The sequence below is a fragment of the Metapseudomonas phytobenefica genome (assembly GCF_043392685.1).
Classification (GTDB): Bacteria; Pseudomonadota; Gammaproteobacteria; order Pseudomonadales; family Pseudomonadaceae; genus Metapseudomonas.
Map to the genome: position 1 here is coordinate 337,393 of NZ_JBHZGM010000001.1, position 54,778 is coordinate 392,170.

General features: G+C 63.6%; 58 protein-coding genes (2 of these 58 running past the window's edge). 23 read left to right on the forward strand and 35 right to left on the reverse strand.

Annotation, left to right across the window (positions count from 1 at the left end; translation table 11 throughout):
• Positions 1–329: the 3' portion of a BON domain-containing protein gene (locus tag ACFW0B_RS01545; protein WP_449146194.1), read on the forward strand. Its footprint begins 202 nt before the window's first position; only the last 329 of its 531 coding nucleotides appear in the window; the start codon falls outside the window, past its left edge; the stop codon is at positions 327–329.
• Between the two features lie 47 nt (positions 330–376).
• Here ACFW0B_RS01545 and ACFW0B_RS01550 read toward each other — a convergent pair whose 3' ends face one another.
• The 7 genes from ACFW0B_RS01550 to rplM form a co-directional block, all read right to left on the reverse strand.
• Positions 377–805: a ClpXP protease specificity-enhancing factor gene (locus ACFW0B_RS01550; RefSeq protein WP_449146195.1), complete on the reverse strand. Its 429-nt coding sequence runs from the start codon at positions 803–805 to the stop codon at positions 377–379.
• Between the two features lie 10 nt (positions 806–815).
• Positions 816–1,433: a glutathione S-transferase N-terminal domain-containing protein gene (locus ACFW0B_RS01555; protein ID WP_449146196.1), complete on the reverse strand. Its 618-nt coding sequence runs from the start codon at positions 1,431–1,433 to the stop codon at positions 816–818.
• Between the two features lie 88 nt (positions 1,434–1,521).
• On the reverse strand, positions 1,522–2,304 hold the full coding sequence (locus ACFW0B_RS01560) for a cytochrome c1 (protein ID WP_449146197.1): 783 nt from the start codon (positions 2,302–2,304) through the stop codon (positions 1,522–1,524).
• Entirely contained in the window at positions 2,304–3,515 is a 1,212-nt protein-coding gene (locus tag ACFW0B_RS01565; protein ID WP_449146198.1) for a cytochrome b, read from the reverse strand. The genes ACFW0B_RS01560 and ACFW0B_RS01565 overlap by 1 nt, the downstream gene beginning before the upstream one ends.
• The gene (gene petA, locus ACFW0B_RS01570; protein ID WP_449146199.1) at positions 3,515–4,108 is read right to left on the reverse strand and encodes a ubiquinol-cytochrome c reductase iron-sulfur subunit; all 594 of its coding nucleotides are present in this window, start codon (positions 4,106–4,108) and stop codon (positions 3,515–3,517) included. Before petA ends, ACFW0B_RS01565 begins: the two co-directional genes overlap by 1 nt.
• Positions 4,109–4,361: 253 nt before the next feature.
• Complete coding sequence (rpsI, locus tag ACFW0B_RS01575; protein ID WP_003448478.1) at positions 4,362–4,754, reverse strand: 30S ribosomal protein S9; 393 nt, start codon at positions 4,752–4,754, stop codon at positions 4,362–4,364.
• 15 nt (positions 4,755–4,769) lie between these two features.
• Complete coding sequence (gene rplM, locus ACFW0B_RS01580; RefSeq protein ID WP_016490991.1) at positions 4,770–5,198, reverse strand: 50S ribosomal protein L13; 429 nt, start codon at positions 5,196–5,198, stop codon at positions 4,770–4,772.
• Between the two features lie 275 nt (positions 5,199–5,473).
• Here rplM and ACFW0B_RS01585 point away from each other — a divergent pair, with 275 nt between their 5' ends.
• On the forward strand, positions 5,474–6,511 hold the full coding sequence (locus tag ACFW0B_RS01585) for an NADP(H)-dependent aldo-keto reductase (RefSeq protein WP_449146200.1): 1,038 nt from the start codon (positions 5,474–5,476) through the stop codon (positions 6,509–6,511).
• Positions 6,512–6,557: 46 nt separating this feature from the next.
• Here ACFW0B_RS01585 and ACFW0B_RS01590 read toward each other — a convergent pair whose 3' ends face one another.
• The gene (locus ACFW0B_RS01590; protein WP_449146201.1) at positions 6,558–7,697 is read right to left on the reverse strand and encodes an acyl-CoA dehydrogenase family protein; all 1,140 of its coding nucleotides are present in this window, start codon (positions 7,695–7,697) and stop codon (positions 6,558–6,560) included.
• Positions 7,698–7,847: 150 nt separating this feature from the next.
• Between ACFW0B_RS01590 and ACFW0B_RS01595 the strand changes: the two genes are divergently transcribed.
• Positions 7,848–8,846 carry a GlxA family transcriptional regulator gene (locus ACFW0B_RS01595; protein WP_459251677.1) on the forward strand — a complete coding sequence of 333 codons (999 nt, stop codon included), beginning with the start codon at positions 7,848–7,850 and terminating at the stop codon, positions 8,844–8,846.
• A gap of 186 nt (positions 8,847–9,032) precedes the next feature.
• On the opposite strand, the gene zapE is transcribed toward ACFW0B_RS01595, so the two are convergent.
• The 3 genes from zapE to ACFW0B_RS01610 form a co-directional block, all read right to left on the reverse strand.
• Positions 9,033–10,127, reverse strand: coding sequence for a cell division protein ZapE (gene zapE, locus ACFW0B_RS01600; protein WP_449146202.1), 1,095 nt, complete (start codon positions 10,125–10,127; stop codon positions 9,033–9,035).
• A gap of 95 nt (positions 10,128–10,222) precedes the next feature.
• Positions 10,223–11,569 carry a tryptophan--tRNA ligase gene (locus ACFW0B_RS01605; protein WP_449146203.1) on the reverse strand — a complete coding sequence of 449 codons (1,347 nt, stop codon included), beginning with the start codon at positions 11,567–11,569 and terminating at the stop codon, positions 10,223–10,225.
• A 29-nt stretch (positions 11,570–11,598) separates the two neighbouring features.
• Positions 11,599–12,204 (reverse strand): alpha/beta hydrolase, encoded by a 606-nt coding sequence (locus tag ACFW0B_RS01610; RefSeq protein ID WP_449146298.1) that lies wholly within the window; start codon positions 12,202–12,204, stop codon positions 11,599–11,601.
• 150 nt (positions 12,205–12,354) lie between these two features.
• On the opposite strand from ACFW0B_RS01610, the gene ACFW0B_RS01615 reads away from it, so the two are divergent.
• On the forward strand, positions 12,355–12,795 hold the full coding sequence (locus tag ACFW0B_RS01615) for a Z-ring associated ZapG family protein (protein WP_028628476.1): 441 nt from the start codon (positions 12,355–12,357) through the stop codon (positions 12,793–12,795).
• A 90-nt stretch (positions 12,796–12,885) separates the two neighbouring features.
• Here the strand turns inward: ACFW0B_RS01615 and cysN are convergent, their stop codons facing one another.
• The 4 genes from cysN to ACFW0B_RS01635 all read right to left on the reverse strand — a co-directional run bounded on the left by cysN (position 12,886) and on the right by ACFW0B_RS01635 (position 17,055).
• Positions 12,886–14,787 (reverse strand): sulfate adenylyltransferase subunit CysN, encoded by a 1,902-nt coding sequence (gene cysN, locus ACFW0B_RS01620; RefSeq protein ID WP_449146204.1) that lies wholly within the window; start codon positions 14,785–14,787, stop codon positions 12,886–12,888.
• A 50-nt stretch (positions 14,788–14,837) separates the two neighbouring features.
• Positions 14,838–15,179 (reverse strand): four helix bundle protein, encoded by a 342-nt coding sequence (locus tag ACFW0B_RS01625; protein ID WP_449146205.1) that lies wholly within the window; start codon positions 15,177–15,179, stop codon positions 14,838–14,840.
• Positions 15,180–15,228: 49 nt separating this feature from the next.
• Complete coding sequence (gene cysD / locus ACFW0B_RS01630; RefSeq protein ID WP_449146206.1) at positions 15,229–16,146, reverse strand: sulfate adenylyltransferase subunit CysD; 918 nt, start codon at positions 16,144–16,146, stop codon at positions 15,229–15,231.
• A 150-nt stretch (positions 16,147–16,296) separates the two neighbouring features.
• Positions 16,297–17,055: a Nif3-like dinuclear metal center hexameric protein gene (locus tag ACFW0B_RS01635; protein ID WP_449146207.1), complete on the reverse strand. Its 759-nt coding sequence runs from the start codon at positions 17,053–17,055 to the stop codon at positions 16,297–16,299.
• Positions 17,056–17,166: 111 nt separating this feature from the next.
• Here ACFW0B_RS01635 and algW point away from each other — a divergent pair, with 111 nt between their 5' ends.
• From algW to ACFW0B_RS01650, 3 genes are all read left to right on the forward strand, one after another.
• Positions 17,167–18,318, forward strand: a complete 1,152-nt coding sequence (gene algW, locus ACFW0B_RS01640) for a Do family serine endopeptidase AlgW (protein WP_449146208.1) — start codon at positions 17,167–17,169, stop codon at positions 18,316–18,318.
• Between the two features lie 130 nt (positions 18,319–18,448).
• Entirely contained in the window at positions 18,449–20,548 is a 2,100-nt protein-coding gene (locus tag ACFW0B_RS01645; protein WP_449146209.1) for a TonB-dependent siderophore receptor, read from the forward strand.
• 12 nt (positions 20,549–20,560) lie between these two features.
• Positions 20,561–21,289, forward strand: coding sequence for a DUF4198 domain-containing protein (locus ACFW0B_RS01650; protein ID WP_449146210.1), 729 nt, complete (start codon positions 20,561–20,563; stop codon positions 21,287–21,289).
• 60 nt (positions 21,290–21,349) lie between these two features.
• Here the strand turns inward: ACFW0B_RS01650 and hisC are convergent, their stop codons facing one another.
• The 10 genes from hisC to ACFW0B_RS01700 form a co-directional block, all read right to left on the reverse strand.
• Entirely contained in the window at positions 21,350–22,402 is a 1,053-nt protein-coding gene (hisC, locus tag ACFW0B_RS01655; protein WP_449146211.1) for a histidinol-phosphate transaminase, read from the reverse strand.
• Between the two features lie 2 nt (positions 22,403–22,404).
• A complete protein-coding gene (hisD, locus tag ACFW0B_RS01660; protein ID WP_449146212.1) occupies positions 22,405–23,718 on the reverse strand; it encodes a histidinol dehydrogenase in 1,314 nt (437 codons plus the stop codon).
• Positions 23,719–23,841: 123 nt separating this feature from the next.
• Positions 23,842–24,477 carry an ATP phosphoribosyltransferase gene (hisG, locus tag ACFW0B_RS01665; protein ID WP_449146213.1) on the reverse strand — a complete coding sequence of 212 codons (636 nt, stop codon included), beginning with the start codon at positions 24,475–24,477 and terminating at the stop codon, positions 23,842–23,844.
• A gap of 88 nt (positions 24,478–24,565) precedes the next feature.
• The gene (gene murA / locus ACFW0B_RS01670) at positions 24,566–25,831 is read right to left on the reverse strand and encodes a UDP-N-acetylglucosamine 1-carboxyvinyltransferase (protein WP_449146214.1); all 1,266 of its coding nucleotides are present in this window, start codon (positions 25,829–25,831) and stop codon (positions 24,566–24,568) included.
• Positions 25,832–25,851: 20 nt separating this feature from the next.
• Positions 25,852–26,091: a BolA family protein gene (locus ACFW0B_RS01675; protein WP_151131957.1), complete on the reverse strand. Its 240-nt coding sequence runs from the start codon at positions 26,089–26,091 to the stop codon at positions 25,852–25,854.
• A gap of 109 nt (positions 26,092–26,200) precedes the next feature.
• Positions 26,201–26,509: an STAS domain-containing protein gene (locus ACFW0B_RS01680; RefSeq protein WP_449146215.1), complete on the reverse strand. Its 309-nt coding sequence runs from the start codon at positions 26,507–26,509 to the stop codon at positions 26,201–26,203.
• On the reverse strand, positions 26,506–27,150 hold the full coding sequence (locus tag ACFW0B_RS01685) for an MlaC/ttg2D family ABC transporter substrate-binding protein (protein ID WP_449146216.1): 645 nt from the start codon (positions 27,148–27,150) through the stop codon (positions 26,506–26,508). The genes ACFW0B_RS01680 and ACFW0B_RS01685 overlap by 4 nt, the downstream gene beginning before the upstream one ends.
• 11 nt (positions 27,151–27,161) lie before the next feature.
• Positions 27,162–27,629: an outer membrane lipid asymmetry maintenance protein MlaD gene (gene mlaD / locus ACFW0B_RS01690; protein ID WP_190827132.1), complete on the reverse strand. Its 468-nt coding sequence runs from the start codon at positions 27,627–27,629 to the stop codon at positions 27,162–27,164.
• Positions 27,629–28,426 (reverse strand): lipid asymmetry maintenance ABC transporter permease subunit MlaE, encoded by a 798-nt coding sequence (mlaE, locus tag ACFW0B_RS01695; protein WP_449146217.1) that lies wholly within the window; start codon positions 28,424–28,426, stop codon positions 27,629–27,631. Before mlaE ends, mlaD begins: the two co-directional genes overlap by 1 nt.
• Positions 28,426–29,235 carry an ATP-binding cassette domain-containing protein gene (locus ACFW0B_RS01700; RefSeq protein WP_449146218.1) on the reverse strand — a complete coding sequence of 270 codons (810 nt, stop codon included), beginning with the start codon at positions 29,233–29,235 and terminating at the stop codon, positions 28,426–28,428. Before ACFW0B_RS01700 ends, mlaE begins: the two co-directional genes overlap by 1 nt.
• A 231-nt stretch (positions 29,236–29,466) precedes the next feature.
• Here ACFW0B_RS01700 and ACFW0B_RS01705 point away from each other — a divergent pair, with 231 nt between their 5' ends.
• The 10 genes from ACFW0B_RS01705 to ACFW0B_RS01750 all read left to right on the forward strand — a co-directional run bounded on the left by ACFW0B_RS01705 (position 29,467) and on the right by ACFW0B_RS01750 (position 36,460).
• Positions 29,467–30,441 (forward strand): KpsF/GutQ family sugar-phosphate isomerase, encoded by a 975-nt coding sequence (locus ACFW0B_RS01705; RefSeq protein ID WP_449146219.1) that lies wholly within the window; start codon positions 29,467–29,469, stop codon positions 30,439–30,441.
• Positions 30,441–30,965 carry a KdsC family phosphatase gene (locus ACFW0B_RS01710; RefSeq protein WP_449146220.1) on the forward strand — a complete coding sequence of 175 codons (525 nt, stop codon included), beginning with the start codon at positions 30,441–30,443 and terminating at the stop codon, positions 30,963–30,965. Before ACFW0B_RS01705 ends, ACFW0B_RS01710 begins: the two co-directional genes overlap by 1 nt.
• A gap of 8 nt (positions 30,966–30,973) precedes the next feature.
• The gene (gene lptC / locus ACFW0B_RS01715) at positions 30,974–31,543 is read left to right on the forward strand and encodes an LPS export ABC transporter periplasmic protein LptC (protein WP_449146221.1); all 570 of its coding nucleotides are present in this window, start codon (positions 30,974–30,976) and stop codon (positions 31,541–31,543) included.
• Positions 31,530–32,066: a lipopolysaccharide transport periplasmic protein LptA gene (gene lptA, locus ACFW0B_RS01720; RefSeq protein WP_449146222.1), complete on the forward strand. Its 537-nt coding sequence runs from the start codon at positions 31,530–31,532 to the stop codon at positions 32,064–32,066. Before lptC ends, lptA begins: the two co-directional genes overlap by 14 nt.
• Positions 32,066–32,791, forward strand: coding sequence for an LPS export ABC transporter ATP-binding protein (gene lptB / locus ACFW0B_RS01725; protein ID WP_449146223.1), 726 nt, complete (start codon positions 32,066–32,068; stop codon positions 32,789–32,791). Before lptA ends, lptB begins: the two co-directional genes overlap by 1 nt.
• 147 nt (positions 32,792–32,938) lie before the next feature.
• Positions 32,939–34,435, forward strand: coding sequence for an RNA polymerase factor sigma-54 (locus ACFW0B_RS01730; RefSeq protein WP_449146224.1), 1,497 nt, complete (start codon positions 32,939–32,941; stop codon positions 34,433–34,435).
• Positions 34,436–34,520: 85 nt separating this feature from the next.
• Positions 34,521–34,829, forward strand: coding sequence for a ribosome hibernation-promoting factor, HPF/YfiA family (gene hpf, locus ACFW0B_RS01735; RefSeq protein WP_449146225.1), 309 nt, complete (start codon positions 34,521–34,523; stop codon positions 34,827–34,829).
• Positions 34,830–34,839: 10 nt separating this feature from the next.
• Entirely contained in the window at positions 34,840–35,304 is a 465-nt protein-coding gene (ptsN, locus tag ACFW0B_RS01740) for a PTS IIA-like nitrogen regulatory protein PtsN (RefSeq protein WP_449146226.1), read from the forward strand.
• Between the two features lie 9 nt (positions 35,305–35,313).
• Positions 35,314–36,171, forward strand: a complete 858-nt coding sequence (rapZ, locus tag ACFW0B_RS01745) for an RNase adapter RapZ (protein ID WP_449146227.1) — start codon at positions 35,314–35,316, stop codon at positions 36,169–36,171.
• Between the two features lie 16 nt (positions 36,172–36,187).
• Positions 36,188–36,460, forward strand: coding sequence for an HPr family phosphocarrier protein (locus ACFW0B_RS01750; RefSeq protein ID WP_449146228.1), 273 nt, complete (start codon positions 36,188–36,190; stop codon positions 36,458–36,460).
• Positions 36,461–36,526: 66 nt separating this feature from the next.
• Here the strand turns inward: ACFW0B_RS01750 and pmbA are convergent, their stop codons facing one another.
• Positions 36,527–37,873 carry a metalloprotease PmbA gene (gene pmbA, locus ACFW0B_RS01755; RefSeq protein WP_449146229.1) on the reverse strand — a complete coding sequence of 449 codons (1,347 nt, stop codon included), beginning with the start codon at positions 37,871–37,873 and terminating at the stop codon, positions 36,527–36,529.
• Positions 37,874–38,017: 144 nt separating this feature from the next.
• Here pmbA and yjgA point away from each other — a divergent pair, with 144 nt between their 5' ends.
• On the forward strand, positions 38,018–38,539 hold the full coding sequence (gene yjgA, locus ACFW0B_RS01760) for a ribosome biogenesis factor YjgA (protein WP_449146230.1): 522 nt from the start codon (positions 38,018–38,020) through the stop codon (positions 38,537–38,539).
• Between the two features lie 18 nt (positions 38,540–38,557).
• On the opposite strand, the gene tldD is transcribed toward yjgA, so the two are convergent.
• The 8 genes from tldD to mreB are packed head-to-tail and all read right to left on the reverse strand — an operon-like array spanning position 38,558 to position 49,442.
• Positions 38,558–40,000 carry a metalloprotease TldD gene (tldD, locus tag ACFW0B_RS01765; RefSeq protein ID WP_449146231.1) on the reverse strand — a complete coding sequence of 481 codons (1,443 nt, stop codon included), beginning with the start codon at positions 39,998–40,000 and terminating at the stop codon, positions 38,558–38,560.
• Positions 39,997–40,851 carry a carbon-nitrogen hydrolase family protein gene (locus ACFW0B_RS01770; RefSeq protein WP_449146232.1) on the reverse strand — a complete coding sequence of 285 codons (855 nt, stop codon included), beginning with the start codon at positions 40,849–40,851 and terminating at the stop codon, positions 39,997–39,999. The genes tldD and ACFW0B_RS01770 overlap by 4 nt, the downstream gene beginning before the upstream one ends.
• 56 nt (positions 40,852–40,907) lie before the next feature.
• A complete protein-coding gene (locus ACFW0B_RS01775) occupies positions 40,908–44,726 on the reverse strand; it encodes a YhdP family protein (RefSeq protein ID WP_449146233.1) in 3,819 nt (1,272 codons plus the stop codon).
• Between the two features lie 8 nt (positions 44,727–44,734).
• Positions 44,735–46,192, reverse strand: coding sequence for a ribonuclease G (gene rng, locus ACFW0B_RS01780; protein WP_449146234.1), 1,458 nt, complete (start codon positions 46,190–46,192; stop codon positions 44,735–44,737).
• An 8-nt stretch (positions 46,193–46,200) separates the two neighbouring features.
• Positions 46,201–46,791 (reverse strand): Maf family protein, encoded by a 591-nt coding sequence (locus ACFW0B_RS01785; protein ID WP_449146235.1) that lies wholly within the window; start codon positions 46,789–46,791, stop codon positions 46,201–46,203.
• A 51-nt stretch (positions 46,792–46,842) separates the two neighbouring features.
• A complete protein-coding gene (gene mreD, locus ACFW0B_RS01790; protein ID WP_449146236.1) occupies positions 46,843–47,331 on the reverse strand; it encodes a rod shape-determining protein MreD in 489 nt (162 codons plus the stop codon).
• Complete coding sequence (mreC, locus tag ACFW0B_RS01795) at positions 47,331–48,371, reverse strand: rod shape-determining protein MreC (protein WP_449146299.1); 1,041 nt, start codon at positions 48,369–48,371, stop codon at positions 47,331–47,333. Before mreC ends, mreD begins: the two co-directional genes overlap by 1 nt.
• A gap of 33 nt (positions 48,372–48,404) precedes the next feature.
• Positions 48,405–49,442, reverse strand: coding sequence for a rod shape-determining protein MreB (gene mreB / locus ACFW0B_RS01800; protein WP_103102876.1), 1,038 nt, complete (start codon positions 49,440–49,442; stop codon positions 48,405–48,407).
• A 218-nt stretch (positions 49,443–49,660) separates the two neighbouring features.
• Here mreB and gatC point away from each other — a divergent pair, with 218 nt between their 5' ends.
• From gatC to ACFW0B_RS01825, 5 genes are all read left to right on the forward strand, one after another.
• Complete coding sequence (gene gatC / locus ACFW0B_RS01805) at positions 49,661–49,948, forward strand: Asp-tRNA(Asn)/Glu-tRNA(Gln) amidotransferase subunit GatC (protein WP_449146237.1); 288 nt, start codon at positions 49,661–49,663, stop codon at positions 49,946–49,948.
• 14 nt (positions 49,949–49,962) lie between these two features.
• Positions 49,963–51,414, forward strand: coding sequence for an Asp-tRNA(Asn)/Glu-tRNA(Gln) amidotransferase subunit GatA (gatA, locus tag ACFW0B_RS01810; protein WP_449146238.1), 1,452 nt, complete (start codon positions 49,963–49,965; stop codon positions 51,412–51,414).
• A 108-nt stretch (positions 51,415–51,522) separates the two neighbouring features.
• Positions 51,523–52,968 carry an Asp-tRNA(Asn)/Glu-tRNA(Gln) amidotransferase subunit GatB gene (gene gatB / locus ACFW0B_RS01815; RefSeq protein ID WP_449146239.1) on the forward strand — a complete coding sequence of 482 codons (1,446 nt, stop codon included), beginning with the start codon at positions 51,523–51,525 and terminating at the stop codon, positions 52,966–52,968.
• Between the two features lie 53 nt (positions 52,969–53,021).
• On the forward strand, positions 53,022–53,405 hold the full coding sequence (locus ACFW0B_RS01820; protein WP_449146240.1) for a septal ring lytic transglycosylase RlpA family protein: 384 nt from the start codon (positions 53,022–53,024) through the stop codon (positions 53,403–53,405).
• A gap of 13 nt (positions 53,406–53,418) precedes the next feature.
• Positions 53,419–53,796: a carboxymuconolactone decarboxylase family protein gene (locus ACFW0B_RS01825; RefSeq protein WP_449146241.1), complete on the forward strand. Its 378-nt coding sequence runs from the start codon at positions 53,419–53,421 to the stop codon at positions 53,794–53,796.
• A 61-nt stretch (positions 53,797–53,857) separates the two neighbouring features.
• On the opposite strand, the gene ACFW0B_RS01830 is transcribed toward ACFW0B_RS01825, so the two are convergent.
• Positions 53,858–54,778, reverse strand: partial view of an AEC family transporter gene (locus ACFW0B_RS01830; RefSeq protein ID WP_449146242.1) — the 3' portion only. Its footprint extends 21 nt past the window's final position; only the last 921 of its 942 coding nucleotides appear in the window; its start codon lies off the right edge, out of view — the gene reads right to left on this strand; the stop codon is at positions 53,858–53,860.

A 54,778-nucleotide genomic window follows, 5' to 3' on the forward strand; every position in this document is an offset into this window, starting at 1 on the left:
GCCAGACACCGCGCGCCGACCTCAAGGAATTGGCAGGCCAGGCCGCGCAAACCGCCCAGGGTGTACGTCGCGTGCATAACGAACTGCAGGTACTGCAGCCCTCCTCGACCCTGGCGCGCATGAACGACAGCACCATCACCACCAAGATCACCACCCAGTTCCTGGCTGACGGCAAAGTGCCCAGCTCGCAGATCAAGGTGGTGACCGAAAACGGCATCGTCTACCTGCTGGGCCTGGTTACCCGCCAGGAAGCCCAGCTGGCGACCAACATCGTCCAGGGCGTCTCCGGCGTACAGAAGATCGTTCGGCTCTTCGAATACACCAACTGACCCTGACCGCAGACACAAAAAAGGCGATCCGAGGATCGCCTTTTTTATTACTTGACCACTTTTAGGCTGGGCCGGCCACTGGGGCGCGAAGGTTCGCCGCCCGAGCCCGACGGCTCGCCACCGTTAGGCCCATCGCCATCCGGCTCCGGATCATCGCCCGGCAGCGGCGGCTCGAGATCGAACACCATGCCCTGGCCATTCTCGCGGGCGTAGATAGCCATCACGGCAGCCGAAGGAATGTAGAGGCTGTGGGCAACCCCACCAAAACGCCCCTCGAAGCTCACTGCGTCGTTGTCCATGTGCAAATGACGCACGGCACTGGGAGACACATTGAGCACGATCTGACCATCGTTGGCGTAGCCCGGCGGCACCCGCACGCCGGCATGCTCGGCGTTCACCAGCAGATGCGGCGTGCAGTTGTTGTCGACGATCCACTCGTACAGCGCGCGGACCAGATAGGGACGACTGGAATTCATCTAGGTCTCCTCAGCGCATTTCGCGCTCGGCGGCGGAGAGGCTGGCCCGGAAGGAGTCACGGGCAAATGCGCGCTCCATGTAGTCCAGAAGAGGTTTGGCCGGCCGCGGCAACTCGATGCCCAGTTGGGGAAGGCGCCAGAGAATCGGCAGCAGGCAGCAATCCACCAGACTGAAATCTTCGCTTAGAAAATATGGCTTGTCCGCAAATAGCGGCGACACGCCGGTCAGGCTCTCACGCAGTTCCTTGCGCGCGACGGCCTTGTCGGCCTCCTTGTTACGCGAATCGAGGATGCGATCTACCAGCGAACACCAGTCACGCTGCACGCGATGTATGAGCAGGCGGGTATTGGCGCGCGCCACGGGATAGACCGGCAGCAGCGGAGGATGGGGGTAACGCTCTTCCAGGTACTCCATTACGACCGTGGACTCGTAAAGCGCCAGGTCCCGATCAACCAGGGTCGGAACGCTGCCGTACGGATTGACTTCGGCCAGCTTGGGCGGGCAACGGCCCGGCTCGACATTGATGATCTCGGCGGCGACGCCCTTCTCGGCGAGCACGATACGCACACGATGGGAGTAGTGGTCGGCGGGGTCGGAGTAACAGGCCAGCCTGTTGGTGACGGCCATTGCGTCCTCCTCACATTGGAAAATTCAGGGGCAGAAAGAAGCGCGCGCCCAATAAGGGCGCGCGCTTTGACAACGGTACAGCGGCGTATCAGTGAACGTCCTTCCAGTACTCGCGCATCAGCAGGTAGGCGAACACGAAGAAGAACGCCAGGTACAGCAGGACGTAGGTACCGATGCGCTGGCTTTCCAGCTTGACCGGGTTGGCGGAGTACGCCAGGAAGGTCACCAGGTTCTGGACCTTCTCATCGAACTCAGCTTCGGTCAGCTTGCCGGTCTTCGGTACTACGGTCAGCTGGTCACAGGCTTCGTGGGTCAGCGGCGCACCCGTCAGCGGATCGAACTGCTTCTTGCCGTCCTCAACCGCTTGAACCTGCTTGCAACCAACGATCTGACGACCTTGCAGGCTGACCAGGACGTTCGGCATGCCGACGTTCGGGAAGACCTTGTTGTTCACGCCCCACGGACGTGCAGGATCTTCGTAGAACGAACGCAGGTAGCTGTACAGCCAGTCGGTGCCACGCACGCGGGCAACCAGGGTCAGGTCCGGCGGAGCAGCGCCGAACCAGGTCTTGGCGTCCTGCGGCTGCATGCCGATCTTCATGTGGTCGCCGATCTTGGCACCGGTGAAGACCAGGTTCTGCAGCATGAGCTCTTCCGGAATGTCCAGGTCCTTGCCTACACGCTCATAGCGCTGGAACTTGGCACTGTGGCAGCCCATGCAGTAGTTCGCGAAGGTACGCGCGCCGTCCTGCATGGCAGCCTTGTCGGTCAGGTCGATGTCGACCTTGTCCAGATGCACATCATGACCACCGGCGGCGAAGGAAAGAGCCGGCAGCGCAGCGAAAACAAATGCAGCAAATAGCTTTTTCATCAGCCTGTCACCCTTTCCGGTACCGGTTTGGTTTTTTCCATCCTTGTGTAGAACGGCATCAGGATGAAGTACGCGAAGTACAGGATGGTGCAGACCTGGGACAGCAGGGTACGGCCCGGAGTCGGCGCCAGCACGCCCAGCACGCCGAGGATGATGAAGGCAATGCAGAACACCAGCAGCCAGATACGGCTCAGCCAGCCCTTGTAACGCATGGACCTCACCGGGCTGCGGTCCAGCCAGGGCAGCACGAACAGCACGGCGATGGCAGCACCCATGGCGATAACGCCGAGGAGCTTGTCCGGTACCGCACGGAGGATCGCATAGAACGGAGTGAAGTACCAAACCGGTGCGATGTGCTCAGGAGTCTTGAACGGGTTGGCCTGTTCGAAGTTCGGCTTCTCGAGGAAGTAACCACCCATTTCCGGGAAGAAGAACACCACGAAGCAGAACACGAAGAGGAACACCACTACGGCTACCAAATCATGCACAGTGTAGTAAGGATGGAAAGCGATGCCATCCAGCGGCTTGCCGTTCTCATCCTTCAGCTTCTTGATATCCACGCCGTCCGGGTTGTTCGAACCCACTTCGTGCAGGGCCAGGATGTGCAGCACAACCAAGCCGAGCAGCACGATCGGCAGGGCGATCACGTGCAGCGCGAAGAAGCGGTTCAGTGTGATGCCGGAAATCAGGTAGTCACCACGGATCCACTGAGTCAGGTCATCGCCCACGACAGGGATGGCACCGAACAGCGAGATGATCACCTGGGCACCCCAGTAGGACATCTGGCCCCAGGGCAGCAGATAGCCCATGAAGGCCTCGGCCATCAGGGCGAGGTAGATCAGCATGCCGAAGATCCACACCAGCTCACGCGGCTTCTGGTAGGAGCCGTAGAGCAGACCGCGGAACATGTGCAGGTAGACAACGATGAAGAACGCCGATGCACCGGTGGAGTGCAGGTAGCGAATGATCCAGCCGTACTCCACGTCGCGCATGATGTACTCGACGGACGCAAAGGCTTCTTCGGCGGACGGAGTGAAGCTCATGGTCAGCCAGATACCGGTGAGGATCTGGTTGACCAGTACCAGCAGTGCCAGCGAACCGAAGAAGTAGAAGAAGTTGAAGTTCTTCGGCGCGTAGTACTTGCTCAGATGGTCTTCCCACATCTTGGTCGCGGGGAAGCGCGCATCGACCCATTCCATGAATTTGCTCATCAGGCCTTCTCCTGGTCCACACCGATGACGATGACATCATCCGTCTCGTACGAGTACGGCGGCACCGGCAGGTTGAGGGGCGCGGGTTGCGCCTTGTAGACACGGCCGGCGAGGTCATAACGGGAGCCGTGGCAGGGGCAGAAGTAGCCACCAACCCACTCGGCCCCCAGGTCAGCCGGGGCGACTTCCGGACGGAAGGACGGCGAGCAGCCCAGGTGGGTGCAGATGCCGACCAGTACCAGGATTTCCGGTTTGATCGAGCGGCTGACCGGATCCACGTAGGTCGGCTGCGCCGAAGCCTTGGACTCCGGATCGGCCATGCGATCATGGATCTTCGGCAGGTTAGCCAGGATTTCCTCGGTACGACGCACGATGAACACCGGCTGACCACGCCATTCGGCGACGATCTGCTGGCCGGCTTCGACCTTGCTTATATTCACCTTGACCGGTGCACCCGCGGCCTTGGCCTTGGCACTGGGCAGCCATGACCCCACGAACGGGACCGCAGCCCCCACCGCTCCCGCCGCACCGACCACGGACGTGGCCGCTACGAGGAAGCGACGCCGGCCTGCATTCACGCCGTCATTGCTCATTCAGTCGTCTCCCATCAGCTTCTGTGGCCTGTTGTTCAGGCCTCTACTAAGTAAAAAATCGAGCCGCGCAAAAAATTCGCCAAATGGTAAAGAAAACCCCCTGTGCTGACAAGGTAATAGCCGGATACAAATGTCCCGAAAGCCTTGATTGGCGGGGGATTCGCGCGTGCGACAAGCTGTCGCACGGCAAAATTTACGGCGCATAAAAAAACGCCCAGTTCCGAAGAAACTGGGCGTTTTTGCAAGCGTCGAATTAACGCTTGGAGTACTGCGGACGCTTACGCGCTTTACGCAGACCGACTTTCTTACGTTCAACTTCGCGAGCATCGCGAGTTACGTAGCCGGCCTTACGCAGCGGGCTGCGCAGGGTCTCGTCGTATTCGATCAGGGCGCGAGTGATGCCGTGACGGATTGCACCGGCCTGGCCGCTTACGCCACCACCAACGACGGTAACGTAGATATCGAACTTCTCGACAGTCTCGGTCAGCTCCAGGGGCTGACGCACGACCATGCGAGCGGTTTCACGGCCGAAGAAGGTATCCAGGCTGCGGTTGTTGATGGAAATCTTGCCAGTGCCCGGACGCAGGAAGACGCGAGCGGTAGCAGTCTTGCGACGGCCGGTGCCGTAGTTTTGAGTCGCCGACATAATGAACTTATCCCGTTAAATCTTCAGTTCTTGGGGCTGCTGAGCGGTGTGCGGGTGAACAGCACCCTTGTACACCTTCAGCTTGCGATACATGTCGCGGCCCAGCGGGTTTTTCGGCAGCATGCCTTTTACCGCGGTCTCGATCACGCGCTCGGGGGCCTTGGCAATCAACTTCTCGAAGTTGATTTCCTTGATGCCGCCCGGGAAGCCGGAGTGCGAGTAGTACATCTTGTCGGTGGTCTTGGCACCGGTAACACGAACCTGCTCGGCGTTGATCACGACAATGTAGTCGCCGGTGTCAACGTGAGGGGTGTATTCGGGCTTGTGCTTGCCACGCAGACGGCTGGCAATTTCGGTGGCCAGACGACCCAGGGTCTGACCTGCAGCGTCGACGACGTACCAGTCGCGCTTAACAGTTTCCGGTTTTGCAGTAAAAGTTTTCATTCGCTATAGCCTCAGGGGCCGCCCTGAAAATAAGACGGCGGATCTTACTGAATAGTGCTCGCCCTGACAAGTCAGGGACAGCCGGAAACAGACGCTATCGGGGGCTCGGGTCAGCGCGTCCGCTACGGCAAAAGGGTTTCGGCAGGCTAGGCATCCCCACCTTCAATCTCCGCAGGCTAGGCATCCCCGCAAAGAAAGCCGCGGAATTATGCCGATTGCGCGAAAAATATCAACCTGATTTCATGCGGTCTTTTTCGAAGACGCAGGAGGCAGCGATGGAATACCGCCAACTTGGCCGCACCGACCTCAAGGTCAGCAGCCTTTGCCTGGGCACGATGACCTGGGGCGAGCAGAACACCGAGGCCGAAGCCTTCGCTCAGATCGAGCGGGCCAAGGCCTACGGCATCAACTTCATGGATACCGCCGAGATGTATCCGGTGCCACCGCGCGCTGAAACCTACAGCGCCACCGAAACCATCATCGGCAACTGGTTCGCCAGGCGCCGCGACCGTGCCGACTGGATCCTGGCGAGCAAGGTCGCCGGCCCGGGCAACGGCATCAGCCATATCCGCGGCGGCAACCTTAAGCACAACCGCCAGCACATCACCACTGCCCTGGATGCCAGCCTCAAGCGCCTGCAGACCGACTGGATCGACCTCTACCAGTTGCACTGGCCCGAGCGCAGCACCAATTTCTTCGGCCAGCTCGGCTATCAGCACAAGGACGAGGAGTTCACCCCGCTGCAGGAAACCCTCGAGGTACTCGGCGAACAGGTGAAAGCCGGCAAGATCCGCCAAATCGGCCTGTCCAACGAAACGCCCTGGGGCACGATGAAGTTCCTCCAGTTGGCCGATCAACTCGGCCTGCCCCGCGCCGTCTCCATCCAGAACCCCTATAACCTGCTCAACCGTACCTTCGAAGTAGGCCTGGCCGAAGTGGCGATGCGCGAGCAGTGCGGTTTGCTGGCCTATTCCCCCATGGCCTTCGGCATGCTCTCCGGCAAGTACGAGAACGGTGCCCGCCCGGCCAACGCCCGGATCACCCTGTTCAGCCGCTTCACCCGCTACACCAACCCGCAATCCCAATCCGCCTGCTCGCGCTATGTCCAGCTGGCCCGTGAACATGGCCTGGACCCGGCACAGATGGCGCTGGCCTTCGTCACTGCCCAACCCTTCGTCACCAGCAACATCATCGGCGCCACCTCCCTGGAACAACTGGAAACGAACCTGCGCAGCATCGAACTGACGCTTTCAGAAGAGGTGCTGGAAGGTATCGCCGCCATTCACAAGGATCAGCCCAACCCAGCCCCGTAGAAACGCAGAAGCCCGGCGATCGCCGGGCTTCCCTTTGCGCGAGGCTTCAGACCAGGGAGCGGGCGATGATCTCCTTCATGATTTCATTGGTGCCCGCGTAGATTCGCTGCACTCGCGCATCCGCCCAGGCCCGCGCCACCGCGTACTCCCACATGAAGCCGTAGCCGCCGTGCAGTTGCACGCACTCGTCCAGCACCTTGCACTGCAGGTCGGTCCCCCAGTACTTGAGCATTGCCGCAGTGGGCACATCCAGCTTGCCCTGCAAGTGCAGTTCCAGGCAGCGATCGACGAAGACACGGCCAATCTGGATCTCGGTGGCCATTTCCGCCAGCTTGAAACGGGTGTTCTGGAATTCGGCGATGGACTTGCCGAATGCCTTGCGCTCGCGGGTGTAGTCCAGGGTCCACTTCAGCGCAGCCTCGGCCGAGGCCAAGGCACCGATGCCCACCGTCAGGCGCTCCTGAGGCAGTTCCTGCATCAGATAGGCGAACCCCATGCCCGCCTGGCCCAGCAGGTTCTCCTTGGGTACGCGCACGTCCTGGAAGAACAGCTCGGAGGTGTCCTGGGCCTTCATGCCCACCTTTTCCAGGCGCTTGCCCTTGGCAAAGCCCGACGTGCCCGCTTCCACCAGGAACAGGCTGGTGCCCTTGGCGCCGGCCTTGGGATCGGTCTTGGCCACCACGATCACCAGATCGGCGAGAAAACCGTTGGTGATGAAAGTCTTGGAGCCGTTGATGACGTACTCGTCGCCCTCCAGCACGGCAGTGGTTTTCACACCCTGGAGGTCGGAACCGGCACCCGGTTCGGTCATGGCGATGGCCGTCACCAGCTCGCCGCTGACCAGCTTGGGCAGGTATTTCTGCTTCTGCGCCTCGGAACCGTAGTGAAGGATGTAGGGCGCAACGATGTCGGAGTGCAGGGAAAAGCCGATGCCGGTCAGGCCCAGGCGGCCGACCTCCTCGATCACCACCGCACTGTAGAGGAAGTCAGCGCCCATGCCGCCGTACTCTTCGGGAATATGCGAACAGAGCATGCCGGCCTCGCCGGCCTTGTTCCACAGGGCGCGGTCGATGTGGCCGTCCTTCTCCCACTGGTGGTGATAGGGCACCGCCTCCTGCTCGAGAAACTTGCGCACGCTGTCGCGGAAGAGTTCGTGATCGGAGCTGAACAGGGTTCTCGGGATCATGGCATCACCTTGGAATGACACTGTGGACATGTAGGTTCGGAGGTCACCGACTCTAGGACAGTCCCCTCCCCCGCCATACTGGACACTTAGGACAAAAAATAAGACGATCCAGCCGCAGAATGACCGCTTTCCCCTAATAAGAACAACACCATGAGTATTACGCAGTCTCCAATCCTTCGACAGGTCAGCATCCTGGCCATCGACGGTGTCTTCGCCTCCACCCTGATGCAGGCCAAGGACTTCTTCCACATGGCCAGCCTGCGCTTCGGCAAGCTGCAGGGCAAAGGCCTTACCCCCGCCTTCCAGACCCGCCTGGTCAGCCCTGACGGCCAGCCGGTGAGCAGCTTCAGCGAAGTGCGCATCCCGGTGGACGGGCCGCTGGATGAAGCGGACATCATCGTCATCCCGACCTTCTGGGGTGATTTCGACACCCTGCTCGCCCGCTACCCAAGCGTCTGCAAATGGCTGCGCGAACGCCACGCGGCCGGCAGCGCCATCTGCGGCGAGGCATACGGCGTGTTCTGGATGGCCCAGGCGGGTCTGCTGGACGGCAAGGAAGCCACCACCTACTGGCGCTTCTTCGGCGAATTCAGCGAACGCTTCCCCAAGGTGCTGCTGAACCAGGACAAGCACATTTCCGATGCCGACAACCTTTACTGCGCCGGCGGTGTCACCTCGGCCTGCGACCTTTACATCTACCTGATCGAGCGCTTCTGCGGCGCCGGCATCGCCCAGGCCGTGGCCCGCGACACTCTCTATGAAGTACAGCGCAGCTATACGCCAGGCCGTATTGGCTTCGGCGGACAGAAGCTGCACCACGACATGGCCATCCTGCAGATCCAGCATTGGCTGGAAGAGCACTTCGGCGACAAGTTCCGCTTCGAGGATGTGGCGCGGGAACACGGCATGAGCATCCGCAACTTCATGCGGCGATTCCAGGCCGCCACCGGCGACAAACCCTTGCACTACCTGCAGCGGCTACGCATCGAAACGGCCAAGGGGCTGCTCTCGGCCACGCGCAAGAGCATCAAGACCATCAGTTACGAAGTGGGCTACGACGACGCCAGTTTCTTTGCCCGGCTGTTCCGCCAGCACACCCAGCTCTCCCCCAATCAGTACCGGCGCCAGTACCAGCAGAAAGGCCAGTGAAGACTGCGGAAAGAGGCGCTGACGCAGTTCGGTATCCCATAGATGAAATCCGGGGAAAGCCCCACCGCCGCTCCCGGATTTCATCCAGGCGACGATTGGCCTGTGGGAGTTTCAATCGCGAACGAATTCACCCCCACAGGAAACGAAAAAGGCTGCCCTCGGGCAGCCTTTGTCATTACACGAACCTCAGGGTTTGTGAGGCCGCGAGAGGAACTCGTGGGACTGCATCTCCAGCAGACGGCTGAGGGTACGCTGGAACTCGAAGTTCAGGCGGCCACCGGAGTAGAGATCCTTCAGCTCCACTTCGGCAGAGATGATCAGCTTCACGTTGCGGTCGTAGAACTCGTCCACCAGGTTGATGAAACGCCGCGCCATGTCGTCCTTGGCCACGCCCATCTGCTCGACGTTGGCGAGGATCACCGCATGGAAGATCTTGCCCAGTTCGATGTAGTCGTTCTGGCTGCGCGGACCATCGCAGAGTTCGCGGAACTCGAACCAAGCCACGTCTTCGCAGACGCGCACGGCGCGGATTTCGCGATTTTCGATCATCAGGACTTCGTCTTCCTGAGCCATGGTGCAATCCGGCAGCAGGCTCTTGAAGCTGCGGCTCAGGCTGGCCTCGGCCTCGGCGCCCAGCGGGTAGTGGAACAGCTCAGCCTGTTCCAGGGCGCGCAGACGATAGTCCACGCCGCTGTCGACGTTGACGATATCAGTGTGCTCCTTGAGCAACGCGATGGCCGGCAGGAAACGCGCGCGCTGCAGGCCGTCCTTGTAGAGGCCATCGGGCACGATGTTGGAGGTGGCCACCAGACTGACGCCGTTCTTGAACAGCTCTTCGAGGAGCGTGGCCAGGATCATGGCGTCGGTGATATCGGAGACGAAGAATTCGTCGAAGCAGATCACCCGTGCCTCATCGGCGAAACGCTTGCCGATGATGGTCAGCGGGTTCTTCTCGCCCTTGAGGGTTTTCATTTCCTCGTGGACGCGCTTCATGAAGCGGTGGAAGTGGGTACGCATCTTCTGCTTGAACGGCAGTGCGTCGTAGAAGGTATCCACCAGGTAGGTCTTGCCGCGACCTACGCCACCCCAGAAGTACAGGCCCTTCACCGGCCCCTGGCGCTTCTTGCCGAACAGGCTGCCCAGCAGGCCGGGCTTGTTACGGTCTTCGGCGATCAGGTCGTCATACAGCCGTTGCAGGTGGCGAACGGCGGTTTCCTGTGCAGCGTCGTGGAAAAAATCCGGCCGCTTGAGATCGGCCTGGTAGCGCTCGAGGGGGGTCATGATCGGTAGCAAGGCAACGAAAAACGGGGCAGGTACTTTAGAGCCTGCCCCGTTGATTGGCAATTGGCCGGCAGCGCCGGCCGCAGGAAAGACTGTTATTCCTGAGGTGCGAGGGCCGCGTACAGACGCTGGATGGCCGCGTCACGGGCAGCACCGTCGGCGAAGGCCGGGCTGGAGGCAACCTGTTCATCGTCCAGCCAGATACCGAACGCCTCACCTTCCACACGCAGGTCCAGTTCATCGCCCGACTGCAGGCGCTTGCTGACCTGGCCAGCCGCCTTGCCATCGGCGAAGGCGCGGGACAGCAGCAGTTGCTCGCCATCGGCGTCCAGCAGGCGGAAACGGAAGCTGCCGTCCTCGTCGCGGAAGCTGACGAAGCGGGCGCTCTTGGTCGACTTCTTCTTCGCCTCGGTGCCCACCTGCACGTTGGCGCGGAACGAACGCAGGCCCACCGCTTCACGCAGCTCGCCGAGGAACGGGGTGGCGATCTTCCGAGCCTTGGCGGCGCCGGCGAGGAGGATGTCCTCCAGGTCGGACGGACGCTCGATCAGCGCGTGATAACGCTCGCGCGCCTCGCCCAGTTCGTTGTCCAGCAGCTGGAACAGGCGCTGCTTGGCTTCGCCCCAGGCCAGGCCGGCCAGCAACTCGGCACGGAACTCGGCCAGTTGCGCCGGGGTGGCGAAGGCCTGGTAGAGGGTGAAGAGGTGCGAGTTGTCCGGGTCCTTCGGCTCACCAGGGGCGCGGGAATCGGTGACGATGCGCGCGATGGCATCTTTCAGCTGCTTGGCACTGCCGAACAGCGGAATGGTGTTGTCGTAGCTCTTGGACATCTTGCGACCGTCGAGGCCGGGCAGGGTCGCCACCTCTTCCTCGATCACCGCTTCCGGCAGGGTGAAATATTCGCGGCCGGCACCGAACAGGTGGTTGAAGCGCTGACCGATGTCACGGGCCATTTCCACGTGCTGGATCTGGTCACGGCCGACCGGCACCTTATGGGCGTTGAACATCAGGATGTCCGCGGCCATCAGCACCGGGTAGCTGTACAGGCCCATGGTGACGCCGGCGTCCGGGTCTTCACCGTTCTCCAGGTTCTTGTCCACCGACGCCTTGTAGGCGTGGGCGCGATTGAGCAGACCCTTGGCGCTGACGCAGGTCAGCAGCCAGGTGAGCTCGGGAATCTCGGGAATGTCGGACTGGCGGTAGAAAGTCGCCTTGTCGGTATCCAGGCCGCAGGCCAGCCAGGTGGCGGCGATTTCCAGGCGCGAACGCTGGATGCGCGCCGGGTCGTCGCACTTGATCAGGGCGTGGTAGTCGGCCAGGAAGTAGAAGGAATCGACGTCGTTGGCGCGGCTGGCAACGATGGCCGGGCGGATGGCGCCCGCGTAGTTGCCAAGGTGCGGCGTGCCGGTGGTGGTGATGCCGGTAAGGATACGAGTAGTCATGGTGTTCGCTTGTCGGACTTGATTCGGAATCAGAGGCGCGGCAGGACCAGGTCCTTGAGGTCGGTCAGCTTGCCGTGGAAGAAGTGCCCGCATTCTGCCACTTTCAGCAGCTCGTGGGGGCGCGCGAGGCGGGCGGACCAGTCGTACACGGCCTGGGGCGGCACGACTTCGTCGGCCTCGGGCTGGATCAGGGTCAATTGGCCGGATTCGGGCAATGGGGTGTCGTCGGTTATGCGCATCACCGCCGGCGCCACCATGAACAGACGCGGCACCTCGATGCCCTGGCGCTCCAGGCGTCCCGCGAGGCTGGCGGCGACGAAGCCGCCGTAGGAGAACCCCATCAGCGTCAGGGGCAGCTCCGGGCGCTGGCTGCGGAACCAGTGGACAGCGGCTTCGGCGTCATCCACTTCGCCGGTGCCCATGTCATGGCTGCCAGCGCTGGCGCCGACGCCGCGATAGTTGAAACGCAAGGTGCTGTAGCCTGCATCGCGCGCGGTGCGCTGCAGGGTGGATACCACCTTGTTGAGCATGGTGCCGCCCTGCACCGGATTGGGATGGCAGATCAGCGCCAGGCCCCTGGCTTCGGGCAAAGCGAGATGCAGCGCTTCGAGCTGGCCACAAGGGCCATCGAGCATGAGAGGGATTTCGCGGCTCAACTGGGAAAACTCCGTGACCCCGTGACGGGTCGACTCGTCTTGGATTAGCACAACAGGGCTTGCGTCGCGGTATACAGCGCGGATTCGAGCCGTTAACGTAAAGCAAAGCCGTTTATAGAGGAAGGACTCGTGGAACAGTCGCTCACCGTCTGGTTGTTACCAGCCTTCGCCCTGCTTGCCGGTATCGGCATCGGTTTCCTGATCGCCCGCCTGGTGCCGAACGCGGCCCCGAGCCGGACCCAGCGCCAGCTGGATGATCTGCAGGAACGTTTCGATACCTACCAGAGCGAGGTGGTCACTCACTTCAATACCACCGCCAGCCTGGTGAAGAAGCTCACCCAGAGCTACCAGGAGGTGCAGGAGCATCTGTCCGAAGGCGCCAGCCGCCTGGCCCTGGACGAGCTGACCCGCCAGCGCCTGCTGGCCGCGCTGCACGCCGACGAGGCTGCCAGCCCACGCGAGCGCCTGACCCCGCCGAAGAGCAACGAAGCGCCCAAGGACTACGCGCCCAAGGCTCCGGATGCCCCCGGCACCCTGGACGAGACCTTCGGCCTGAAAGGCAAGTACTGATTCCACCAAGGCCCGGCCGGGCAACCGGCCAGCCGAACCAGAAGCCAACAAAAAGCCCCGCAATCGCGGGGCTTTTTGTTGGGCTGTCGCTTAGATAGCGCCGCGCTCTCGGAGCAGGTCGATCACCAGCTTCGCACCCTCTTCCACGTTGGTGGCCTGGGTGTCGATCACCAGGTCCGCATCCAGCGGTACATCGTAGGGGAAGGATTCGCCCGGGATGTTGTCAAGGCCGGCTGCGTAGAGGCCCTGCGGATCGCGCTCGCGGCACGCCAGCGGCGACGCCTGTACATAGACGGTGATCAGGCGATCGGCACCGATGAGGGCCTTGGCCTGTTCGCGGCCTTCAGCATCCGGTGCCACGAAGGCGGCCAGGGTAACCAGGCCGGCCTCGTTGAACTGGCGTGCAACGTGAGCGGCACGACGCCAGTTCTCGGTGCGTCCGGCGCGATCCTGCGGCAGCCCCTTGTTCAGGTCATGGCGCAGGTTCTGGCCATCCAGCACGTAGACGGCACGCCCCATGTCGAACAGCTTGCGCTCCACGGCATAGGCCAGGGTGCTCTTGCCAGCGCCGGAAAGGCCACTGAACAGCACAGTGGCCGGCTGCTGACCGAAGCGCGCGGCACGCTCTTCGCTGGACACGTGGGCCTGCTTGCCGTGGTGGCCATCGACATTACGGCCCGCCTGCGGGTCGGCGATGATCATGCCGGCGCCAACGGTCCCGTTGGTCAGGCGATCGATGACGATGAAGGCGCCAGTGGTGCGGTTCTGCTCGTAGCCGTCGAGGGCGATGGGCGCATCCAGGCTGACCTTGACCTTGGCGATCTCGTTCAGTTGCAGGCTGCTGCCGGCGGTTTCCTCAAGGGTGTTCACGTCCACCTTGTGGACGATGCTCGGAATCGAGCCCGGCACGTAGCTGGTGGCGCGCTTGATGTCGTACTTCTTGCCCGGGAGCATGGGTTCTTCGGACATCCACACCAGCATGGCTTCAAAGCCATCGGTGATCAGCGGGCGATTGTCGGCATGCACCAGCATGTCACCGCGGGAAACGTCGATTTCGTCTTCCAGGGTCAGGGTGATGGCCTGGCCGGGACCGGCATGTTCCAGTTCACCGTCAAAGGTGACGATGGACTTGATCCGGCTGCCCCTGCCCGAGGGCAGCGCCACCACTTCGTCACCCTTGCGCACGATGCCGCTGGCCAGGGTGCCGGCAAAGCCGCGGAAGTTGAGGTTCGGACGGTTCACATACTGCACCGGGAAGCGCATGTCGGTGAAATTGCGGTCGCCGGCGATTTCCACGGATTCGAGGATTTCCATCAGCGGCTTGCCGTCGTACCAGGGCGCACGCTCGCTGCGGTTGACCACGTTGTCGCCCTTGAGCGCCGACATGGGCACGAAATTGATCGACGACGGCGCCAGCTTGATGCGCTCGGCGAACTGCAGGTAGTCGGCCTTGATCTTCTCGAAGACGGACTGATCGAAGTCCATCAGGTCCATCTTGTTGACCGCGACGACGATGTGCCGGATGCCCAGCAGGGACGCGATGAAGCTGTGCCGGCGGGTCTGGGTCTGCACGCCATAGCGGGCGTCGATCAGGATGATGGCCAGGTCGCAGGTGGACGCGCCGGTGGCCATGTTGCGGGTGTACTGCTCATGGCCGGGGGTGTCGGCGATGATGAACTTGCGCTTGGCGGTGCTGAAATAGCGGTACGCCACGTCAATGGTGATGCCCTGCTCGCGCTCGGCCTGCAGGCCATCCACCAGCAGCGCCAGGTCGACGTCGTCACCGGTGGTGCCGACTTTCTTCGAATCGCGGGTGATGGCTTCCAGATGGTCCTCGTAGATCATCTTGGAGTCGTGCAGCAGGCGCCCGATCAGGGTGCTCTTGCCGTCGTCGACGTTGCCGCAGGTGAGGAAGCGCAGCAGTTCCTTGCGTTCGTGCTGGGCCAGGTACGCGAGGATGTCCTCGCTGATCAGATCGGATTGATGGCTCATTCTTTGGCTCCAGGCTGCAAGCTGCAGGCGGCAGGCTTACAGCAAAAAATTTACTCCGCGATTCGGCTGATCAGGCCGGACAGCATCCGGGATATTCGCGTTGACTCGTCGAGCCATTGGTGGGCGATGGGCTGGCTTATGTAGCCTATGTCACTACCGATCAGGATCTGGGTCCTCAACTCCCCGCAGGAGCCTTTGGCTATCCAGAGAAACCGGCACTTCTCCCTTTCGCTTCCACGCTCCATACCTTCGGCAATATTGCTGGGTATGGATAAGGCCGAACGAGTAATCTGATCCCTGAAGCTATAGTCGCGACATTCCGCGAAACCGCGATACACATCCACAGTCAGCGCACGGGCGCGCTGCCAGACCTCAAGCCGCTCGAAATCCATAGGAGTCTGCTCCTTCCTGAAGCCTGCAGCCTGAAGCCTGTGGCCTTCTTTAGAAGTACCCCTGACGTTTCTTCTCTTCCATCGAGCCGGCGGCGTCGTGGTCGATAACCCGCCCCTGGCGTTCGGAAGTACGGGTCAGGAGCATTTCCTGGATGATTTCCGGCAAGGTGGTCGCCGAGGACTCCACCGCGCCGGTCAGCGGGTAGCAACCCAGGGTGCGGAAACGCACCATGCGCTTCTCGATACGCGCTTTCTCTTCGTCGGAAAGGTGCTCGAGAATGCGCTCGTCGTCGATCATGATCAGCGTGCCGTTCTTCTCGATGACTTCACGCTCGGCGGCGAAGTACAGCGGGACGATCGGGATCTGTTCCAGATAGATGTATTGCCAGATGTCCAGCTCGGTCCAGTTGGACAGCGGGAAGACGCGGATCGACTCGCCCTTCTTCACCTTGCCGTTGTAGACGTTCCACAGCTCGGGACGCTGGTTCTTCGGGTCCCAGCGGTGCTTGCTGTCGCGGAAGGAGTACACGCGTTCCTTGGCGCGGGACTTCTCCTCGTCACGGCGGGCGCCGCCGAAGGCCGCGTCGAAGCCGTACTTGTCGAGCGCCTGCTTCAGGCCCTCGGTCTTCATCACGTCAGTGTGCTTCGCGCTGCCGTGGGTGAAGGGGTTGATGCCCTGAGCGACACCTTCCGGGTTGACGTGGGTGATCAGGTCCAGGCCCATCTCGGCGACCATCTTGTCGCGGAAACGGTACATCTCCTGGAACTTCCACTGGGTGTCGACGTGCATGACCGGGAAAGGCAGCTTGCCGGGGAAGAATGCCTTGCGCGCCAGGTGCAGCATGACGGCGGAGTCTTTACCGATGGAATAGAGCATCACCGGGTTGTCGAATTCGGCGGCCACTTCACGAATGATGTGGATGCTCTCCGCCTCCAGCTGTTTCAGGTGCGTCAGTTTATCGAGCATGGCTACTCACGAAGGTCTTTCTGATACGACGGCCGGCGGGCCGTGGACGAACGGGCACTCTAACACAGCCCCTCCCTTCTATAGAGGAACCGGCTTAGAACGAAACAATCTAGAGATATACCGCACGGATAGATGCCGCCCGAGCCCGTCTCACACGGGGTTCGGGCAGTCGATGAAGAGGTGCTCCAGGGCAAAGCGCCGCGCCAGGTATTCACCCAGGGCCTGCACACCGTAGCGCTCGGTGGCGTGGTGACCGGCGGCGATGAAGCTGATGCCGTTTTCCCTCGCGCTGTGGAAGGTCTGCTCCGAGGCCTCGCCGGTCAGATAGAGGTCGACGCCGGCAGCGATGGCCGTATCGATATAGCCCTGCCCGCCACCGGTGCACCAGCCGATGCGACTGATCATGCGCTCGCCTTCCACCAGCAGAGGCTCGCGCCCGAGCACTTCGCGTACGCGACGGGCGAAGTCGCGAGCAGTCATGGGTTCTGCCAGGGAACCGATCAGACCGACAGTCCGCGGGTTGTCCGGCTCCAGTGGGCCTTCGACGATGATGTCCAGCTGACGCGCCAGCTGGACGTTGTTGCCCACTTCCGGATGCAGGTCCAGCGGCAGATGGTAGGCCAGCAGGCTGACGTCATTGGCCAGCAGGGTCTTCAACCGGCGCTGCTTCATGCCCACGACGCAGGGGTTCTCGCCCTTCCAGAAATATCCGTGGTGCACCAGTACCACATCCGCCTCGGCCTCCACTGCGGCGTCCAGCAGCGCCTGGCTGGCGGTGACGCCAGTGACGATCCGGCTGACCTGGGGACGACCCTCGACCTGCAGGCCGTTGGGACAGTAATCCTGGATGCGCGAAGCGCCCAGGTAGCGCTCCGCTTCTTCCACCAGAGTGTTCAGGGCAATGGCCATGGCATTCCTCACAAGCTGTTTCGGACGACTCGTTTTTGGCGGGCGCCCTCGTATAATGGCGCCACCTTAAGGGGCACCCCTGCCCCCCGCAACCCTCAGGATTCTCCCTCGATGCTCAAGGCCCTGCGATTTATCAGCTGGCCCCTGATTGTCGGCGTGCTCGTGGCACTGCTGATCATTCAGCAATACCCGGAATGGGCAGGCATGCCCCGCCAGGAAGTACATCTGCAGGAAGCGCCCAAGTTCAACTTCACGCGCCAGGGCCCGGACTCCTATGCCGACGCCGTGACCAACGCTTCGCCTGCCGTGGCCAACCTCTACACCACCAAGGTGGTGACCAAGCCGGCCCACCCGCTGTTCGAGGACCCGCAGTTCCGCCGCTTCTTCGGCGACAACCTGCCCCGTCAGCGGCGCATGGAATCCAGCCTGGGTTCGGCAGTGATCATGAGCCCGGAAGGCTACCTGCTGACCAACAACCACGTCACTGCCGGCGCCGATCAGATCGTGGTCGCCCTCAAGGACGGACGGGAAACCCTGGCGCGCCTGGTTGGCAGCGACCCGGAGACCGACCTGGCGGTGCTGAAGATCGACCTCAAGGATCTGCCGCCCATCACCCTCGGCCGCTCGGACAACATCCGCATCGGCGATGTCGCGCTCGCCATCGGCAACCCCTTCGGTGTCGGCCAGACCGTGACCATGGGCATTATCAGCGCCACCGGCCGCAACCAGTTGGGCCTGAACACCTACGAAGACTTCATCCAGACCGACGCCGCGATCAACCCCGGCAACTCCGGCGGCGCCCTGGTCGACGCCAGCGGCAACCTGATCGGCATCAACACCGCGATCTTCTCCAAGTCCGGTGGCTCCCAGGGCATCGGCTTCGCCATCCCGGTCAAGCTGGCCCTGGAAGTGATGAAGGCCATTATCGAGCACGGCCAGGTGATTCGCGGCTGGCTCGGCATCGAAGTGCAGCCGCTGACCCCGGAACTGGCCGAGTCCTTCGGCCTGGAAGGTCGCCCCGGCATCGTGGTCGCCGGCATCTACCGCGACAGCCCGGCCCAGCGCGCCGCCCTGCAGCCCGGCGATATCATCCTCAGCATCGATGGCGAGCCGGCGGGTGATGGCCGCCGCTCGATGAACCAGGTGGCCCGCACACGCCCGGGCGAAAAGGTCAGCATCCTGGTGATGCGCAATGGCCAGGAGCTGGAATTGACCGCCGAAGTCGGCGTTCGCCCGCCACCGAGTAGCAACGGCGGGAGCTGATCAGCAAGAAACGGCGCCTTCGGGCGCCGTTTTCGTTTCTGCATTCTGACGCAAGATCACTCCGACACTGGACAGGAACCATTCTCATCCCACAAAATGTTATGTTATTACATATTTTGGAGATCATTCGATGCGTCCCCGTCACCTTGCACCTGCCACCGGACTGCTGTTGAGCCTCCTGGGTGAAGCCGCCGCCGCCGAAACCGCCCTCCCCCTGTTGTTGGATGACATCCAGATAGATAGCCGCCGCCAGGAAAGCGCCGACGGCCCGGTACAGGGCTATCGCGCCACCCGCTCGGCCGGTGCCACCCGCACCGATACCGATATCCGCGACATTCCCCAGGCCATCAGCGTGGTGCCGGAGCAGGTGCTGAATGACCTGGATATCACCCGACTCGACCGTGCACTGGATTTCGCCGGCGGTGTATCGCGGCAGAACAACTTTGGCGGGCTGACCTTCCTCTCCTACAGCATTCGCGGCTTCACCACCGGCGAGCTGTACAAGAATGGCTTTGCCATCAATCGAGGCAGCTACAGCTCGCCGGACGCGTCCGGAATCGAGCGCATCGAAGTGCTCAAGGGGCCCGCCGCCAGCCTCTATGGCCGAGGCGATCCGGGTGGCACGGTGAATATCGTCACCAAGAAACCCCAGGCCGAAACCTTCTCCCGTTTCAAGGCCGGCGCGGGAAGCCAGGATCGCTATCGCGCCAGCCTGGACATCAACGCTCCGCTCGACGACGCGGGCCAGCTGCTTTCGCGCATCAATCTGGCGACGGAGAACAACGGCAGCTTCCGTGACCATGTCGGCAACCAGCGTCTGGTGGTCAGCCCGTCCCTGAGCTGGCAACTGAGCCCCGATACCCGCTTGCTGCTGGAAACCGAATTCGTCCAGCACGAGTCAGTGTTCGATCGCGGCATTCCCGCGGTCAGCGGAGAAATGGGCGCGGTCAAGCGCTCCACTTTCCTTGGCGAGCCCAATGACGGTGATATCCGCAACCGCAACCAGATGCTCCAGGCCAGCCTCGAACACCATCTCGACGAGACGTGGAAGATCCGCCTGGCCAATCACTACGCCCAGGGACACCTGCAGGGCAACGCCACGGAAGCGTCACGGCTGATCGGCAACCAGGTCAGCCGCTTCTATCGGCAACGCGACTTCGAGTGGAACGACAGCATTACCCAACTGGAACTGCACGGCCTGTTCGAGACCGGCAGCTGGCTGCACCAGACCCTCGCCGGACTGGAGTACGAGAACTACCGCAACAGCCAGAAATATCCACAGAGCCTCGCTTCCCTGGACTACGGCCAGGACATCTACAACCCGGTGTATGGCAAGCCGAAGCCGGCACTGGTCAATCCCAACGACTTCTTCGAGCAGGTGGAAAGCCACGCACTGAACCTGCAGGACCAGATCGACTTCGGTGGTGGCTGGAAGGGTTTGATCGGCGCACGCTTCGAGCATTTCGAACAGTCCGCACAAAATCGCACCACCCGCGTTCGCAACGACCAGCAAAAGGACAGCCTGACCCTGCGCAGCGGCCTGCTCTACCAGCTGACGCCGGAGATCGGGCTGTTCGCCAACGCAGCCACCTCGGTCAAACCCAACACCATTGGCAGCCAGGGCACCGTTTTCGAACCCGAGAAAGGACTGGGCAAGGAAGCCGGACTGAAGCTCGACCTGCTGGAAGGTCGCCTCGGTGCCACGGTCGCGCTCTTCCACATCGACAAGGAGAACGTGCTGACCGCAGACCCGAACGAGCCGGGGCAGAGCATTGCTGCCGGCCGGGCACGTAGCCAGGGCCTGGACCTGCAGGTCAGCGGCCAGTTGACGGATGCCCTGCGGATCATTGGCGCCTATGCCTACATCGACGCCGAAGTCACCAGGGACAACGTGTTCCCCGAAGGCAGCCGTTTGCTGGGCGTTCCACAGCACAGCGGTAGCCTGCTCGCCGTCTACGAATTCCAGGACGGCCACTTGCGCGGCTCGGATATCGGCGCCGCCTTCAATCATGTCGGCGACCGTTCCGGGCAGGCCGGCAGCCAGTTCGAACTGCCCGCTTACAGCACCGTCGACCTGCTCGCCCACTACAAGGCCAGCGAGCGGGTAACGGTCGGCCTGAATCTCAACAACCTCTTCGACCGCAAGTACTACGAACGCTCCTACAACAGCGTCTGGGTCATGCCGGGCGAGCCTCGCAACTTCAACCTCAGCCTCACCCTCGACCTCTGAAAAGGAACCTCCATGCGACTGGATAAACGCTTCCTCGTCACTCCCATCCTCGCCGCCTTCTTCGCCGGCAACGTGCAAGCCCACGGCCTGTGGACCGAACAGCGGCGCGGCAACATCGAAGTGATCTACGGCCATGGCGCCGAAGACAACGTATTCAAGGCTGAGAAAGTCAGCGGCGCCTGGGCCTTCGACGGCCAAGGCCGGATGATCCCGGTAACCGTCGAGCGCCTTGCGGATCACGCTCGACTCAAGCCCCTGAAAGCCGCGGCGACCCTGGCCGTGGCCCTGGATAACGGCCCCTGGTCGCAAACTGCCGACAAGCAGTGGATCAACCAGGGCCAAAGGCAGGTGCCCGGCGCGGTCGCGTCCATTCATACCTGGAAGTACAGCCTGGCCTTCTATCAACCCGGCGCCCAACTGCCGGAGCTCGAGCGCATCCGCCTGGCTATCGTGCCGGAAGTCGATCCCCTGGAAGTCGGGCCGGGAAAACCGCTGCCCGTGAAGGTCCTGCTCGATGGCAAGCCGGCAGCCGGTGTCGAACTGATCGGCGATTATCGTGGCGAGCCTGATGCCGTCAGTGCGAAGACCGATGCCCAGGGCCGTGCCCAGGTCATGGTGCGCAATGCCGGGCTGAACATCATCGCTGCCCAGGTGACCCTGGATACGCCGAATGATCCCGACGTCAAACAGCAAGGCCTGTTCAGCTCGCTGACCTTCCTCGGCGCGCCCCACCACGAGTAAGCGGGCAAGAAAAAAGCCGAGGCGGCAGCCCGCGCTCGGCTTCGTTCATTTGCCCGGGACTCAGAGCGAACCCAGGGCCTCCAGCAGCGCCTGGTTCTGCTCCGGCGTGCCGATGGTGATGCGCAGGAACTGGGCGATGCGCTCCTGCTTGAAGTGACGAACGATCACACCCCGCTCGCGCAACCCGGCGGCGATGCCGGCCGCGTCCTTCTGCGGGTGGCGAGCGAAAACAAAGTTGGCTGCCGAAGGCAGTACTTCGAAGCCCAGCTTGCCCAGCCCGACCACCAGCTGCTCGCGGCTGTCGATCACCTTGCGGCAGGCTTGCTCGAAATAGGCCTTGTCTTCAAACGCAGCTGCGGCGCCAGCGATGGCCATGCGGTCCAGCGGGTAGGAGTTGAAGCTGTTCTTGATCCGTTCCAGCGCCTCGATCAGGTCCGGGTGCCCTACCGCCAGGCCCACGCGCAAGCCCGCCAGGGAGCGGGACTTGGACAGCGTCTGGGTGACCAGCAGGTTGGGATAACGATCCACCAGGTTGATGGCAGTCTCACCCCCGAAGTCGATATAGGCCTCATCCACCACCACCACCGTATCCGGGTTGGCCTGCAGCAGGCGCTCGATGGCCTCCAGTGCCAGCAGGCAACCGGTGGGCGCATTGGGGTTGGGGAAGATTATGCCGCCATTGGGACGCGCGTAATCTTCGACGCGGATCTGGAACTGCTCGTCCAGCGGCAGCGCCTCGAAGGGGATGCCGTAGAGACCGCAGTAAACCGGATAGAAGCTATAGGTCACGTCCGGGAACAACAGCGGCTTGCCGTGCTGGAACAGCCCGTGGAACGCGTGGGCCAGGACCTCGTCCGAACCGTTGCCGACGAACACCTGGTTCGTCTGCACGCCGTAGTAATCGGCGACCGCCTGCTTCAGGCGGTCGCTGTTGGGATCAGGGTAGAGGCGCAGGTTATCGCCGACTTCCGCCTGCATGGCCGCGATTGCCTTGGGCGACGGGCCATAGGGGTTCTCGTTGGTGTTCAGCTTTACCAGCTTGGCCAGCTTGGGCTGCTCGCCCGGCACGTAGGGCACCAGGTCCTTGACGAAGGGACTCCAGAACTTGCTCATGTTCACTCCCCCTTGATTCGGTATTCGGCGCTGCGCGCGTGGGCGGTCAGGGACTCGCCCCGGGCGAGGACGGACGCGGTCTTGCCCAGTTCGGACGCGCCATCGGCCGAGCAGAAGATGATCGAAGAACGCTTCTGGAAGTCATACACGCCCAGCGGCGACGAGAAGCGCGCGGTGCCGGAAGTCGGTAGCACGTGGTTCGGACCGGCGCAGTAGTCGCCCAGCGCCTCGGCGGTGTAGCGGCCCATGAAGATGGCGCCCGCGTGGCGAATGTTCGGCAGCCAGCTCTGCGAATCGGCGACGGACAGCTCAAGGTGTTCGGGAGCGATGCGATTGGCCACCTGGCAAGCCTGGGCCTGGTCGGCCACCAGGATCAGCGCACCACGGTTCTGCAGGGAGGTACGGATGATTTCGGCGCGCTCCATGGTCGGCAGCAGCTTGTCGATGCTGGCGGCCACCTTGTCGAGGAAGGCGGCATCGGGGCTGACCAGGATGGCCTGGGCGTCCTCGTCGTGCTCGGCCTGGGAAAACAGGTCCATGGCGATCCAGTCCGGATCGGTGCCGCCGTCGCAGACCACGAGGATCTCCGAAGGGCCAGCAATCATATCGATACCGACCTGGCCGAAGACATGGCGCTTGGCAGTGGCGACGTAGATATTGCCCGGGCCGACGATCTTGTCCACCTGGGGCACGCTCTCGGTGCCGTAGGCCAGTGCGGCCACGGCCTGGGCGCCACCGATGGTGAAGACGCGGTCAACCCCGGCCACGCAGGCGGCAGCCAGGACAATCTCGTTGATTTCGCCGCGCGGAGTCGGCACCACCATCACCACTTCGGCGACGCCGGCGACCTTGGCGGGAATCGCGTTCATCAGCACGGACGACGGATAGGACGCCTTGCCACCAGGCACGTAGAGGCCGGCGCGGTCCAGCGGGGTGACCTGCTGGCCCAGCACAGTGCCGTCGGCTTCGGTGTAGGTCCAGGATTCCTGCTTCTGTTTCTCGTGGTAGCTGCGTACCCGCGCTGCGGCGTTTTCCAGCGCCTTGCGCTGCTCGGCGGTGATGCGGGTCAGCGCCAGTTCCAGGCGCTCACGCGGCAGGATCAGGTCGGCCATGGAGGCCGCCTGCAGGCCGTCGAAGCGCTGGGTGAACTCGACCACAGCGGCATCGCCGCGCTCGCGCACGGCCTGGATGATGTCGAGAACACGCTGGTTGACCGCTTCGTCGGACACGCTTTCCCAGCTCAGCAGATGATCCAGGTGTCGCGCGAAATCCGGATCAGCGGCGTTGAGTCGGCGGATAGCGATTGGAGCAGTCATAGCGGGCCTCATGAAATGGCAATTGCTCGGGCGCCGCTAGAGTAGCAAGCCCACCGTGCGGGCACCCGAGAATATTGGCTATGACACGGATAGGCGTGCGCGACACGGGGTCGCGCTCAGGTGTCAGTTCTGGTGTCGGGACTCGACAGCATCGCGCAACACTTCGATCAGCGCCTGGATGCGCGCGTGCTGCATCTTCATCGATGCCTTGTTGACGACCAGGCGCGAGCTGATGGTGGCGATCAGTTCCTGGGGTTCCAGACCATTGGCACGCAGGGTATTGCCGGTGTCGACGACGTCGATGATCTTGTCGGCCAGACCGACCAGCGGTGCCAGCTCCATCGAGCCATACAGCTTGATCACGTCGACCTGGCGGCCCTGTTCGGCGTAGTAGCGCTTGGCAACGTTGACGAACTTGGTGGCGACCCGCAGGCGGCCCTTGGGCTCGGGCGCGCCAACTGCACCGGCAGTCATCAGCTTGCAACGGGCGATGCGCAGGTCCAGGGGCTCGTACAGGCCCTGGCCACCGTACTCCATCAGCACGTCCTTGCCGGCAACGCCGAGATCGGCCGCGCCATGCTCGACATAGGTCGGCACGTCAGTGGCACGTACGATGAGCAGGCGCACATCCTCCTGGGTGGTGGGGATGATCAGCTTGCGGCTCTTGTCCGGATTCTCAAGGGGCACGATGCCGGCTTCGGCGAGCAGCGGCAGGGTATCGTCGAGAATGCGGCCCTTGGACAGCGCGATGGTGAGCATGAAACTGGTTTTCCTTGGCTACGGCCCCCTTCAGGGCCTGTTGCGCGGTCGCTACGACCGGCCCCGAGGGGCCGGCCAGCAAGGCGACCTAACCCGGCACGCGGCGAATCTTGGCGCCGAGCAACTGCAGTTTTTCTTCGATGCACTCGTAACCACGGTCGATGTGGTAGATGCGGTCGATCAGGGTATCGCCCTCGGCCACCAGGCCGGCAATCACCAGGCTGGCGGAAGCCCGCAGGTCAGTGGCCATGACCGGTGCACCCTTGAGCTTCGGAACGCCGGTGACAATGGCAGTATTGCCTTCCACCAGGATCTGTGCGCCCATGCGGTTCATTTCATAAACGTGCATGAAGCGGTTCTCGAACACGGTCTCGATCACCGTACCGGTGCCTTCGGCCACGGCGTTCATGGAAATGAACTGGGCCTGCATGTCGGTGGGGAATGCCGGGTAGGGTGCAGTGCGCACGTTGACCGCTTTCGGGCGGTTGCCCTTCATGTCCAGCTCGATCCAGTTGTTGCCGGTGTTGATGTGGGCACCAGCCTCTTCCAGCTTCAGCAGCACGGCCTCGAGAATGGTCGGATCGGTATCCTTGAGCTTGACGCGGCCACCGGTGGCGGCACCGGCCACCAGGTAGGTGCCGGTTTCGATACGGTCAGGCATCACGCTGTAGCGGGCGCCACCGAGGCGCTTCACGCCGTCGATGGTGATGGTGTCGGTACCGGCGCCCTGGATCTGTGCGCCCATGGCGTTCAGGCAGTTGGCGAGGTCGACCACTTCCGGCTCGCGAGCGGCGTTCTGCAGCACAGAGCGCCCGTTGGCCAGGGCAGCGGCCATCATGATGTTCTCGGTACCGGTCACGCTGACGGTATCGAAGAAGAAATTGGCGCCACGCAGGCCGCCGGCCGGGGCACGGGCCTTGATGTAGCCGCCCTCGACGTCGATCTTCGCGCCCATGGCTTCGAGGCCACGGATGTGCAGGTCCACCGGACGGGAGCCGATGGCGCAGCCGCCGGGCAGGGCCACTTCGGCTTCACCGAAGCGAGCCACCATGGGGCCCAACACCAGGATGGAGGCACGCATGGTCTTGACCAGTTCGTAGGGCGCGACCAGGGTCTTGATGCTGCTGGCGTCGACTTCGACGGCCAGCTTCTCGTCGATCACCGGCTGCACGCCCATGCGGCCGAAAAGCTCGATCATGGTGGTGATGTCGTGCAGGTGCGGCAGGTTGGCCACGGTGACTGGAGTATCGGCCAGCAGCGTAGCGGCCAGGATCGGCAGCGCGGAGTTCTTGGCGCCGGAAATGCGGATCTCGCCATCGAGGCGTTGACCGCCGGTAATAATCAGTTTGTCCATTGCTCTCTCGGAAGCTTGGCTCAGGAACGCCCGGCCCAGTCGGCCCGGCTGAAGAATTTCATGGTGACGGCGTGGATGCTGCCATCAGCAATCCAGGCGTTCAGGTGGGCGTATACCTGCTGCTGACGCTTCACCGGGCTCAGGCCGGCGAGTTCATCGCTGATCAGGTTCAGCTGGAAATTGCAGCCTTCCCCTTCAACTTCCACCTGGGTACCTGGCAGTTTTGCCTCCAGGAGGCTTTTCACTTCTACGGCCTGCATGCTCAACCTCAATCGGCGCCCAACGCGCGCGGGTCGGCCATGATACAAAAAAGCCCTCCGCCTGCGAACCCCGCGTAAACAGGGCCTGACGGAGGGCCGTTGGACCGGCTCAGGACTCGAGGGGCAACAGCTCGGTCACGCCGGAGACTTCGGCAATCTGCCGCATGTCTTCGGGCATTCCGCGCACCTTCACCGCCTTGCCGGCGGCTTCGGCATCGCGCATGAACGCCAGCAGCAGGGCCAGCCCGACGCTGCTGCTCTTCTCCACTGCGGAGCAGTCCAGCACCAGGGCGGCGCCGTTGCTCGCGCGGATAAGCTGCCCGCCCGTCTCACGCAGCTGCGGTCCGGTGCTGTAGTCGAGTACGCCGACCAGGCGCAGCTCGCCCGGGGCGGCCTGCTCGATACGGGCCTCACTCATTGGCCGCCCGCCTGCTTGGCTTCTTCGGACTCCTTGGCCTTGGCAACCACTTCCGCCCAACCATTGATGGTCTTGTCGAGATCGTTGCCATTGCGCTGCATGGTGTCGGCGAACTGGTCACGGAACAGCTTGCCGATGTTGATGCCGTTGATGATCACGTTGCGCAGCATCCACTTCCCGTTGATGTTCACCATGGTGTAGGAGACGGGGTAGACGGCGCCGTTGCTACCCTTGACTTCCATACCGACGCTGGTGCGCTCGGGGTCTTCCTGCTTGGCCGGCAGCACTCGGATTTCCTGGTTGTCGTACTCCAGCAGGGCATTGCCGTAGAACTGCATCAGGCTGCGCTTGAAGTTTTCCTGGAAGCGCGTCATCTGCTCGGGCGTGGCCTTGCGCGAGTACTTCACGGTCATGATGCTGCGGGAAATGCCGTCGGCATCCACCACCGGACCGAGGATGCTGTTCAGTGCGTCATAGAACGCGTTCGGATCGCTGCGATATTGCTGCTTGTTGGCCTTGAGGTCAGCGAGCAGCTGGTCGGTGGTCTGCTTGACCACATCGTGAGCGCTCGGCGCGGCGGTGGCCAGCAGGGGCAGGGCTGCCAACAGCACCAGCAGGCCGTTTCGCAGGGCTTTAATCATCGTTCGAATCCTCATTTGCTTTCTTTGTTGACCGTGTTCAGCAGGAATTTGCCGATCAGGTCTTCCAGCACCAGGGCCGACTGGGTGTCACGGATGGTACCGCCATCCTTGAGCAGTTCTTCGTCGCCACCAACACTGATGCCGATGTACTTCTCGCCCAGCAGGCCAGCCGTGAGGATGGAAGCCGTGGAGTCTGCGGGCAGGTTGTCCACGCGTTTCTCGACTTCCATCGTGACGCGGCCGGTATAGCTGTCGCGATCAAGATCGATGGCCGTGACCTTGCCAATGGTGACGCCAGCCATGGTTACCTTGGCTCTGACAGTCAAACCGGCAATATTGTCGAAATGAGCGTAAAGCTTGTAGGTATCGCCATTGGCGCCATAGGACAGGCCGCTGACCCGCAGGGCCAGAAGCAGCAAGGCCAGGATACCGGCCAGGAGGAACAGGCCGACACCAATCTCCAGGGTGCGGATTTGCATCAGAAATCTCCAAACATCAAGGCAGTCAGGATGAAGTCCAGCCCCAGCACGGCCAGAGAGGCATAGACCACGGTTTTAGTCGTTGCACGGCTGATCCCTTCCGAGGTCGGCTCGCAGTCATAACCCTGGAACACGGCGATCCAGGTCACGACGAAGGCGAAGACGACGCTCTTGATCACGCCGTTCAGCACGTCCTCGGTGAATTGCACACTGTTCTGCATGTTGGACCAGAAAGAGCCCTCATAGACTCCCAGCCAATCCACAGCCACCATGGCGCCGCCCCAGATGCCCACCACGCTGAAGATCATCGCCAGCAGCGGCATCGAGATGAAGCCCGCCCAGAGGCGCGGGGCAATGATGTACTTGAGCGGATCGACACCGATCATCTCCAGGCTGGAGAGCTGTTCGGTGGACTTCATGTTGCCGATCTCGGCCGTCAGGGCGGAACCCGCGCGACCCGCGAAGAGCAGGCCGGTCACCACCGGGCCGAGCTCGCGCAGCAGGGTCAGCGCGACCATCTGCCCCACCGCCTGCTCGGAACCGTAGTCGACCAGGATGTTATAGCCCTGCAGGGCCAGCACCATGCCGATGAAGATGCCCGAAACCACGATGATCGCCAGTGACAGCACACCGACGGCGTAAAGCTGCTTGACCAGCAAGTGAAAGCCCTGGCCCACGCCGGTGCGGCCGAACAGTGCATGCACCAGGAACAGCGTGGAGCGCCCAAGGGCCTCCACCACGTCCAGACCGGAACGCCCGAGCAGGCGAATACGCTCGAGCAAGGATTTCCTGCGCATCAGCGCCTCCCCAGCAAGTCTTTGCGGTAATCCGGCGCCGGGAAATGGAAGGGCACCGGACCATCCGGAATGCCTTGCATGAACTGGCGGATACGCGGGTTATCGGAATTCATCAGCTCGTCCGGAGTCCCCTGCCCCAGCACCTGGGCGTCCCCCACCACATAGATGTAGTCGGCAATGCTGGCGGTTTCCGCGAGGTCGTGGGAAACCACGATGCTGGTGATGCCAAGGGCGTCGTTGAGCAGGCGGATCAGACGCACGAGCACACCCATGGCAATGGGGTCCTGGCCGACGAACGGCTCGTCGTACATCAGGATCTGCGGATCGAGGGCGATGGCACGGGCCAGCGCCACGCGACGCTTCATGCCGCCGGACAGCTCATCCGGCATCAACTCGATGGCGCCACGCAGGCCGACGGCCTGGAGCTTCATCAGGACAATGTCACGAATCATTTCCTCGGGGAGCCTGGTGTGCACCCGGAGGGGGAAAGCGACGTTCTCGAACACATCGAGATCGGTGAACAGCGCGCCGCTCTGGAACAGCACGCCGAACTGCTTGCGCATGTCGAACAGGTCGGCGCGGGAGAGGCTGGGCAGGTTCTGGCCGTTGACCCAGACTTCGCCACTTGCAGGCTTGAGCTGGGCCGCGATAAGGCGCAGCAACGTGGTCTTGCCACAACCGGAAGGCCCCATGATGCCGGTGACCTTGCCGCGCGGGATACGAATGTCGACATCTTGGAAAATGCTGCGCGAGCCACGTTTGAAGGTCACCCCCTTCAACTCGACGGCATAGGCGTTTTCGGCGCTCATCTAGACTCCTTGCAATACAGCCTCCCTGAGAGACGACGCGCCCCAACGGAAGGACACCCCGCCCAGGACGGGCCGAACAAGGCGCGAACTATATCACCGCGCCATCGCGCCTCCCAAGGCTGCTCCAGCGTCTGTTCAGCATTGCGACAGCATCCACGGCATTGGCGCGTGAGCTAAATCACCTTTACCGCTATAATCGCGGTCTTTTTCTTCGGCAACTGTACGCCTTCCATGAGCCAATCCAGCGATCTCATCAAGTCCGCACAACGCACTATCCAGCTCGAACGCGAGGCGATCGACGCCCTTCTGCCGCGCATCGACGCCGATTTCGTTCGCGCCTGCGAGCTCATCCTGGCCTGCAAGGGACGCGTAGTAGTCGTGGGCATGGGCAAGTCCGGGCATATCGGCAACAAGATTGCCGCCACCCTGGCCAGCACCGGCACGCCTTCCTTCTTCGTACATCCGGCCGAAGCCAGCCATGGCGACATGGGCATGATCACCCGTGAAGACGTGGTGCTGGCCCTGTCCAACTCCGGCTCCACCGCCGAAATCGTGACCCTGCTGCCGCTGATCAAGCGCCTGGGCATCACCTTGATCAGCCTTACCGGCAATCCGGATTCGCCGCTGGCCAAGGCCGCGGCCGCCAACCTGGATGCACGCGTGGCCCAGGAGGCCTGCCCGCTGAACCTGGCCCCCACCTCATCCACCACCGCTGCCCTGGTGCTGGGTGATGCCCTGGCGATCGCGCTGCTGGAAGCCCGCGGCTTCACTGCCGAAGACTTCGCCTTCTCCCACCCGGGTGGCGCCCTTGGCAGGCGTCTGCTGCTCAAGGTTGAAAACATCATGCATGGCGGCGACAGCCTGCCCAGCGTCACCCGCGGCACTCCGCTGCGCGAAGCGCTGCTGGAAATGACCCGCAAGGGCCTGGGCATGACCGCGGTGGTGGAACACGACGGACACCTCGCCGGCATCTTCACCGACGGCGACCTGCGCCGCACCCTGGACAAGGGCGTCGACGTACGCCAGGCCAGCATCGACGACGTCATGACCGTTCATGGCAAGACCGTGCGCCCGGACATGCTCGCCGCCGAAGCCCTGAAAATCATGGACGACCACAAGATCAACGTGCTCGTCGTCGTCGATGAAGGCGACCGCCCCATCGGCGCCCTGCACATCCACGACATGACCCGCGCCGGAGTGATCTGATGAGCGACGAACTCCTCGCCCGCGCCAAGGCCGTTCGCCTGGCCGTATTCGATGTCGACGGCGTACTGACCGACGGCCGCCTCTACTTCCTGCCCGGCGGCGGCGAATTCAAGACTTTCAACACACTCGACGGCCATGGCATCAAGATGCTGATGAATGCCGGTGTACGCACCGCCATCATCAGCGGCCGCCAGTCCGAGGTGGTCGAGCGTCGCGCGCAGAACCTCGGCATCCAGCACCTGTTCCAGGGCCGCGAAGACAAGCTGGTGGTGCTCGACGGTCTTCTTGCGGAACTCGGCCTGAGCCATGACCAAGTGGCCTATCTGGGCGACGACCTGCCCGACCTGCCAGTGATCCGCCGTGTCGGCCTCGGCATGGCGGTTGCCAACGCCGACGCCTTCGTGCGCCAGCATGCCCATGGCGTGACCCAGGCACGCGGCGGCGAGGGCGCGGCGCGAGAGTTCTGCGAACTCATCCTGCGCGCCCAGGGCAGCCTGGAAGCGGCCCAGGCCACCTACCTCTGAGGTCCGACATGCCGAAGAACATTCGCCTGGCACTTATCCTGATTCCCATCGGCGCGCTGTTCATTGCCCTGGGTTACTGGAACATCCGCCCCGAAAGCTTCATGGATCGCACGACCGCGACGGGCGGCGACAACGCCATCGACTTCTATGTCGAGAACGGCAAGAGCACCCAGTTCCAGGAAGACGGCAAACTCCATTACGAACTGACCGCCACGCGCCTCGAACATATGAAGGCCACTGATGTCACACTGCTCGCCAATCCCGACCTGCTCCTGCACCGCGGCACAGCCTTCCCCTGGCATGTGCAAAGCGAGCGCGGCGAAGTGGGCCCCGAAGGCAAGCAGGTCGAACTGATCGAGAAGGTTCGGGTGGCGCGCACCGATGCCAAGGGCCGCCCGACCATCCTGACTACCAGCCGGCTGACCGTGTTCCCCGACCAGGAATATGCGCAGACCCAGCAAGCCGTTAGAATCGAGGCGGCCAATGGGGTGACCACGGCACAAGGAATGAAAGCGTACTTGAATGACAGCAGGATGCTCCTGCAGTCCAACGTAAGAGGCCAGCATGAGGTTCGTTAATACCCTCCCCCTGTTGCTCAGCCTGGGCACCGCACTCGGAAGTGCCGCCGCCTGGGCACTGCCCACGGACCGCGACCAACCGATTCGCGTACAAGCCGACAGCGCCGAGCTCGATGACAAGCAGGGCGTCGCGGTTTACCGCGGCAACGTCGTGATCACCCAGGGCACCCTCAAGATCACCGGCGATACCGTCACCATCACCCAGGACGCCAACGGCGACGTCGAGGTCTTCACCTCGGTCGGCAAGCCCGCGTACTACGAGCAGAAGCCGGCGGTCGACAAGGAGATCGTCAAGGCCTACGGCCTGACCATCCAGTACTTCGCCGCCAACGAGCGCATCATCCTGCTCGACCAGGCCAAGGTCGTACAGGAAGGCAATACCTTCGAAGGCGAGAAGATCGTCTACGACACCCAGCGCCAGATCGTGAACGCAGGCCGCGCCACCGGCGGTAACGTGACCACTCCGCGTCCGCGGATCGACATGGTCATCCAGCCGAAGAAGAAAGAGCAGAAAGCACAGTAATGGCGACCCTCAAAGCCCAGCACCTGGCCAAGAGCTACAAGAGCCGCCAGGTGGTCCGCGACGTCAGCCTGTCAATCGACAGCGGTCAGATCGTCGGCCTCCTCGGCCCCAACGGCGCGGGCAAGACCACCTGCTTCTACATGATCGTGGGCCTGGTCAAGGCCGACCAGGGCCGCGTCCTGATCGACCACCAGGACGTCACCCACCAGCCGATGCATGGCCGCGCCCGCGCCGGCATCGGCTATCTGCCGCAGGAAGCCTCGATCTTCCGCAAGCTCAGTGTGGCGGACAACATCATGGCGATCCTCGAGACCCGCAAGGATCTCGACCGCGCCGCACGCCGCAAGGAACTGGAAAACCTGCTTCAGGAATTCCATATCAGCCACATCCGCGACAGCCTCGGCATGAGCCTGTCGGGTGGTGAGCGCCGTCGTGTGGAAATTGCCCGCGCGCTGGCCACGGCCCCCAAATTCATCCTGCTGGACGAACCTTTCGCCGGCGTGGACCCGATTTCCGTGGGCGACATCAAGCAGATCATCCATCACCTCAAGGCGAAAGGGATCGGTGTACTCATCACCGATCACAACGTCCGCGAGACCCTGGACATCTGCGAGACCGCCTACATTGTCAGTGACGGACAACTGATCGCCGAAGGTGATGCGGAAGCCATCCTGGCCAACCAGTTGGTAAAGGAAGTCTACCTGGGCCACGAGTTCCGCCTGTAGTCTCCCGCAACCGCGCCTACAAGACCGGTTGCGCGGGCTAGAAAAATCCTTCAAGGTCAGGCATATAATTTGCTTCCTGGTGGCGCTTCGGCGCCCTGTAGTGGATGGCGCGCAAGCGCCGGCGAATAAGGTGCTAAGCCCTCTGCCATGAAACCATCGCTAGTCCTCAAGATGGGCCAGCAGCTGACGATGACCCCGCAGCTGCAACAGGCCATTCGCCTGCTCCAACTCTCCACCCTGGACCTCCAGCAGGAGATCCAGGAAGCGCTGGAGTCCAACCCGATGCTCGAACGGCAGGAGGATGGCGACGATTTCGACACCTCCGACCCCATGGCCGAAGGCGATCAGCAACCCAGTTCCGGCAACCAGGAAGCCAGCTTCCAGGAGTCCAGCGTCGAGACCAATGCCGAAGCCATCGAAGATGGCGAATGGCACGAGCGCATTCCCAGCGAACTCCCCGTCGATACCGCCTGGGAAGACGTCTACCAGACCAGCGCCAGCAGCCTGCCGAGCAATGACGACGACGAGTGGGACTTCACCTCCCGCACTTCGGTTGGCGAGAGCCTGCAGAGTCACCTGCTCTGGCAACTCAACCTGGCGCCGATGTCCGATACCGACCGCCTGATCGCGGTAACCCTGATCGACTGCATCAACAACGACGGCTACCTCGAAGAGTCCCTTTCCGAGATCGTCGAAGCCTTCGACCCGGAACTCGGCATCGAGCTGGACGAAGTGGAAGTTGTCCTGCATCGCATCCAGCAATTCGAACCCGCCGGCGTTGGCGCTCGCGACCTTCGCGAATGCCTGCTCCTGCAACTGCGCCAGCTGCCTCCGGGCACTCGCTGGCTGGCCGAGGCCCAGCGCCTGGCCGGTGACTTCCTCGACCTGCTGGGCAGTCGCGACTACAGCCAGCTGATGCGCCGCATGAAGCTCAAGGAAGATGAACTGCGCCAGGTCATCGAATTGATCCAGGGGCTGAATCCGCGCCCCGGTTCCCAGATCGAAGCCAGCGAGCCCGAGTACGTGGTGCCGGATGTCATCGTCCGCAAGCACAACGAACGCTGGCTGGTGGAACTGAATCAGGAAGCCGTGCCGCGCCTGCGGGTCAATCCGCACTACGCCGGCTTCGTCCGTCGCGCCGACTCCAGCGCCGACAACACCTTCATGCGCAATCAGCTTCAGGAAGCGCGCTGGTTCATCAAGAGCCTGCAGAGCCGCAACGAAACACTGATGAAGGTCGCCACCCAGATCGTCGAGCACCAGCGCGGCTTCCTCGAATACGGCGACGAGGCGATGAAGCCTCTGGTCCTGCACGACATCGCCGAAGCCGTGGGCATGCACGAGTCCACCATCTCGCGCGTGACTACCCAGAAATACATGCATACGCCCCGTGGAATCTACGAGCTGAAGTACTTCTTCTCCAGCCACGTAAGTACTTCGGAAGGTGGCGAATGCTCGTCTACCGCAATCCGCGCCATCATCAAAAAACTGGTCGCAGCGGAAAATCCGAAAAAGCCATTGAGCGACAGCAAGATCGCTGGTTTACTGGAAGCACAGGGCATTCAAGTGGCCCGTCGCACAGTAGCCAAGTATCGCGAATCCCTTGGGATTGCCCCTTCCAGCGAACGCAAGCGACTGATGTGACGCGGAAATTGACCCACGCCAAAGTGTTCCGGTGGCAGGCCCGTTAGCCTGTTTCTAAATACACGGGCAATAAGGAGAAAGCGGTATGCAAGTCAACATCAGTGGACATCAACTGGATGTGACCGACGCCCTGCGCAACTACGTTGTCGAGAAGTTCGACCGTCTGGAGCGCCACTTTGACCGAATCACCAATGTTCAGGTGATCATGCAGGTCGAGAAACTCAAACAGAAAATCGAAGCCACTTTGCACGTCGCCGGCGGCGAGGTCGTTGCCAACGCGGAACATGAAGACATGTACGCTGCCATCGACCTGCTTACCGACAAGCTCGATCGCCAACTGATCAAGCACAAGGAAAAGCAATTGAACCGCCAGCAGGGTGCCACTGCCCGCTGACCCCTCCTCCATGATCCGACTCGAGCAAATCCTGACCCCCGGCCGTTCCCTCGTGAACGTGCCGGGCGGCAGCAAGAAACGCGTACTGGAACAGATCGCCAAGCTGGTCGCTCGCGACCTTCCCGACCTCGACAACCAGGACATCTTCGAAAGCCTGGTAGCCCGGGAGAAACTCGGTTCCACCGGTTTCGGCAACGGCATCGCCATTCCCCACTGCCGCCTCACTGGCTGTACGTCGCCCATCAGCGCCGTGCTGCGCCTTGATGCTCCAGTCGATTTCGACGCCATCGACGGCGCCCCGGTTGACCTGCTGTTCGTCCTGCTGGTCCCGGAAGCCGCCACCGATGAGCACCTTGAACTGCTCCGCCAGATCGCCAGCATGCTGGACCGCGGCGATGTGCGCGAACGCCTGCGCCAGGCTTCCGACAGCACCAGCCTCTACCAGGTGGTAGTGGACGTGCAGAGCGGACACTAGGGCTTCTCCATGCGCCTGGTCATCGTCAGCGGCCGCTCCGGGTCGGGCAAGAGCACCGCCCTCGATGTTCTTGAGGACCACGGCTTCTACTGCATCGACAACCTGCCCGCCGGCCTGCTTCCCGAACTGGCCGAACGGGCCCTGCTGCACACCGAACTGCTGGAGCCCCAGGTCGCTGTCTCCATCGACGCACGCAATCTGCCCAGCCAGCTGCAGCGCTTTCCCGAATTGCTCACCGAGGCCCGCAATCGCCACATCAAGTGCGACGTGCTCTACCTCGATGCCGACCACGACACACTGCTCAAGCGCTTCTCGGAAACGCGCCGGCGCCACCCGCTGACCAACGACAACCGCTCCCTGGCCGAAGCCATCCGCGACGAGGAAGCGCTGCTGGCGCCGATTGCCGATCTCGCCGACCTGAAGATCGACACCACGCACCTCAACCTTTACCAGTTGCGCGACAGCATCAAGCTGCGCCTGCTGAATCAGCCTGAACCCGGCACCGCTTTCCTGGTTGAGTCCTTCGGCTTCAAGCGTGGCATGCCGGTGGATGCCGATCTGGTGTTCGACGTGCGCTGCCTGCCCAACCCGTACTGGAAGCCCGAGCTGCGTGATCATTCGGGGCTTGAACCGGCCGTCGCCAACTACCTTGCCGGACAGCCGGATGTCGAAGAGATGTATCAGGATATCCTCGGCTACCTGAACAAGTGGCTGCCGCGCTTCGCCGCCAGCAATCGCGCTTACGTCACGATCGCCATTGGCTGCACCGGGGGCCACCATCGTTCGGTCTACATCGCCGAGCGCCTGGGAGCGGCGCTGAAACCCAGTTTGAAGAATGTCCAGGTTCGCCACCGCGACCTCAATTAGAAGGATTGGAAACGCGATGCCCGCCTGTGAGATCACCATCATCAACAAGCTCGGCCTGCACGCCCGGGCGGCGGCGAAGTTCGTCGGGGTAGCCGGCCGCTTTCCCTGCCAGATCCGCGTGGGCCGTTCTCCCGAGAACCTGGTGGACGGCAAGAGCATCATGGCCGTGATGATGCTGGCCGCCGGCAAGGGCACGCCCATCCACCTGCACACTGAGGGCGAACAGGACGACGATGCCCTGAATGCCTTGATCGAGCTGATCAACAACAAGTTCGACGAAGGTGAATGAGCGTCATCCGCTCCAATGAAAAACGCGCCCATCGGGGCGCGTTTTTCATTCTGGCAACAGGCTGCCTCAGCTACCGGCCACCGTCATCTTCTCGATGAGCACCGAGCCGGTGCGGATGTTGCCGCGCAGTTCCAAGTCGCTGCCCACGGCGAGGATCTGACGGAACATGTCCTTGAGATTGCCGGCGATGGTCACTTCCTGGACCGGGAACTGGATTTCGCCGTTCTCCACCCAGTAACCGGCGGCACCGCGCGAATAGTCCCCGGTCACCATGTTCAGCCCCTGCCCCATCAGCTCGGTCACCAGCAGGCCGCGGCCCATGCGCCGCAGCAACGCAGCCTGGTCTTCCTGTCCGTGGCTGACGAAAAGGTTGTGCACGCCGCCGGCGTTGGCCGTGCTGGGCAGCCCCAGCTTGCGTCCGGAGTAGGTGCCGAGGATGTAGGAAACCAGTTCGCCTTTCTCGACGAAGGGCTTGGCGTAGGTCGCCAGGCCGTCGTTGTCGAAGGCCGCACTGGCCATGGCGCGCGGGATATGCGGGCGCTCGTCGATGGATAGCCACTCGGGGAACAGCCGCTGGCCCAGGGCGCCTTCGAGGAAGGAGGACTTGCGGTACAGGTTGCCGCCGGAAATGGCGCCGAGGAAGCTGCCGAACAGTCCGGTCGCAAGCTCTGCGGCGAACAGCACCGGCACTTCGCAGGTGGGTACCGGCCGCGCGCCCAGGCGAGCCGCGGTGCGCTCGGCGGCGCGGCGACCGATGCTGACCGGATCGGCGAGCTGGCTGCCAATGCGGTTGACGTCGTACCAGTAGTCACGCTGCATCTGCCCCTGCGCCTCGGCGATCATCACGCAGCTCAGGCTGTGGCGGGTGCTGGCGTAGCCGCCGACGAAGCCGTGGCTGTTGCCATAAACGCGGCAACCCTGATGGGTATTGAGGGTGGTGCCGTCCGCCTTGCTGACGCGCTTATCGGTCTCGAAAGCCGCCGTCTCGCAGATCAGCGCCTGCTCCACGGCCTGCTCGGGAGTGATCGACCAGGGATGGTAGAGGTCAAGGTCCGGCAGGTCGCGGGCCATCAGGGCCGCGTCGGCAAGTCCGGCGCACTCGTCCTCGGAAGCATGTTTCGCGATGGCCAGGGCCGCAGCCACGGTTTCGCGAATCGCATCCTCGCCGCTCGCCGAGGTACTGGCCGAGCCTTTGCGCTGGCCGACATACAGGGTGATGCCAAAGCCCTGATCGCGGTTGAATTCGACTGTTTCCACCTCGCCCTGGCGAACACTGGTGGACAATCCCTGCTCCACTGAAACAGCCACCTCACAAGCACTGGCGCCCTGGCGCCGGGCTTCGGCGAGGATGCGTTCGACCCGCGCCTGCAATTCCGGCAATGCTTCCGGGCCGACCACTTCTACTTCACTCATAGCCACTCCAGTTCAAAAATTCCTCGACGCGGCGGACGCAACCGGGCGCCTTGCCGCACGTACCGCGCTCCGGCGGCGCCAGCCGGGCCGGACAAGGCGGCCCCGACTGGTTATCATGGCGGCGTTTCCAACTGGACCACCCCCATGTCTGAATTCTTCGACGACGACTTCTCCGGAGAGAAGAGCAAATCCCAGGTCAAACGCGAGCTGCATGCCCTGCAGGAGCTCGGTGAACGCCTGACCACCCTCAAGGCCGACGTGCTGGCCAAGCTGCCGTTGACCGACGCCCTGCAAAAGGCCCTGGCCGAAGCGCCGAAGCACAAGGCTCACGTCGCCCGCAAACGGCACATCCAGTACATCGGCAAGCTCATGCGCGAACAGGACGTCGAGGCCATCGTCAGCCTGATCGACCAGCTCGACAGCTCCACCCGCGAGTACAACGAGCGTTTCCACGCCCTGGAACGCTGGCGTGACCGCCTGATCGAGGGTGGCGATGCCGCCCTGGAGAGCTTCGTCGCCGACTACCCGGATACCGACCGCCAGCACCTGCGCGGCCTGATCCGTCATGCCCAGCACGAAGCGGCCCACAACAAACCGCCGGCCGCCGCGCGCAAGGTGTTCAAATACATCCGCGAGCTGGACGAGTCCAAACGCGGCTTGCGCTGATCTTTCCGGGGGCCGCCATCAGGCCCCCGTCCCGCCTACGGTAATCGCGTCGATCTTCAGGGTCGGCTGACCCACGCCCACCGGCACCGACTGACCGTCCTTGCCACAGGTACCCACGCCGCTATCCAGCGCCAGGTCATTGCCGACCATGGACACCCGGCTCATGGCCTCGGGACCGTTGCCGATCAGGGTCGCGCCCTTCACCGGGGCGGTGATCCTGCCGTTCTCGATCAGGTACGCCTCGCTGGTGGAGAAGACGAACTTGCCGCTGGTGATGTCCACCTGGCCGCCGCCGAGATTCGCGCAGTAGATGCCGCGTTCCACCGACGCGATGATCTCCTGCGGGTCGCTCTTGCCGGCCAGCATGTAGGTGTTGGTCATGCGCGGCATCGGCAGGTGTGCATAGGACTCGCGGCGACCGTTGCCGGTGCGCGCCACCTTCATCAGGCGCGCATTGAGCTTGTCCTGCATGTAACCCTTGAGCACGCCACTCTCGATCAGCGTGGTGCACTGGGTCGGGGTGCCTTCATCGTCGACGCTGAGGGAACCGCGGCGGTAAGCCAGGGTACCGTCGTCGACGATGGTGCAGAGGCTGGAGGCCACGCGCTCGCCGATACGACCGCTGTAAGCCGAGCTGCCCTTGCGGTTGAAGTCGCCTTCCAGGCCATGGCCCACGGCTTCGTGCAGCAGCACGCCGGACCAGCCCGCGCCCATCACCACCGGCAGGGTGCCGGCCGGCGCGGGAATGGCTTCCAGATTGACCAGAGCCTGGCGCAACGCCTCACGGGCGTAGCCCATGGCGCGGTCTTCCTGAAGGAAGTAACGGTAGTCGGTACGTCCACCACCGCCGTGCCCACCGCGCTCACGGCGGCCATTCTGTTCGACGATGACGCTGACGTTGAAGCGCACCAGCGGGCGGACATCGGCACCCAGGCTGCCATCACTGGCGGCGATCAGGATGCGCTCCCAGACGCCAGCCATGCTCACGGTGACCTGCTTGATGCGCGGGTCCAGCGCGCGGGTGGCGGCATCGACCTGCTTCAGCAGCTCGACCTTTTCGGCGCGGCTGATCACATCCAGCGGATTGCCGGAGTCGTAGAGGCGAGTGATCTGCGGACTGGCGAATGCCTGCACCCGGCCTTCCTGCCCCGCCCGGGAAATCGAACGCGCCGCCCGTGCCGCCTGGCGCAGGGCATCGGCGGTGATGGCATTGCTGTAGGCGAAACCGGTCTTCTCGCCGGACTGGGCACGCACGCCCACGCCCTGGTCGAGGTTGAAGCTGCCTTCCTTGACGATGCCGTCCTCCAGCACCCAGGACTCGGAAATCTGCCCCTGGAAATAGAGGTCGGCAGCATCGATGCCAGGACCGGCCAACTCGCCGAGGATCTCCGGCAACTGCTCGATACTGAGGTCACCGGGCGCCAGCAGATGCTCGCTGACGGACAACAAGAGGTCGCTCATAACTTCTCCGTACGCGCCGGCCCGGGAACGGCCGGCGTCATGAATCTTCTGTGGGTGCTCACGGGCATGCGCTGGCGGATGGCCGCCTGTTCCTCGGCGTCACGCCGGGCGAGCAATACGGCCTCACCCTTTGGCTGCTCGGCCAGCACCCGCCCCCAGGGATCGACAATGGCCGAATGGCCGAAGGTTTCGCGCGGACCGGGATGGACCCCGCCCTGCCCCGCCGCCAGCAGGTAGCACTGGGTTTCGATGGCGCGGGCACGCACCAGCACCTGCCAGTGGGCCGCTCCGGTAACGGCAGTGAAGGCCGATGGCGCGCTGATCAGCTCGGCGCCGGCTTCACGCAGGGCGCCATAGAGTTCGGGAAAGCGCAGGTCATAACAGACGGTCAGGCCGAGGCGACCCACCGGGGTGTCAGCCACCACTACCTGGGTACCGTGGGCGTAATCGTCCGACTCGCGGTAGCGACCGCGCGCGTCGGCCACGTCCACATCGAACAGATGGATCTTGTCGTAGCGCGCGGCCCGTTCGCCGTGCTCATCGATCAGCAGGGAGCAGGCGTTGGCCTTATCCGCCGGCCGGCCATCAGGCGGCAGTGGCAGGGTGCCAGCCACTATCCACAGTTTCAGGTCGCGGGCTGTCTGGCGCAGCCAGGGCAGGATGGGCCCCCGGCCTTCGGCTTCGGCACGCCCGAGATCGGCCAGGTCGCAACGACCCATGGCCGCAAAGTTCTCCGGCAGCACCGCCAGGCGGGCGCCGCCTTCAGCGGCCTGCTCCAGCAAGCGACGGGCATCGGCGAGGTTGGCCAGGAGATCGTCCTGGCTGACCATCTGAATCACGGCAAGCGACATCTAAATCTCCGCACAAGGCATGGGATGCATGCTAACCCAAGCTGCGAAAGCTCGCTTCAACGAGGTTTTTCAAACGGCTTGTCGAAGGTGATCTTGGGGTTTTTCCACGAACCTTCAACCTTGTATTGCACGCTGGCGAAGCGCGCCACCTTGTCGCCCAGCAGCTTGTCGACCACGAACAGCGCGCCACCGATGGCGGGCGCCCCGACGATCAGCGCCGCCAGGGGCAGGTTGTTGGTAACCGGCAGGGTCACCAGCAGCTTGGCGTCGATGCGATCGGCGGCAAGGTCCAGGGTGCCGTCCAGCTCCAGGCCGCTGGACGGACCTTCGAGGGTGATGGGCTTGCGCGTGACGAAGCGCCCATCGCTCCCCACCAGCAACCCCTTGACCCGGTCGTAGGCCAGCCCCTTGCCCAGCAGGTCGGAGAAGTCCAGACGCAAGCGACGACCGATGGAGTTGAAGTTGAGCAGGCCGAACACCCGCAGGGCCTGGGCGCTGCCCTCCACTTCGACGAACTGGCCATTGCGCAGGCTGGCGTCCAGGGAACCGGAGTAACGCTTGAGGCTGACCCAGGCCGGCGATCCGGGCCAGCGCCCGTCGGCGTCCAGGCGGAAGCGCTCGCTGGTGGCTGACGGTGCGAAGTTCCAGGCCTTGAGCACATCCGCCAGGTTCTTGCCTTCCATCCGTCCCTTGTACCAGGAGGCACTGCTTTCTGCGCTGCCTTCCCAGCCGGCCGAACCGGTGATCCTCAGGCCCCGCAGATCGAGATCCAGTTCGCTGAAGCCCAGCCCCCTGGTATTGGGCCGGGCCTTGAAGGACCAGGCCCCCAGCGGCGAATTACCCAGCACGACCTGATCGATACGCACGTCCAGCGCCGGTACCTGGCGCGGGTCGACCCCCGCCAGCGGATCGGGCTTGGCATCGGCTTCGGCTTCATTCTGCGGGGGTTCGGGCAGGCGCACCTGCTTCAAACGGATGGAGATGGGTGCGCCCTTGGCATCGGCCAGCGCCACGGTGCCCTGCATCAGGGCGCTGTCCAGGCCGAGGTTCCAGCCGTTGGAGGAGCGCTCCAGGTTCACCTTGAGATCCTCCAGGTTCAAGCCGAAGCCCCGGAACTGGCCAATTTCCAGGTTGGCGCTGCGCAGCAAGCGAGCCTTGTCGGCGCCATCCTTGGGTGCATATTGCCTGGCCAGTGCCAGCCAGGGCGTCGTATCCAGTTCCGAGACGCGGCCACGGACACGCAGGCCCTTGCTTCCCGGCAAGCTGGCCGCACCGCCGCCCAGCACAAGGTCACCACGCGCCTCTTCCAGTTTGCCCACGGGGGCCGCCAGGGCCAGGCGGGCCAACCCGGCGTAGTCGAGCCAGTAGCGCCGCTCGTCGCCGTCGAGGGTCATGCGCCAGCTGGTATCGCGGCTGTCGGCAGCTGTCTTGCCGAAGGGAGCCGGCAGATCGATAGCCAGCCCCTTGAGGCTGGAGTCGATGCGCAGCTGGCTGTCCTTGCCATCCAGGATCAGGTCAAGGCTGTACGGCAGGGAGCCCGACGCGGGCAGCGGCTGGGTGACGCCAAGCCAGGTGACAAGGTCTTTCAGGGCAATGCTGCCGTTGGCCAGGATGCGCGAACGGGCCTTGCCCTTGCTGCCTTCGGCCTGCGCCCTGGCACGAACCTCCCGCCCGAAGGCCTGGCCGCGAATGTCCTGGGCGCTCAGCCCCTTGTCGGTGTCATAGCGGAAGGAGCCCTTGAGCTGGCTGAGGGCCAGCTCCGGGCGCGCGATCTTCAGTTGCGCATCGCGGGTAGCGAGATCCACCACCACGTGGGGCGCATCGCCCTTTTCCAGCGGAATGTCCAGTTTCAGGCTGCCATCCAGGGTGCCCTGCCCCTGCCAGCCGGCGAAGATGCTGGCCGTGTCCATCGGCGCTTCCTGGAGGATCTTCAGACCGTCGGTGAAGCTGCTATCCAGCCTGGCTTCCAGCTGCAGGCGCGGTATCTCCCCAGGCTCCACATGGGGAACCTCGGCCTCGGCGTCACTCACCCGGCTGTCGAGAATGCGCCCGTCCGGCACCCTGATCCGCACGCCCGTATCCTCGATGAACACGTCGCCACGCGCCTCGCGCAGCGCCGGCCAGCCGGGCTGATAGTCCAGCTCGGCGTCGCGTACCTTGAAGAACAGGCTGATGGAACGGGCGGACGGCTCAGCACCCTGGGCCAGCGAGCCCTGATACTGGAAGAAGCCTTCATCCACCGCGCCGCCCTTGATGGCGTCCTTGAGCCAGCTGGACAACGCCGGGCTCATCCCCGGCGAAAGGGTGGGCAGGTACTTCTCGGTGTATCGGGCATCGCCGTCGCGCAGGCCGACGCGCAGGTCCATGTAGTCCTCCGCCTCGGGGTCGCGCATCAGCCGGATCAGCATGTCGCCGGCGATGCTGCCCTCCTCGCCTTCCAGTCGCATATAGGGGCTGGCCAGGGTGAAGGCGCTGTCGTCCAGGCTCCAGGTCAGCCGTGCATGGGCTTCGCGGTAGTGCCAGACCTTGGGGAAAAGATGGTCGAGGTGCAGGGCGAAGTCGTTCGAATCCAGGAGCAGTTCACCCTGCTGCAAGTCGCCCACCAGGCTGCCGCTGACATTCTCGGCCGCCGGCGCGCCGTGGTACGCGTTGAAGCCGACGTCATCCAGGTTGCTGCTGAACACCAGGCTCCCGGCGCCGTCCTGCCGGGGGCGGTAGTGCAGGCTCAGGTTGCGCAGGGCGCCCCTGGGCTTGAGGCCGGCCAGCGTGGCGGCGGCCTGCTCGGGCAGCGGCACCAGGGCATCGACCACCGGCAGCAGGGGCGCGACATCGAGACGATCGGCACTCAGGGACCATTCGGGTTGCTCGCCCGCCTTGTGGTCGAGCCGCAGATTGGCCTCACCCCAACGCTGCTTGCCGATATCGGCAGCCAGGGAGTCAAGCAGGATCTGGAAACCTTCGTCGGTACGGGTGAAATAGGCATTGAGCCCAAGGTTGCCGAGGGTCACGGCCTTGCGCTTGGCATAGGCCGCGCGCGCCTCGGGCACATTCAGCCTGGCCACCGCACGCTGCAGGCCACCCTTGGCCCACTCACCCCAGAGTTCGCCACCGGCCTGCAGGCGCTGCAGGTGCCACTCGCGCGTCAGGCTGGCGGGCAACCAGCGCGCCCAGTCGGTCTGCGGCAGGCTCAGATAGAGTTCGGCGTCCCCCTGCAGCCAGGCCTCGGTATCGAGTCGGGTGCGCAGCCGCAGGGCCAGAGGTTGTCCATCCGGCAAAGAGAGACGGCCGTCCAGCCGCTGACGGCTGCCAGCGGCTTTAAGGCCGAGGCTGATCGCTTCGAGGTGGCTAGGTTCCTGCCCGCGGGGCGCCAGGGTCAGTCGGCTGTTCAGCACCGATACATGACCGACCTGCCGCAGCAAGTCGCGCAACTGGCGGGGGCCGGGCAACGGCTTGTCGGATCCGCTGGCGAAGCCTTGCAGATGCCATTTGCCGGCTTCGTCCTGGTTCAGGGTCAGCTGCACGCCGTCGAGTTCCAGGCGCGCGATGCGCGCTTGCCGAGCCATCAGGCTGCCCAGCACATCGGGCACTACGCGGATCTGCTCCAGACGCAAGGCAGCGTCTCCCTCCCCCAGGCGCACATCATGGGCGACCAGCAGCGGCGAAAACCCGTGCCAGCGCCCTTCCAGGGCACCGATCTGCAACGGTTGCCCCAGCGCGGCGCTGGCCTTTTCCTCGGCCTCGCCCCGGTACTCGGCCACCAGGGGCACGAGCTCGCGCCCCAGGCTGACGTAGAGGGCGGCCAGCACCAGGAACAGGGCGCAAAGCCCCAGCGACCAGCGCAGGATGCGCATCAACCAGCGGGCGAAGGCTTCCACTCGGGACCTCAGAGCAGGACGACGTCGTACTGTTCCTGGGAATACATGGTTTCCACCTGGAACTTGATCGGCCGCCCGATGAAGGCTTCCAGATCGGCGACGTTGCCCGACTCTTCATCCAGCAGCCGGTCCACGACCTTCTGGTTGGCCAGCACCAGATAGCCTTCCGCCTGATAGGCCCGCGCTTCGCGCAGGATCTCGCGGAAGATTTCGTAGCAGATGGTTTCCGCAGTCTTCAGCAGGCCGCGTCCCTGGCAGCACGAGCAGGGCTCGCAGAGCACCTGGATCAGGCTTTCGCGGGTGCGCTTGCGGGTCATCTGCACCAGGCCAAGTTCGGTGATGCCGATGATGTTGGTCTTGGCGTGGTCGCGTTCCAGCTGTTTTTCCAGGGTGCGCAATACCTGGCGCTGGTGTTCTTCATCTTCCATGTCGATGAAGTCGATGATGATGATCCCGCCCAGGTTGCGCAGGCGCAGCTGGCGGGCAATGGCGGTGGCCGCCTCGAGGTTGGTCTTGAAGATGGTCTCTTCGAGGGTGCGGTGACCGACGAACGCGCCGGTGTTCACATCGATGGTGGTCATCGCCTCGGTCGGGTCGATGATCAGATAGCCGCCGGATTTAAGCAGCACCTTGCGCTCCAGGGCCTTCTGGATCTCGTCCTCGACGCCGTAAAGGTCGAAGATCGGCCGCTCGCCGGGGTAGTGCTCCAGGCGGTCGGCGATTTCCGGCATCAGCTCGTCGACGAACTGCGTGACCTTCTGGAAGGTTTCGCGCGAATCGATACGGATCTTCTCGATGCGCGGGTTGACCAGGTCACGAAGGGTACGCAGGGCCAGGCTGAGGTCTTCGTAGATGACCGAGGGCGACGGCGCGGTCTGCATCTGCGCGGAAATCTGCTCCCAGAGGCGGCGCAGGTAACGGATGTCCACCAGGATCTCGTCGGCGCGGGCACCGTCCGCCGCGGTACGCAGGATGAAGCCGCCGGCCTCCTCGATGCCTTCGGCGGCGATGCAGTCGGCCACCACCTGCTTGAGGCGGTCGCGCTCGGCCTCGTCCTCGATCTTCAGGGAAATGCCCACATGGCTGGTGCGCGGCATGTACACCAGGTAGCGCGAAGGGATCGACAACTGCGTGGTCAGGCGTGCGCCCTTGCTGCCGATGGGGTCCTTGGTGACCTGCACCACCAGGCTCTGGCCTTCATGCACCAGGGCGCTGATGCTCTCGACGGCGCTGCCCTCGCGGGTGCTGATTTCCGAGGCATGGATGAAGGCGGCACGGTCCAGCCCGATGTCGACGAAGGCCGCCTGCATCCCCGGCAGTACCCGCACGACCTTGCCCTTGTAGATGTTGCCGACGATGCCGCGCCGCTGCGTGCGTTCGACATGCACCTCCTGCAGCACACCGTTTTCCACCACCGCCACGCGCGATTCCATCGGCGTGATATTGATCAGAATCTCTTCGCTCATGCCGTGACCTATCCCAGGTGCTGCCAACAAGGAATGCCGAACCCGGCGAGCAATTCCGCCGTTTCCAGCAGCGGCAATCCCACTACCGCTGAATAACTGCCTTCGAGGCGGCTGACGAATACCGCACCCAGCCCCTGAATAGCGTAGCTGCCAGCCTTGTCCGCGGGCTCGCCGCTGGCCCAGTAGGCTTCCAATTCGGCTCGGGAAATGGCGCGGAAGCGCACCCGGCTGGCGACAACGCGCGATTCGCAGCGACTCGCATCGGCCAGGGCAACGGCGGTAAGCACCTCGTGCTCGCGGCCGGAAAGCATTTCCAGGGTCGCCAGGGCATCGTCACGATCGACCGGTTTGCCGAGGATGCGGCCATCCAGCACCACGGCCGTATCGGCGCCCAGCACGCAGGCATCAGCAGGCGTGCTCAGACTGGCGAGCCCGGCCAGGGCCTTTTCACGGGCCAGGCGCTCGACATAAGCGACGGCAGTCTCGCCGGGCAGGACGGTTTCTTCGATGGAGGCGATCAGGGTGATATGGGGGACGCCGATCTGCGCCAGCAGCTCGCGCCGGCGCGGCGACCCCGAAGCCAGGTACAGCATGGCCATGCGGACTTCTCCCTGTCGAGGACAGAGGCTTGCGACATGGCCGCAAGCCGATCAGTTAACGTTGAGGCGGCGGCTCGTACCGCGCAGGGCGGCGTATACCCAGGGCCAGAGCAGCGCGCTGACCAGCGCGGGCAACAGGAAGACCAGGGTCGGGGGACGATTACCGGTGAGGGCATTGAGCCACAGCTGCACCAGCTGGGCCAGACCGAAAACCACGAGCAGTACAAGACATTGCTGCCACATGGGGAACATGCGCAGGCGCTGGTGAAGGGTCAGCACCAGGAAGGTGATCAGGGCGAGGATCAGGGCGTTCTGCCCAAGCAGCGTGCCGTAGAGCACATCTTCGGCCAGACCCAGCACCCAGGCGGTGGTCATGCCCACCCGGTGCGGCAGGGCGAGGGTCCAGTAGGTGAGGAAGAGCGCCGGCCACAGCGGTCGGCCGATTTCCATGAAGCTGGGGAGTGGCCCGACGCTGAGCACCAGGGCCAGGATCAGGCTGACCCAGATGACCCAGCCGTTGTTGGAGTGCAGGCCGGCCATCAGTGACTCTCCTGGGAATTCTGCGCCGCCGGGGCCGGAGCAGCGGGCGCCGGAGCCGGAGCGGCTGCAGGTGCGGCGACAGGCGCCGCGGAAGGGTTCGCGGCTGCGGGCGCGGCCTGGGCCCCACCAGTGGCTTGGCCCTCGGCGGGCTGTGCAGCGGCCTCGCGGTCGGCAGCTTCCTGGGCCTTGGCGGCGTCGTTAGCGCGCTCCTCGGGGCTGCGGGTATCGCTGAACACCAGGAGCATGTAGCGGCTGCGATTCAGCGCGGCGGTGGGCACCGCGCGCACGATGGCGAAGGGCTGGCCGGAGTCGTGGATGACTTCCTTGACGGTGGCCACCGGATAGCCGGCCGGGAAGCGCTGGCCAAGACCGGAGCTCACCAGCAGGTCGCCTTCCTTTATATCGGCGGTGTCGGCCACGTGGCGCAGTTCGAGCCGCTCGGGGTTGCCGGTGCCGCTGGCGATGGCCCGCAGGCCGTTGCGGTTCACCTGCACAGGAATGCTGTGGGTCGTGTCGGTCAGCAGCAGGACACGGGCCGTGTAGGGCATCACTTCCACCACCTGCCCCATCAGGCCACGGGCGTCGAGCACCGGCTGCCCCAGGAACACGCCATCCTTTTCGCCCTTGTCGATCAGGATGCGGTGGGTGAAGGGGTTGGGATCGACGCCGATCAGCTCGCTAACCAGCACCTTCTCATCCACCAGGGCAGAAGAATTGAGCAGCTCGCGCAGGCGCACGTTCTGCTCGGTCAGGGTCGCCAGTTTCTGCAGGCGGCGCTGCATCAGCAGGGCCTCGGCCTTGAGTTTCTCGTTCTCGGCGATCAGGGTACTGCGGCTGGTGAACTGGTCGCTGACGCCATCCCAGACGCGCACCGGCAGGTCAGCCAGCCAGTAGAAAGGCGTGAGCACCAGCCCCATCTGGCTGCGCATGGGCTTCAAGGTGTCGAATCGGGCATCGACCACCATCAGCGCAGCCGAAAGCACGGCGAACACCAGCAGGCGCACGCCGAGCGAAGGTCCCTTGGCAAATAGCGGCTTGATGGCCCGCTCCTATGGCTGCGACGCTCTCCAACCTCACTCGGTGGAGAGCAGATCCATCGCGTGACGGTCCATCATCTCCAGGGCACGGCCGCCACCACGGGCGACGCAGGTCAGCGGGTCTTCGGCGACGATCACCGGCAGGCCGGTTTCCTGGGCCAGGAGCTTGTCCAGGTCGCGCAGCAGCGCGCCACCGCCGGTCAGCACCAGGCCGCGCTCGGCGATGTCCGAAGCCAGTTCCGGCGGGGACTGTTCCAGGGCGCTCTTCACCGCCTGGACGATGGTCGCCAGGGACTCCTGCAGGGCTTCCAGCACTTCATTGGAGTTCAGGGTGAAGCTGCGCGGTACGCCTTCGGCCAGGTTACGGCCGCGAACGTCGATCTCGCGGATTTCGCCACCCGGGTAGGCGGTGCCGATTTCCTGCTTGATGCGCTCGGCGGTGGATTCACCGATCAGGCTGCCGTAGTTGCGGCGCACATAGGTCACGATGGATTCGTCGAAACGATCGCCGCCCACACGCACGGACTCGGCGTAGACCACGCCGTTCAGGGAGATCAGGGCGATTTCGGTGGTACCGCCACCGATGTCCACGACCATGGAGCCGCGGGCTTCTTCCACCGGCAGGCCGGCGCCGATGGCAGCAGCCATGGGCTCTTCGATCAGGAAGACTTCGCGGGCGCCGGCGCCCAGGGCGGATTCACGGATGGCGCGGCGTTCCACCTGGGTGGATTTGCACGGTACGCAGATCAGCACGCGCGGGCTGGGCTGCAGGAAGCTGTTTTCGTGAACCTTGTTGATGAAGTACTGCAGCATCTTCTCGCAGACGCTGAAATCGGCGATCACACCATCCTTCATCGGACGAATGGCGGAAATGTTGCCAGGAGTACGGCCCAGCATGCGCTTGGCTTCGGTACCTACGGCTACCACGCTCTTCTGATTGCCATGGTTACGAATGGCGACCACGGAGGGCTCGTTGAGGACGATACCGCGCTCGCGCACATAAATAAGGGTATTGGCAGTGCCCAGGTCGATCGACAGATCGCTGGAAAACATGCCACGCAGTTTCTTGAACATGGGAGAGGGACCCTAGGCAACGCGTGGGTAAAAAAGTGCGGCAAACTCTAACAACGACGGGGATTTTGGGCAAGGCGCCGATATGTTAAATTGCCTGTTTTTCCGGGCCGTCAAGGCCCATCATCGCGGCCTTTGACCGCCCGTTCGCAGCACCGTTCCCCACCGCATTCCCGCACGGTCGGCTGCCCACGCAGGCCGCTTTTAGTTGGAGACCCCCGATGGCGCTTGAACGCTCCGACGTGGAAAAAATCGCCCATCTCGCCCGACTGGGCCTGAACGAGGCCGATATCCCGCGTACCACCGAGACCCTGAACAACATCCTCGGCCTGATCGACGCCATGCAAGCCGTGAATACCGACGGCATCGAACCCATGGCCCACCCGCTGGACGCCACCCAGCGCCTGCGCGCCGACAGCGTCACCGAGGAAAACCACCGCGACGCCTACCAGGCCATTGCGCCGGCCGTCGAGAACGGCCTGTACCTCGTGCCCAAAGTCATCGAATAAGGAAAGGGTTTCCCATGCATCAACTGACCCTCGCCGAGATCGCCCGAAGCCTCGCCGCCAAGGAATTCTCCGCCGAAGAGCTGACCCGCAGCCTGCTGGCGCGCATTCATCAGCTCGATCCGCAATTGAACAGCTTCATCAGCATCACCGACGAACCGGCCATCGAACAGGCCCGGGCAGCCGACGCACGGCGTGCCGCCGGTGAACAAGGCGCCCTGCTCGGCGCCCCCATCGCCCACAAGGACCTGTTCTGCACCGAAGGCGTGCTGACCAGCTGTGGCTCGAAGATCCTCAACGGTTTCAAGGCGCCCTACGACGCCACCGTGGTCGCCCGCCTCAAGGCCGCCGGCGCGGTGAGCCTCGGCAAGCTGAACATGGACGAGTTCGCCATGGGCTCCTCCAACGAATCCAGCCACTACGGCGCGGTCAGGAATCCCTGGGCGCTCGACCGTGTTCCCGGCGGTTCCTCCGGCGGTTCCGCCGCGGCCGTCGCCGCGCGCCTGGTGCCCGCCGCCACCGGCACCGACACCGGTGGTTCGATCCGCCAGCCGGCTGCCTTCACCAACCTCACCGGCATCAAGCCCACCTACGGCCGGGTTTCCCGCTGGGGCATGATCGCCTACGCCTCCAGCCTCGACCAGGGCGGCCCGCTGGCTCGCACCGCCGAGGACTGCGCGCTGATGCTGGGCGCCATGGCCGGTTTCGACCCGAAGGATTCCACCAGCGTCGACCAGCCGGTGGATGACTACCTCGCCAGCCTGAACCAGCCGCTCGCCGGCCTGCGCATCGGCCTGCCCAAGGAATACTTCGGTGCCGGCCTCGACAGCCGCATCGCCGACGCCGTGCTGGCCGCGGTCGAGGAACTGAAGAAGCTCGGCGCCATCGTCAAGGACGTCAGCCTGCCGAACATGCAGCACGCCATCCCGGCCTACTACGTGATCGCCCCGGCGGAAGCCTCCTCCAACCTGTCGCGCTTCGACGGCGTGCGCTTCGGCTATCGCTGCGAGAACCCGCAGAACCTCGAAGACCTGTACAAGCGTTCCCGCGCCGAAGGCTTCGGCGCCGAAGTGAAACGTCGCATCATGGTCGGCACCTACGCGCTGTCCGCCGGCTACTACGACGCTTACTACCTGAAGGCGCAGAAGATCCGCCGCCTGATCAAGAACGACTTCATGGCCGCCTTCGGCGAGGTGGATGTGATCCTCGGCCCGACCACGCCCAACCCGGCCTGGAAACTCGGCGAGAAGAACAACGACCCGGTCGCCCAGTACCTGGAAGACATCTACACCATCACCGCCAACCTGGCGGGCCTGCCGGGCCTCTCCATGCCCGCCGGCTTCGTCGATGGCCTGCCGGTCGGCGTGCAGCTGCTGGCGCCATACTTCCAGGAAGGCCGCCTGCTCAACGTCGCCCACCAGTACCAGCAGGCGACCGATTGGCACAAACAAGCTCCGGCCGGCTTCTAAGCCATGGCGCCGCCATGCGTCCTTTTCCCCTCTCCCTTCAGGGAGAGGGTGGCCCGAACGGGCGGGAGAGGGGTTGCGCAGGCACAGCAGGATTGAGGAACACTACACATGCAATGGGAAACAGTGATCGGGCTGGAAATCCACGCACAGCTCAGCACCCAATCGAAGATTTTCTCCGGCAGCGCCACCACCTTCGGCGCCGAGCCCAACACCCAGGCCAGCCTGGTTGACCTGGGCATGCCCGGCACCCTGCCGGTGCTGAACCAGGAAGCGGTGCGCATGGCCTGCATGTTCGGCCTGGCCATCGACGCCGAAATTGCCCCGAAGAACGTCTTCGCCCGCAAGAACTACTTCTACCCGGACCTGCCCAAGGGCTACCAGACCAGCCAGTTCGAGCATCCGATCGTCGGCAAGGGGCACCTGGACATCACCCTGGAAGACGGCACCGTCAAGCGCATCGGCATCACCCGCGCACACCTCGAAGAAGATGCCGGCAAGAGCCTGCACGAAGACTTCCACGGCATGACCGGCATCGACCTGAACCGCGCCGGCACTCCGCTGCTGGAAATCGTCTCCGAGCCGGACATCCGCAGCGCCAAGGAAGCGGTGGCCTACGTCAAGGCCATCCACGCCCTGGTGCGCTACCTCGGCATCTGCGACGGCAACATGGCCGAAGGTTCGCTGCGCTGCGACTGCAACGTCTCGGTTCGTCCCAAGGGCCAGGCCGAGTTCGGCACTCGCGCCGAGATCAAGAACGTCAACTCCTTCCGCTTCATCGAGAAGGCCATCAACCACGAGATCCAGCGCCAGATCGAGCTGATCGAGGACGGTGGCAAGGTGGTGCAGGAAACCCGCCTGTACGACCCGAACAAGGACGAGACCCGTTCCATGCGCGGCAAGGAAGAAGCCAACGACTACCGTTACTTCCCCTGCCCCGACCTGCTGCCGGTAGTGATCGAGCAAAGCTTCCTCGATGAAGTCCGCAGCCAGCTGCCCGAGCTGCCCAACCAGAAGCGCGAGCGCTTCCAGAGCGAGTACGGCCTGTCGGCCTACGACGCCAGCGTGCTTTCCGCCAGCCGCGAGATGGCCGACTACTTCGAGGCCGTACTGAAGGTCTGCGGCGACGCCAAGCTGGCCGCCAACTGGGTGATGGTCGAACTGGCCAGCCTGCTCAACAAGGAAGGCCTGGAGATCGAACAGTCGCCGGTTTCCGCCGAGCAGCTGGGCGGCATGCTCCTGCGCATCAAGGACAACACCATCTCCGGCAAGATTGCCAAGATGGTCTTCGAGGCCATGGCCGCCGGCGAAGGTTCCGCCGACGAGATCATCGAGAAGAAGGGTCTGAAGCAGGTCACCGATACCGGCGCCATCGACGCCATGCTCGACGAAGTGCTGGCCGCCAACGCCGCCCAGGTCGAACAGTACCGCGCCAGCGACGAAGCCAAGCGCGCGAAGATGTTCGGCTTCTTCGTCGGCCAGGCGATGAAGGCCTCCAAGGGCAAGGCCAACCCCGGTCAGGTGAACGAATTGCTCAAGAAGAAACTCGAAAGCTGACCCCAGTGATGACGCCGGGCTTGCCCGGCGTTTTCTTGTCCGAGGCATTCGATATGGTTCGCCCCCTGATCTGGCTTCCCTTGCTCGCTCTTTTGCTGGCCGGTTGCAGCACCAGCCCCTTTGGCGGCAGCGATTCGGCCCACGGCTACAAGGCCGAGGGCAAGGCGTCCTATTACGGCTCCCGCCACCACGGCAAGCGCACCGCCAGCGGCGAGCGCTTCGACCAGCACGCCCTGACCGCCGCCCACCGCACCCTGCCCTTCGGCACCCGGGTGAAGGTGACCAACCTCAACAACGACCGCACAGTGGTGGTCCGCATCAATGACCGCGGTCCGCACGTTCGCGGCCGGATCATCGACCTGTCGCGCGAAGCCGCCGAACGGCTCGGCATGCTCCGCGCCGGCGTGGCGCCCGTGCGGGTGGAATCCCTCGACTGACTGGAGACTCACAATGAGCGAAGAACGCAAATCCGGCCTGCAGGTACGCCGGGAAGTGATGGGCGACGCCTTCGTCGACCGCGCCCTGGGCAATGCCACCGAATTCACCCAGCCGCTGCAGGACTTCGTCAACGAGCACGCCTGGGGTGGCGTGTGGAATCGTGAAGGCCTGCCGCGCAAGACCCGCAGCCTGATCACCCTCGCCGCCCTCACCGCCCTGAAGTGCCCGCAGGAGCTCAAGGGCCATGTGCGCGGTGCGCTGAACAACGGCTGCACGGTGGAAGAAATCCGCGAAGCCCTGCTGCACTGCGCCGTCTACGCCGGCGTTCCCGCCGCCATCGACGCCTTCCGCGCCGCCCAGGAAGTCATCGACGACTACCAGAAGTCCTGACACCCGCTCATCCGTAGGCTGCGCGGTGCGCACGGCGCCCCCTGCCCAAAACGCTTCCCACTCAGATCCAGCCGGCCCACTGCAGCAGGAACAGGCCGATATTGGTGGTGACCACAGCCGCCAGGGTGGTGATCACGATGATCGCCGCCGCCAGTTCGTGGTTGCCATTCACCGCGCGGGCCATGACGAAACTCACCGCGGCGGTCGGGCTGGCGAAATAAAGGAAGAGGATCGCCAGGTCGGCGTTGCGGAACCCGCACAGCCACGCGCCCAGCGTCGCCAGGATCGGCAGCCAGACCATCTTCATCAGGCTGGCGCTGACGGCGATGCTGCCGCTGGAGCGCAGGGACGCCAGCGACAAGGTGCCACCGATGCAGATCAGTGCCAGGGGCAGGGTCAACTGCGCGAAGTATTCGCCCGAGGTGAGCAGCCACTTGGGTAGCGGCAATTGCCAGTACGCCACCGGCAAGGCAGCCAGCACGCCAATGATCAGCGGGTTGCTGATGATGCTCCGGGCCAGGCTCAGCGGATCGCTCTTGGCATTCGGGCTGTAGATCGCCAGGACGATGGAGGACAGCGAGTTGTAGCTGAGGATCACCACCGCGCCGAGGATACTGCCCACCGACAAGCCGTAGTCGCCGTACATGCTGGTCGCCAGCGCCAGGCCAACGATGCCGTTGTTGCCGCGAAAGGCGCCCTGGGTATAGATGCCGCGATCCTCGGCCGGGCAACGCAGGATGGCCCAGCCCCAGCCGATCAGGAAACACAGGATGGTGGCCGCAATGAAGTAGCCGATCATTTCCGGTTTCAGCGCGGCGCCGAGGTCCGCCCGGACGATCCCGAGAAACAGCAGGGTTGGCATGGTGCCCTTGAACACCAGTGACGACGCGGTGTTGATGAACGCGCCATCGATCCAGCCAAGGCGCTTGAGCCCCACCCCCAGGAACAGCATGGAGAACACCGGCGCGGTGATGCTGAGGGT

Excerpts from the sequence above, each read along its gene's own strand:
- ACFW0B_RS01550 (WP_449146195.1), bottom strand. The coding sequence starts at position 805 with ATGAATTCCAGTCGTCCCTATCTGGTCCGCGCGCTGTACGAGTGGATC.
- ACFW0B_RS01555 (WP_449146196.1), bottom strand. The coding sequence starts at position 1,433 with ATGGCCGTCACCAACAGGCTGGCCTGTTACTCCGACCCCGCCGACCAC.
- ACFW0B_RS01560 (WP_449146197.1), bottom strand. The coding sequence starts at position 2,304 with ATGAAAAAGCTATTTGCTGCATTTGTTTTCGCTGCGCTGCCGGCTCTT.
- ACFW0B_RS01565 (WP_449146198.1), bottom strand. The coding sequence starts at position 3,515 with ATGAGCAAATTCATGGAATGGGTCGATGCGCGCTTCCCCGCGACCAAG.
- petA (WP_449146199.1), bottom strand. The coding sequence starts at position 4,108 with ATGAGCAATGACGGCGTGAATGCAGGCCGGCGTCGCTTCCTCGTAGCG.
- rpsI (WP_003448478.1), bottom strand. The coding sequence starts at position 4,754 with ATGTCGGCGACTCAAAACTACGGCACCGGCCGTCGCAAGACTGCTACC.
- rplM (WP_016490991.1), bottom strand. The coding sequence starts at position 5,198 with ATGAAAACTTTTACTGCAAAACCGGAAACTGTTAAGCGCGACTGGTAC.
- ACFW0B_RS01585 (WP_449146200.1), top strand. The coding sequence starts at position 5,474 with ATGGAATACCGCCAACTTGGCCGCACCGACCTCAAGGTCAGCAGCCTT.
- ACFW0B_RS01590 (WP_449146201.1), bottom strand. The coding sequence starts at position 7,697 with ATGATCCCGAGAACCCTGTTCAGCTCCGATCACGAACTCTTCCGCGAC.
- ACFW0B_RS01595 (WP_459251677.1), top strand. The coding sequence starts at position 7,848 with ATGAGTATTACGCAGTCTCCAATCCTTCGACAGGTCAGCATCCTGGCC.
- zapE (WP_449146202.1), bottom strand. The coding sequence starts at position 10,127 with ATGACCCCCCTCGAGCGCTACCAGGCCGATCTCAAGCGGCCGGATTTT.
- ACFW0B_RS01605 (WP_449146203.1), bottom strand. The coding sequence starts at position 11,569 with ATGACTACTCGTATCCTTACCGGCATCACCACCACCGGCACGCCGCAC.
- ACFW0B_RS01610 (WP_449146298.1), bottom strand. The coding sequence starts at position 12,204 with ATGCTCGATGGCCCTTGTGGCCAGCTCGAAGCGCTGCATCTCGCTTTG.
- cysN (WP_449146204.1), bottom strand. The coding sequence starts at position 14,787 with ATGAGCCATCAATCCGATCTGATCAGCGAGGACATCCTCGCGTACCTG.
- ACFW0B_RS01625 (WP_449146205.1), bottom strand. The coding sequence starts at position 15,179 with ATGGATTTCGAGCGGCTTGAGGTCTGGCAGCGCGCCCGTGCGCTGACT.
- cysD (WP_449146206.1), bottom strand. The coding sequence starts at position 16,146 with ATGCTCGATAAACTGACGCACCTGAAACAGCTGGAGGCGGAGAGCATC.
- ACFW0B_RS01635 (WP_449146207.1), bottom strand. The coding sequence starts at position 17,055 with ATGGCCATTGCCCTGAACACTCTGGTGGAAGAAGCGGAGCGCTACCTG.
- algW (WP_449146208.1), top strand. The coding sequence starts at position 17,167 with ATGCTCAAGGCCCTGCGATTTATCAGCTGGCCCCTGATTGTCGGCGTG.
- ACFW0B_RS01645 (WP_449146209.1), top strand. The coding sequence starts at position 18,449 with ATGCGTCCCCGTCACCTTGCACCTGCCACCGGACTGCTGTTGAGCCTC.
- ACFW0B_RS01650 (WP_449146210.1), top strand. The coding sequence starts at position 20,561 with ATGCGACTGGATAAACGCTTCCTCGTCACTCCCATCCTCGCCGCCTTC.
- hisC (WP_449146211.1), bottom strand. The coding sequence starts at position 22,402 with ATGAGCAAGTTCTGGAGTCCCTTCGTCAAGGACCTGGTGCCCTACGTG.
- hisD (WP_449146212.1), bottom strand. The coding sequence starts at position 23,718 with ATGACTGCTCCAATCGCTATCCGCCGACTCAACGCCGCTGATCCGGAT.
- hisG (WP_449146213.1), bottom strand. The coding sequence starts at position 24,477 with ATGCTCACCATCGCGCTGTCCAAGGGCCGCATTCTCGACGATACCCTG.
- murA (WP_449146214.1), bottom strand. The coding sequence starts at position 25,831 with ATGGACAAACTGATTATTACCGGCGGTCAACGCCTCGATGGCGAGATC.
- ACFW0B_RS01675 (WP_151131957.1), bottom strand. The coding sequence starts at position 26,091 with ATGCAGGCCGTAGAAGTGAAAAGCCTCCTGGAGGCAAAACTGCCAGGT.
- ACFW0B_RS01680 (WP_449146215.1), bottom strand. The coding sequence starts at position 26,509 with ATGAGTGAGGCCCGTATCGAGCAGGCCGCCCCGGGCGAGCTGCGCCTG.
- ACFW0B_RS01685 (WP_449146216.1), bottom strand. The coding sequence starts at position 27,150 with ATGATTAAAGCCCTGCGAAACGGCCTGCTGGTGCTGTTGGCAGCCCTG.
- mlaD (WP_190827132.1), bottom strand. The coding sequence starts at position 27,629 with ATGCAAATCCGCACCCTGGAGATTGGTGTCGGCCTGTTCCTCCTGGCC.
- mlaE (WP_449146217.1), bottom strand. The coding sequence starts at position 28,426 with ATGCGCAGGAAATCCTTGCTCGAGCGTATTCGCCTGCTCGGGCGTTCC.
- ACFW0B_RS01700 (WP_449146218.1), bottom strand. The coding sequence starts at position 29,235 with ATGAGCGCCGAAAACGCCTATGCCGTCGAGTTGAAGGGGGTGACCTTC.
- ACFW0B_RS01705 (WP_449146219.1), top strand. The coding sequence starts at position 29,467 with ATGAGCCAATCCAGCGATCTCATCAAGTCCGCACAACGCACTATCCAG.
- ACFW0B_RS01710 (WP_449146220.1), top strand. The coding sequence starts at position 30,441 with ATGAGCGACGAACTCCTCGCCCGCGCCAAGGCCGTTCGCCTGGCCGTA.
- lptC (WP_449146221.1), top strand. The coding sequence starts at position 30,974 with ATGCCGAAGAACATTCGCCTGGCACTTATCCTGATTCCCATCGGCGCG.
- lptA (WP_449146222.1), top strand. The coding sequence starts at position 31,530 with ATGAGGTTCGTTAATACCCTCCCCCTGTTGCTCAGCCTGGGCACCGCA.
- lptB (WP_449146223.1), top strand. The coding sequence starts at position 32,066 with ATGGCGACCCTCAAAGCCCAGCACCTGGCCAAGAGCTACAAGAGCCGC.
- ACFW0B_RS01730 (WP_449146224.1), top strand. The coding sequence starts at position 32,939 with ATGAAACCATCGCTAGTCCTCAAGATGGGCCAGCAGCTGACGATGACC.
- hpf (WP_449146225.1), top strand. The coding sequence starts at position 34,521 with ATGCAAGTCAACATCAGTGGACATCAACTGGATGTGACCGACGCCCTG.
- ptsN (WP_449146226.1), top strand. The coding sequence starts at position 34,840 with ATGATCCGACTCGAGCAAATCCTGACCCCCGGCCGTTCCCTCGTGAAC.
- rapZ (WP_449146227.1), top strand. The coding sequence starts at position 35,314 with ATGCGCCTGGTCATCGTCAGCGGCCGCTCCGGGTCGGGCAAGAGCACC.
- ACFW0B_RS01750 (WP_449146228.1), top strand. The coding sequence starts at position 36,188 with ATGCCCGCCTGTGAGATCACCATCATCAACAAGCTCGGCCTGCACGCC.
- pmbA (WP_449146229.1), bottom strand. The coding sequence starts at position 37,873 with ATGAGTGAAGTAGAAGTGGTCGGCCCGGAAGCATTGCCGGAATTGCAG.
- yjgA (WP_449146230.1), top strand. The coding sequence starts at position 38,018 with ATGTCTGAATTCTTCGACGACGACTTCTCCGGAGAGAAGAGCAAATCC.
- tldD (WP_449146231.1), bottom strand. The coding sequence starts at position 40,000 with ATGAGCGACCTCTTGTTGTCCGTCAGCGAGCATCTGCTGGCGCCCGGT.
- ACFW0B_RS01770 (WP_449146232.1), bottom strand. The coding sequence starts at position 40,851 with ATGTCGCTTGCCGTGATTCAGATGGTCAGCCAGGACGATCTCCTGGCC.
- rng (WP_449146234.1), bottom strand. The coding sequence starts at position 46,192 with ATGAGCGAAGAGATTCTGATCAATATCACGCCGATGGAATCGCGCGTG.
- ACFW0B_RS01785 (WP_449146235.1), bottom strand. The coding sequence starts at position 46,791 with ATGGCCATGCTGTACCTGGCTTCGGGGTCGCCGCGCCGGCGCGAGCTG.
- mreD (WP_449146236.1), bottom strand. The coding sequence starts at position 47,331 with ATGGCCGGCCTGCACTCCAACAACGGCTGGGTCATCTGGGTCAGCCTG.
- mreB (WP_103102876.1), bottom strand. The coding sequence starts at position 49,442 with ATGTTCAAGAAACTGCGTGGCATGTTTTCCAGCGATCTGTCGATCGAC.
- gatC (WP_449146237.1), top strand. The coding sequence starts at position 49,661 with ATGGCGCTTGAACGCTCCGACGTGGAAAAAATCGCCCATCTCGCCCGA.
- gatA (WP_449146238.1), top strand. The coding sequence starts at position 49,963 with ATGCATCAACTGACCCTCGCCGAGATCGCCCGAAGCCTCGCCGCCAAG.
- gatB (WP_449146239.1), top strand. The coding sequence starts at position 51,523 with ATGCAATGGGAAACAGTGATCGGGCTGGAAATCCACGCACAGCTCAGC.
- ACFW0B_RS01820 (WP_449146240.1), top strand. The coding sequence starts at position 53,022 with ATGGTTCGCCCCCTGATCTGGCTTCCCTTGCTCGCTCTTTTGCTGGCC.
- ACFW0B_RS01825 (WP_449146241.1), top strand. The coding sequence starts at position 53,419 with ATGAGCGAAGAACGCAAATCCGGCCTGCAGGTACGCCGGGAAGTGATG.